This is a genomic window from Pelagerythrobacter aerophilus (assembly GCF_003581645.1).
Classification (GTDB): Bacteria; Pseudomonadota; Alphaproteobacteria; order Sphingomonadales; family Sphingomonadaceae; genus Pelagerythrobacter; species Pelagerythrobacter aerophilus.
In genome coordinates this window covers 282,473-335,695 of sequence record NZ_QXFK01000019.1, presented here as the reverse complement: position 1 = coordinate 335,695, position 53,223 = coordinate 282,473, and the positions used below count along the sequence as shown (strand labels likewise).

The 53,223-nt window shown below is 65.7% G+C and carries 61 protein-coding genes, 3 tRNA genes and 1 pseudogene (2 of these 65 only partly in view); 26 read left to right on the top strand and 39 right to left on the bottom strand.

Annotation, left to right across the window (positions count from 1 at the left end):
* The 3 genes in view from D2V04_RS15410 to D2V04_RS15400 are tightly spaced (at most 54 nt apart) and all read right to left on the bottom strand, a layout consistent with a single transcriptional unit that may run on beyond the window.
* Positions 1–384: the 5' end (the start) of a DUF4350 domain-containing protein gene (locus D2V04_RS15410; RefSeq protein ID WP_119514598.1), read on the bottom strand. It extends 909 nt beyond the left edge of the window; only the first 384 of its 1,293 coding nucleotides appear in the window; its start codon is at positions 382–384; its stop codon lies off the left edge, out of view.
* Positions 381–1,040, bottom strand: a complete 660-nt coding sequence (locus tag D2V04_RS15405; protein ID WP_228766481.1) for a hypothetical protein — start codon at positions 1,038–1,040, stop codon at positions 381–383. The genes D2V04_RS15410 and D2V04_RS15405 overlap by 4 nt, the downstream gene beginning before the upstream one ends.
* Before the next feature lie 54 nt (positions 1,041–1,094).
* Positions 1,095–2,003: a prephenate dehydratase gene (locus D2V04_RS15400; RefSeq protein ID WP_119514597.1), complete on the bottom strand. Its 909-nt coding sequence runs from the start codon at positions 2,001–2,003 to the stop codon at positions 1,095–1,097.
* A 122-nt stretch (positions 2,004–2,125) separates the two neighbouring features.
* On the opposite strand from D2V04_RS15400, the gene D2V04_RS15395 reads away from it, so the two are divergent.
* Entirely contained in the window at positions 2,126–2,761 is a 636-nt protein-coding gene (locus D2V04_RS15395) for a c-type cytochrome (protein WP_119514596.1), read from the top strand.
* Between the two features lie 69 nt (positions 2,762–2,830).
* Here D2V04_RS15395 and D2V04_RS15390 read toward each other — a convergent pair whose 3' ends face one another.
* Positions 2,831–3,496 (bottom strand): RlmE family RNA methyltransferase, encoded by a 666-nt coding sequence (locus tag D2V04_RS15390; RefSeq protein ID WP_119514595.1) that lies wholly within the window; start codon positions 3,494–3,496, stop codon positions 2,831–2,833.
* Complete coding sequence (locus tag D2V04_RS15385) at positions 3,496–4,689, bottom strand: Ppx/GppA phosphatase family protein (RefSeq protein WP_119514594.1); 1,194 nt, start codon at positions 4,687–4,689, stop codon at positions 3,496–3,498. Before D2V04_RS15385 ends, D2V04_RS15390 begins: the two co-directional genes overlap by 1 nt.
* A 158-nt stretch (positions 4,690–4,847) precedes the next feature.
* Between D2V04_RS15385 and D2V04_RS15380 the strand changes: the two genes are divergently transcribed.
* From D2V04_RS15380 to D2V04_RS18470, 6 genes and pseudogenes are all read left to right on the top strand, one after another.
* Positions 4,848–4,921 (top strand) — tRNA-Gln (locus tag D2V04_RS15380).
* Between the two features lie 158 nt (positions 4,922–5,079).
* Entirely contained in the window at positions 5,080–6,243 is a 1,164-nt protein-coding gene (locus tag D2V04_RS15375; protein ID WP_119514593.1) for a tyrosine-type recombinase/integrase, read from the top strand.
* 97 nt (positions 6,244–6,340) lie between these two features.
* Positions 6,341–7,042, top strand: a complete 702-nt coding sequence (locus D2V04_RS15370) for a hypothetical protein (RefSeq protein ID WP_119514592.1) — start codon at positions 6,341–6,343, stop codon at positions 7,040–7,042.
* 152 nt (positions 7,043–7,194) lie between these two features.
* Positions 7,195–7,380: a helix-turn-helix domain-containing protein gene (locus D2V04_RS15365; RefSeq protein ID WP_119514591.1), complete on the top strand. Its 186-nt coding sequence runs from the start codon at positions 7,195–7,197 to the stop codon at positions 7,378–7,380.
* A gap of 3 nt (positions 7,381–7,383) precedes the next feature.
* Positions 7,384–7,731, top strand: a complete 348-nt coding sequence (locus tag D2V04_RS17810; protein WP_147391847.1) for a hypothetical protein — start codon at positions 7,384–7,386, stop codon at positions 7,729–7,731.
* Positions 7,732–8,247: 516 nt separating this feature from the next.
* Positions 8,248–8,739, top strand: a pseudogene (locus D2V04_RS18470) (CHC2 zinc finger domain-containing protein); the annotation flags it as partial.
* 12 nt (positions 8,740–8,751) lie between these two features.
* Here the strand turns inward: D2V04_RS18470 and D2V04_RS18225 are convergent.
* Positions 8,752–9,057: a twin-arginine translocation signal domain-containing protein gene (locus D2V04_RS18225; RefSeq protein ID WP_228766479.1), complete on the bottom strand. Its 306-nt coding sequence runs from the start codon at positions 9,055–9,057 to the stop codon at positions 8,752–8,754.
* 226 nt (positions 9,058–9,283) lie between these two features.
* Here D2V04_RS18225 and D2V04_RS15350 point away from each other — a divergent pair, with 226 nt between their 5' ends.
* From D2V04_RS15350 to D2V04_RS15340, 3 genes are all read left to right on the top strand, one after another.
* Positions 9,284–11,200, top strand: coding sequence for a hypothetical protein (locus tag D2V04_RS15350; RefSeq protein ID WP_119514588.1), 1,917 nt, complete (start codon positions 9,284–9,286; stop codon positions 11,198–11,200).
* 196 nt (positions 11,201–11,396) lie between these two features.
* Positions 11,397–12,107, top strand: a complete 711-nt coding sequence (locus D2V04_RS15345; protein ID WP_119514587.1) for a helix-turn-helix domain-containing protein — start codon at positions 11,397–11,399, stop codon at positions 12,105–12,107.
* 51 nt (positions 12,108–12,158) lie between these two features.
* On the top strand, positions 12,159–12,929 hold the full coding sequence (locus D2V04_RS15340) for a CPBP family intramembrane glutamic endopeptidase (RefSeq protein ID WP_119514586.1): 771 nt from the start codon (positions 12,159–12,161) through the stop codon (positions 12,927–12,929).
* A gap of 16 nt (positions 12,930–12,945) precedes the next feature.
* Here the strand turns inward: D2V04_RS15340 and D2V04_RS15335 are convergent, their stop codons facing one another.
* The 5 genes from D2V04_RS15335 to D2V04_RS15315 all read right to left on the bottom strand — a co-directional run bounded on the left by D2V04_RS15335 (position 12,946) and on the right by D2V04_RS15315 (position 20,396).
* Positions 12,946–14,253: a PepSY-associated TM helix domain-containing protein gene (locus D2V04_RS15335; protein ID WP_119514905.1), complete on the bottom strand. Its 1,308-nt coding sequence runs from the start codon at positions 14,251–14,253 to the stop codon at positions 12,946–12,948.
* Positions 14,253–14,828: a hypothetical protein gene (locus tag D2V04_RS15330; protein WP_119514585.1), complete on the bottom strand. Its 576-nt coding sequence runs from the start codon at positions 14,826–14,828 to the stop codon at positions 14,253–14,255. The genes D2V04_RS15335 and D2V04_RS15330 overlap by 1 nt, the downstream gene beginning before the upstream one ends.
* On the bottom strand, positions 14,828–16,930 hold the full coding sequence (locus D2V04_RS15325) for a TonB-dependent siderophore receptor (RefSeq protein ID WP_119514584.1): 2,103 nt from the start codon (positions 16,928–16,930) through the stop codon (positions 14,828–14,830). The genes D2V04_RS15330 and D2V04_RS15325 overlap by 1 nt, the downstream gene beginning before the upstream one ends.
* A 191-nt stretch (positions 16,931–17,121) precedes the next feature.
* Positions 17,122–18,114, bottom strand: a complete 993-nt coding sequence (locus D2V04_RS15320; RefSeq protein WP_119514583.1) for a DUF6607 family protein — start codon at positions 18,112–18,114, stop codon at positions 17,122–17,124.
* Between the two features lie 14 nt (positions 18,115–18,128).
* Positions 18,129–20,396, bottom strand: coding sequence for a TonB-dependent hemoglobin/transferrin/lactoferrin family receptor (locus tag D2V04_RS15315; RefSeq protein WP_228766478.1), 2,268 nt, complete (start codon positions 20,394–20,396; stop codon positions 18,129–18,131).
* A 292-nt stretch (positions 20,397–20,688) separates the two neighbouring features.
* On the opposite strand from D2V04_RS15315, the gene D2V04_RS15310 reads away from it, so the two are divergent.
* From D2V04_RS15310 to D2V04_RS15300, 3 genes are read left to right on the top strand one after another with little or no spacing between them, the layout of a single operon-like run.
* Complete coding sequence (locus D2V04_RS15310; RefSeq protein WP_147391846.1) at positions 20,689–21,159, top strand: hypothetical protein; 471 nt, start codon at positions 20,689–20,691, stop codon at positions 21,157–21,159.
* Positions 21,149–21,562 (top strand): hypothetical protein, encoded by a 414-nt coding sequence (locus D2V04_RS15305; RefSeq protein ID WP_119514580.1) that lies wholly within the window; start codon positions 21,149–21,151, stop codon positions 21,560–21,562. The genes D2V04_RS15310 and D2V04_RS15305 overlap by 11 nt, the downstream gene beginning before the upstream one ends.
* A 60-nt stretch (positions 21,563–21,622) precedes the next feature.
* A complete protein-coding gene (locus D2V04_RS15300; protein ID WP_119514579.1) occupies positions 21,623–22,543 on the top strand; it encodes an LOG family protein in 921 nt (306 codons plus the stop codon).
* Here the strand turns inward: D2V04_RS15300 and thiD are convergent.
* From thiD to glmM, 3 genes are all read right to left on the bottom strand, one after another.
* Positions 22,540–23,334, bottom strand: coding sequence for a bifunctional hydroxymethylpyrimidine kinase/phosphomethylpyrimidine kinase (gene thiD, locus D2V04_RS15295; RefSeq protein WP_119514578.1), 795 nt, complete (start codon positions 23,332–23,334; stop codon positions 22,540–22,542). The two genes, D2V04_RS15300 and thiD, sit on opposite strands and share 4 nt — an antisense overlap.
* 62 nt (positions 23,335–23,396) lie before the next feature.
* Positions 23,397–23,621, bottom strand: coding sequence for a DUF1272 domain-containing protein (locus tag D2V04_RS15290; protein WP_119514577.1), 225 nt, complete (start codon positions 23,619–23,621; stop codon positions 23,397–23,399).
* The gene (glmM, locus tag D2V04_RS15285; RefSeq protein WP_119514576.1) at positions 23,621–24,958 is read right to left on the bottom strand and encodes a phosphoglucosamine mutase; all 1,338 of its coding nucleotides are present in this window, start codon (positions 24,956–24,958) and stop codon (positions 23,621–23,623) included. Before glmM ends, D2V04_RS15290 begins: the two co-directional genes overlap by 1 nt.
* A gap of 78 nt (positions 24,959–25,036) precedes the next feature.
* On the opposite strand from glmM, the gene D2V04_RS15280 reads away from it, so the two are divergent.
* Positions 25,037–26,296: a dicarboxylate/amino acid:cation symporter gene (locus D2V04_RS15280; RefSeq protein ID WP_119514904.1), complete on the top strand. Its 1,260-nt coding sequence runs from the start codon at positions 25,037–25,039 to the stop codon at positions 26,294–26,296.
* Between the two features lie 80 nt (positions 26,297–26,376).
* Positions 26,377–26,988 carry a superoxide dismutase gene (locus D2V04_RS15275; RefSeq protein ID WP_119514575.1) on the top strand — a complete coding sequence of 204 codons (612 nt, stop codon included), beginning with the start codon at positions 26,377–26,379 and terminating at the stop codon, positions 26,986–26,988.
* 54 nt (positions 26,989–27,042) lie between these two features.
* On the opposite strand, the gene D2V04_RS15270 is transcribed toward D2V04_RS15275, so the two are convergent.
* From D2V04_RS15270 to D2V04_RS18005, 3 genes are all read right to left on the bottom strand, one after another.
* Complete coding sequence (locus D2V04_RS15270; RefSeq protein ID WP_119514574.1) at positions 27,043–28,215, bottom strand: AI-2E family transporter; 1,173 nt, start codon at positions 28,213–28,215, stop codon at positions 27,043–27,045.
* Positions 28,216–28,281: 66 nt separating this feature from the next.
* A complete protein-coding gene (locus D2V04_RS15265) occupies positions 28,282–28,893 on the bottom strand; it encodes a sigma-70 family RNA polymerase sigma factor (RefSeq protein ID WP_119514573.1) in 612 nt (203 codons plus the stop codon).
* The gene (locus tag D2V04_RS18005) at positions 28,893–29,069 is read right to left on the bottom strand and encodes a NepR family anti-sigma factor (protein ID WP_182849781.1); all 177 of its coding nucleotides are present in this window, start codon (positions 29,067–29,069) and stop codon (positions 28,893–28,895) included. Before D2V04_RS18005 ends, D2V04_RS15265 begins: the two co-directional genes overlap by 1 nt.
* Before the next feature lie 180 nt (positions 29,070–29,249).
* On the opposite strand from D2V04_RS18005, the gene D2V04_RS15260 reads away from it, so the two are divergent.
* A complete protein-coding gene (locus D2V04_RS15260; RefSeq protein ID WP_119514572.1) occupies positions 29,250–30,923 on the top strand; it encodes a CHASE domain-containing protein in 1,674 nt (557 codons plus the stop codon).
* A 47-nt stretch (positions 30,924–30,970) separates the two neighbouring features.
* Here the strand turns inward: D2V04_RS15260 and D2V04_RS15255 are convergent, their stop codons facing one another.
* The 3 genes from D2V04_RS15255 to D2V04_RS15245 all read right to left on the bottom strand — a co-directional run bounded on the left by D2V04_RS15255 (position 30,971) and on the right by D2V04_RS15245 (position 33,768).
* Positions 30,971–31,765, bottom strand: coding sequence for a response regulator (locus tag D2V04_RS15255; protein WP_119514571.1), 795 nt, complete (start codon positions 31,763–31,765; stop codon positions 30,971–30,973).
* Between the two features lie 316 nt (positions 31,766–32,081).
* A complete protein-coding gene (locus tag D2V04_RS15250) occupies positions 32,082–32,492 on the bottom strand; it encodes a response regulator (RefSeq protein WP_119514570.1) in 411 nt (136 codons plus the stop codon).
* A 112-nt stretch (positions 32,493–32,604) separates the two neighbouring features.
* The gene (locus D2V04_RS15245) at positions 32,605–33,768 is read right to left on the bottom strand and encodes an N-acetyltransferase (protein ID WP_119514569.1); all 1,164 of its coding nucleotides are present in this window, start codon (positions 33,766–33,768) and stop codon (positions 32,605–32,607) included.
* Positions 33,769–33,911: 143 nt separating this feature from the next.
* Between D2V04_RS15245 and D2V04_RS15240 the strand changes: the two genes are divergently transcribed.
* Complete coding sequence (locus D2V04_RS15240; protein WP_119514903.1) at positions 33,912–35,000, top strand: fatty acid desaturase family protein; 1,089 nt, start codon at positions 33,912–33,914, stop codon at positions 34,998–35,000.
* An 87-nt stretch (positions 35,001–35,087) separates the two neighbouring features.
* Here the strand turns inward: D2V04_RS15240 and D2V04_RS15235 are convergent, their stop codons facing one another.
* From D2V04_RS15235 to D2V04_RS15210, 6 genes are all read right to left on the bottom strand, one after another.
* Complete coding sequence (locus D2V04_RS15235; RefSeq protein ID WP_119514568.1) at positions 35,088–35,369, bottom strand: hypothetical protein; 282 nt, start codon at positions 35,367–35,369, stop codon at positions 35,088–35,090.
* A 66-nt stretch (positions 35,370–35,435) separates the two neighbouring features.
* Positions 35,436–36,533, bottom strand: coding sequence for an LPS export ABC transporter permease LptG (lptG, locus tag D2V04_RS15230; RefSeq protein ID WP_119514567.1), 1,098 nt, complete (start codon positions 36,531–36,533; stop codon positions 35,436–35,438).
* 12 nt (positions 36,534–36,545) lie between these two features.
* A complete protein-coding gene (locus D2V04_RS15225) occupies positions 36,546–37,769 on the bottom strand; it encodes an LptF/LptG family permease (RefSeq protein ID WP_119514566.1) in 1,224 nt (407 codons plus the stop codon).
* 84 nt (positions 37,770–37,853) lie between these two features.
* Positions 37,854–38,234 (bottom strand): ATP-dependent Clp protease adapter ClpS, encoded by a 381-nt coding sequence (gene clpS / locus D2V04_RS15220; protein WP_119514565.1) that lies wholly within the window; start codon positions 38,232–38,234, stop codon positions 37,854–37,856.
* A gap of 177 nt (positions 38,235–38,411) precedes the next feature.
* Positions 38,412–39,104, bottom strand: coding sequence for a phasin family protein (locus D2V04_RS15215; protein ID WP_119514564.1), 693 nt, complete (start codon positions 39,102–39,104; stop codon positions 38,412–38,414).
* A 130-nt stretch (positions 39,105–39,234) separates the two neighbouring features.
* Positions 39,235–41,079: a PHA/PHB synthase family protein gene (locus tag D2V04_RS15210; protein WP_119514563.1), complete on the bottom strand. Its 1,845-nt coding sequence runs from the start codon at positions 41,077–41,079 to the stop codon at positions 39,235–39,237.
* 123 nt (positions 41,080–41,202) lie between these two features.
* Between D2V04_RS15210 and D2V04_RS15205 the strand changes: the two genes are divergently transcribed.
* The 3 genes from D2V04_RS15205 to D2V04_RS15195 all read left to right on the top strand — a co-directional run bounded on the left by D2V04_RS15205 (position 41,203) and on the right by D2V04_RS15195 (position 43,750).
* Positions 41,203–42,408, top strand: a complete 1,206-nt coding sequence (locus D2V04_RS15205) for an LL-diaminopimelate aminotransferase (RefSeq protein ID WP_119514562.1) — start codon at positions 41,203–41,205, stop codon at positions 42,406–42,408.
* A 147-nt stretch (positions 42,409–42,555) separates the two neighbouring features.
* The gene (locus tag D2V04_RS15200; protein WP_182849780.1) at positions 42,556–42,987 is read left to right on the top strand and encodes a winged helix-turn-helix domain-containing protein; all 432 of its coding nucleotides are present in this window, start codon (positions 42,556–42,558) and stop codon (positions 42,985–42,987) included.
* Complete coding sequence (locus D2V04_RS15195; RefSeq protein WP_119514560.1) at positions 42,944–43,750, top strand: crotonase/enoyl-CoA hydratase family protein; 807 nt, start codon at positions 42,944–42,946, stop codon at positions 43,748–43,750. Before D2V04_RS15200 ends, D2V04_RS15195 begins: the two co-directional genes overlap by 44 nt.
* A gap of 6 nt (positions 43,751–43,756) precedes the next feature.
* Here D2V04_RS15195 and D2V04_RS15190 read toward each other — a convergent pair whose 3' ends face one another.
* On the bottom strand, positions 43,757–44,533 hold the full coding sequence (locus D2V04_RS15190) for an acyl-CoA thioesterase (RefSeq protein ID WP_119514559.1): 777 nt from the start codon (positions 44,531–44,533) through the stop codon (positions 43,757–43,759).
* Between the two features lie 136 nt (positions 44,534–44,669).
* Here D2V04_RS15190 and D2V04_RS15185 point away from each other — a divergent pair.
* Both D2V04_RS15185 and D2V04_RS15180 read left to right on the top strand, forming a co-directional pair.
* Positions 44,670–44,743, top strand: a tRNA-Cys gene (locus tag D2V04_RS15185).
* A gap of 60 nt (positions 44,744–44,803) precedes the next feature.
* Positions 44,804–44,879, top strand: a tRNA-Thr gene (locus tag D2V04_RS15180).
* A gap of 251 nt (positions 44,880–45,130) precedes the next feature.
* Here D2V04_RS15180 and D2V04_RS15175 read toward each other — a convergent pair.
* Both D2V04_RS15175 and D2V04_RS15170 read right to left on the bottom strand, forming a co-directional pair.
* Entirely contained in the window at positions 45,131–45,421 is a 291-nt protein-coding gene (locus D2V04_RS15175; RefSeq protein ID WP_119514558.1) for a hypothetical protein, read from the bottom strand.
* Between the two features lie 12 nt (positions 45,422–45,433).
* Positions 45,434–45,805 carry a hypothetical protein gene (locus D2V04_RS15170; RefSeq protein WP_147391845.1) on the bottom strand — a complete coding sequence of 124 codons (372 nt, stop codon included), beginning with the start codon at positions 45,803–45,805 and terminating at the stop codon, positions 45,434–45,436.
* A 137-nt stretch (positions 45,806–45,942) separates the two neighbouring features.
* Between D2V04_RS15170 and D2V04_RS15165 the strand changes: the two genes are divergently transcribed.
* From D2V04_RS15165 to D2V04_RS15155, 3 genes are all read left to right on the top strand, one after another.
* A complete protein-coding gene (locus D2V04_RS15165; protein WP_147391844.1) occupies positions 45,943–46,482 on the top strand; it encodes a hypothetical protein in 540 nt (179 codons plus the stop codon).
* Between the two features lie 107 nt (positions 46,483–46,589).
* Positions 46,590–46,835, top strand: a complete 246-nt coding sequence (locus D2V04_RS15160) for a putative hemolysin (protein ID WP_119514555.1) — start codon at positions 46,590–46,592, stop codon at positions 46,833–46,835.
* Between the two features lie 165 nt (positions 46,836–47,000).
* On the top strand, positions 47,001–48,125 hold the full coding sequence (locus D2V04_RS15155; RefSeq protein ID WP_228766511.1) for a plasmid recombination protein: 1,125 nt from the start codon (positions 47,001–47,003) through the stop codon (positions 48,123–48,125).
* A 68-nt stretch (positions 48,126–48,193) separates the two neighbouring features.
* Here D2V04_RS15155 and D2V04_RS17805 read toward each other — a convergent pair whose 3' ends face one another.
* From D2V04_RS17805 to D2V04_RS18445, 10 genes are all read right to left on the bottom strand, one after another.
* On the bottom strand, positions 48,194–48,397 hold the full coding sequence (locus D2V04_RS17805; RefSeq protein WP_147391843.1) for a hypothetical protein: 204 nt from the start codon (positions 48,395–48,397) through the stop codon (positions 48,194–48,196).
* The gene (locus D2V04_RS15145) at positions 48,390–48,590 is read right to left on the bottom strand and encodes a hypothetical protein (RefSeq protein ID WP_119514552.1); all 201 of its coding nucleotides are present in this window, start codon (positions 48,588–48,590) and stop codon (positions 48,390–48,392) included. The genes D2V04_RS17805 and D2V04_RS15145 overlap by 8 nt, the downstream gene beginning before the upstream one ends.
* Entirely contained in the window at positions 48,583–48,744 is a 162-nt protein-coding gene (locus tag D2V04_RS18000; protein WP_182849778.1) for a hypothetical protein, read from the bottom strand. The genes D2V04_RS15145 and D2V04_RS18000 overlap by 8 nt, the downstream gene beginning before the upstream one ends.
* Entirely contained in the window at positions 48,734–49,171 is a 438-nt protein-coding gene (locus tag D2V04_RS15140; protein WP_228766477.1) for a hypothetical protein, read from the bottom strand. The genes D2V04_RS18000 and D2V04_RS15140 overlap by 11 nt, the downstream gene beginning before the upstream one ends.
* Positions 49,168–49,470 (bottom strand): DUF882 domain-containing protein, encoded by a 303-nt coding sequence (locus D2V04_RS15135; protein ID WP_119514551.1) that lies wholly within the window; start codon positions 49,468–49,470, stop codon positions 49,168–49,170. The genes D2V04_RS15140 and D2V04_RS15135 overlap by 4 nt, the downstream gene beginning before the upstream one ends.
* Before the next feature lie 97 nt (positions 49,471–49,567).
* The gene (locus tag D2V04_RS15130) at positions 49,568–50,122 is read right to left on the bottom strand and encodes a hypothetical protein (RefSeq protein ID WP_119514550.1); all 555 of its coding nucleotides are present in this window, start codon (positions 50,120–50,122) and stop codon (positions 49,568–49,570) included.
* 60 nt (positions 50,123–50,182) lie between these two features.
* Positions 50,183–51,070, bottom strand: coding sequence for a hypothetical protein (locus tag D2V04_RS15125; RefSeq protein ID WP_119514549.1), 888 nt, complete (start codon positions 51,068–51,070; stop codon positions 50,183–50,185).
* Entirely contained in the window at positions 51,061–51,792 is a 732-nt protein-coding gene (locus tag D2V04_RS15120) for a hypothetical protein (RefSeq protein ID WP_119514548.1), read from the bottom strand. The genes D2V04_RS15125 and D2V04_RS15120 overlap by 10 nt, the downstream gene beginning before the upstream one ends.
* A complete protein-coding gene (locus D2V04_RS15115; protein WP_119514547.1) occupies positions 51,789–52,238 on the bottom strand; it encodes a hypothetical protein in 450 nt (149 codons plus the stop codon). The genes D2V04_RS15120 and D2V04_RS15115 overlap by 4 nt, the downstream gene beginning before the upstream one ends.
* Entirely contained in the window at positions 52,235–52,369 is a 135-nt protein-coding gene (locus tag D2V04_RS18445) for a plasmid mobilization protein (protein WP_407672121.1), read from the bottom strand. Before D2V04_RS18445 ends, D2V04_RS15115 begins: the two co-directional genes overlap by 4 nt.
* A 521-nt stretch (positions 52,370–52,890) precedes the next feature.
* Here D2V04_RS18445 and D2V04_RS15105 point away from each other — a divergent pair.
* A protein-coding gene (locus D2V04_RS15105) for a hypothetical protein (RefSeq protein ID WP_147391842.1) crosses the window boundary here: on the top strand, positions 52,891–53,223 show its 5' portion. 42 nt of this gene lie beyond the right edge of the window; only the first 333 of its 375 coding nucleotides appear in the window; the start codon lies at positions 52,891–52,893; the stop codon falls past the right edge of the window.

Here is a 53,223-nt window from a genome sequence, read left to right as displayed (position 1 = left end):
CGGAATCGCATCGGGGATCGTCATCGCATGCCACTTGGGCAGGATTACTAGCGTAGGGCCGGCGTAACGGCGACTGCCGATCAGCTCGACGATCTCCTCTCCGTCGGCGAAGACCGGAGGGGTCAGGATCAGGAGCGCTTCGTCGTCGAACGCCCCGGGGCTGCGCGAGAGCGAAACCTCGTGCCCTTCCGCTTCGAGAATCTCGGCGAGCGCCGCGTACCCGGTCAGGCCCTTCGCAGCGGCGTGGCTGCCGCCGTCGTTGGGCCCGCGCGAGGTCTCTCCCGCACCGATGAAGTAGAGCGTGGCGGCGAACGCGATGGCGCCGAACAGCAGCAGGCCGAGCACGACCCTGGGGTTGAACGCAGGCGCACCCTGGCCGGTCATGCGGCGCGGCCCGGAAGGCGCTGGAGCGCGAATTCGGCGTAGGCCGCGCGCGCGGCCTGCCAGTCTTCGGCCCCGAGGCTGCGCAAAGCGAAGAGGCTCCGTTCGACCCGCTCGGCAATCGCGGCGAAGGCCGTGCGGGCCGCATCGGGCAGGGCTGCCAGCGCGGCGAGTTCGCGCGCCGTGCTCGACGGTTCGACCCAGTCGGGTCGGGCGGCGGCGATCTGGCCGACGCTGCGCTGGAGCAGCAGGTGCGTGGCCTCGTCGTAGCGGCCCTCCGCGGCGAGCCGGTCCGCATCCTCGAGCAGTGCAAGCGCTTCGGCGCGGTCCGGTACCCATTCGGGCTCTTCCGCCTTCACCCGACGGGGCCTGACGAAAACCGGCGCAAGCAGTCGCCAAAGCAGGTAACCGGCCAGCAGCACGCCCACGCCGAGCAACACCCATTTGAACACTGGCCACGACATGCCGAGCGCCCGGCCGATCGGCGCGAAAAAGTCGCCCAGCGCCTCGAAAATCGCCGTCAGCCAGCCAGGGGGCTCCTGCTGCTCGGGCAGATCGATCGGGGTGAACTGGATCGTGTCATCGGCGCGAACGGCGTCCCAGCCGGTCTCTGCCGGCGCCGCTCCGCCCTCTGCGATGTCCCCAGCGCCCCGTGCCACGGGGATGAGTGGTGGCAGGTCGCCGGGCGCGGTGCAAGCGCGATCGGCGCCCGGTCAGGGTCGCGGGCGTGCTTGGCGGTAGCTGCCGAGCAGGCGCAAGTCCTTGCAGTGGAACGCCAGTTCCTCGAACGCGCCGTCGACCCGCGGGTCACCCGGCGCCCCCACGATGTCGGCGTAGAACATCGTCGCGGCGAAGCTCGCGCCCTGCTGATAGCTTTCGAGCTTGGTCATGTTGACGCCGTTGGTCGCGAAGCAGCCGAGCGCCTTGTAGAGCGCGGCGGGCACGTTCTTCACTTCGAAAACGAAAGTCGTCATCGCCGCATCGCCCTCGAGGCTCGCCGGATCGAGCGGTTCGCGCGCGAGGACGACGAAGCGCGTGGTGTTGTCGGCGGCATCCTCGACCCGGTCCTCCACCACCTGCAATCCGTAGAGTTCCGCGGCGAGCTTCGGCGCGATCGCGGCCAGTCGGGGGTCGCCCTTTTCCGCGACGAAGGCGGCCGAGCCGGCGGTGTCGGCATGGCTCAGCGGGACGATCCCCCGCTCGCGCAGGAACATCCGCGACTGGCCGAGCGCTTGCGGGTGGCTATAGGCTGCCTCGAACGGGCCGAAGCTGCCGTCGGCATTGGGAATCGCCATCAGCGCGTGGGTGATCGGCATAAAGTGCTCGCCCACGATCGACAGGCCGCTGTGGGGCAGCAGGAAGTGGATGTCGGCGACGCGGCCGTGCTGGCTGTTTTCGATCGGGATGATGGCGCAGCCGGCGCGCCCGTCCTTCACCGCCTCCAGCGCGTCCTCGAATCCGAAGCACGGCAGCGGCAGATAGTCGGGCGCGGCCTCGCCGGCGGCGCGGTGCGAGTTGGCGCCGGGTGCGCCCTGAAAGGCGATCGCGCGCGTCGGATCCTGCGCGGCCGCGGCGCGCATTCGCTCGACCATGGCGAGCGCGGGGGCGGGGAAGCTTTGCATGGGGACTGGGCCCTAAGCGCGCCCTGCGCGGCGGGCAAGAACTATGGCTTGCGCTTGCGAGGGGTGCCGATTAGAGCGGCGCGCGAAACAGCCACAATCGTATTCCTCGGAACTCTTTGCGCATGAACGACCGTTTCAACACCGCCGCCGGATGGCTTCTTTTCGCGGGTATCGTCGGCCTTGGCTTGTCGAGTGTGAGTTCGCGCTATTTCGCCACGCACGTACCGGAAGAGGGCGGCTATCCGATCGAAGGTGCGATCGAAGAAGGCGGGGGCGAGGAAGCACTCGACATCGGTACGCTGCTCGCGAACGCCGACCCGGCCGTGGGCGAAGCGGCCGCCACGGCGCGTTGCGGCACCTGCCACACCTTCAATCAGGGTGGTGCGAACGGCCAGGGCCCCAATCTTTACGGCGTCATGGGCGAGCCGGTCGGCGAAGGCATTCCGGGCTTCACTTTCAGCGATGCCCTGGCCAGCCACGGTGGCACGTGGACTTACGAAAACATGTTCGCATGGCTGGAAAGCCCGCGCTCCTTCGCGCCTGGCACGAAGATGAGCTTCGCCGGCCTCTCGAGCCCCGAAGACCGCGCGAACATCATCCGCTTCCTGTACGAGAACGGCGGCGGCCCGGCACTTCCCGAGCCCGCTCCGGCGGTGGAGGAAGCCGAAGCGGCGGCCGGCGGCGACACCGAAACGCCCGAGGCCGAAGAAGCCGTTCCCGGCGCGGATCAGATCAACCCGGTCGGCGAAGGCGCCTGAGGCGATTTCCCTATCCCGGCCGAAGCCGGGATCGCTCCCCGCAGTCTCACTTGCCGTTGTGACGGTCGGTTAGCCCCGCCCCTTGAAGCCCTGCGCTACGACGTACCATTCGGACGAACCCTTGCGGCTCGCCGGGGGCTTGGCGTGCTTGACCGTGCGGAAGTGCTTCTTGAGCAGCGCGAGCAGTTCGGCATCGGTGCCGCCGGCCAGCACTTTGGCCAGGAACGTGCCGCCTTCGGCCAGGTTCTCGACCGCGAACCAGGCCGCGGCTTCGACCAGGCCCATGGTGCGCAAGTGGTCGGTCTGTTTGTGGCCCACGGTGTTCGCCGCCATGTCGGACATGACGAGGTCGGGCGGGCCGTCGAGTGCCGCTTCGAGTGCGGCGGGCGCCGCGTCGGCCATGAAATCCATCTGCAGGATCGTGACGCCTTCGATCGGTTCCACTTCGAGCAGGTCGATGCCGACGATTGCCGCCTTGGGGACCTGCTTGCGCACGACCTGGCTCCATCCGCCGGGCGCGATGCCGAGATCGACCACGCGGCGCACGCCCCTGAGCAGGCCGAACTTCTCGTCGAGTTCGATCAGCTTGTAGGCCGCCCGGCTGCGGTAGCCTTCGGCCTTGGCCTGCTGGACGTAGGGGTCGTTGAGCTGTCGCTCGAGCCAGCGGGTGGACGACGCGGTGCGCCCGCGCGCGCTGCGCAGGCGCTTGTCGGGATTGCGGCCGGAACGTGCCATCAGGCGCTCGCCGATGCTTGCGGGGCCTGACGGGACGCAGGGGCGACCCCGGCCGCCATCAGGCTGCGCAGGATGCCTTCGCGAATCCCGCGATCCGCCACCCCGAGCCGCTCGGCCGGCCAGATGTCCAGAATCGCCTCGAGGATCGCGCAGCCGGCCACGACCAGTTCCGCACGGTCGTTGCCGATGCACGGCAGCCGCCCGCGCTCCTCCGCACTCATCCCGGCGAGCCGCGTGCTGATGGCGCGCATGTCGCTTGAGGGGACGATCAGACCGTCCACCGCGCGCCGGTCATATTGCGGCAGTTCGAGATGGACGCTGGCCAACGTCGTCACCGTGCCGCTGGTGCCGAGGAGCCGGATCTCGCGCTCGGTCTGAGCGGCGCCAGCGATCCGCTCGGCGAACGGGGCGAAGCTTTCCGCGACGACGCGCCGCATTTCCGCGTAACGGGCGAGGCGCCCTTCGGCCGTCCTCTCGCCCCTGGCGACCATGTCCGTCAGCGAGACGACGCCCCATGGTACGCTCTGCCAGTCGAGAATGCGCGGCACCGGACCTTCGGGCTCGATCAGGACAAGCTCGGTCGATCCGCCGCCGATGTCGAAGATCACGGCCGGCCCTTCTCCGCGTTCGAGCAGGATATGGCAGCCGAGTACGGCAAGCCGTGCTTCTTCCTGCGCCGAGATCACGTCGAGCACGATGCCGGTTTCCTGCCGGACGCGCTCGATGAATTCGGCGCCGTTGACCGCGCGGCGGCAGGCCTCGGTCGCGACCGAACGGGCGAGATAGACGTGGCGGCGGCGCAGCTTCTCTGCGCAGATCCGCAGCGCGCCGAGCGCACGGTCCATCGCCGCATCGCTGAGCCGTCCCGACATCGCGAGCCCTTCGCCGAGGCGCACGACACGGCTGAAGGCGTCGATCACGGTGAAGTTCTCACCTGCGGGCCGCGCGATCAGCAGACGGCAGTTGTTGGTGCCGAGGTCGAGTGCAGCATAGGCCTGGTTCCGGTGCGGAGCGCTGCGCGGCTCGCCCCTGGCGTCGGAACGTGCGTCCGAGCGGCGGACGGGACGGCTCCCGGGCTTGCTCTTGTCGGTAGGCGCGGGGCGCTTGTAGCGAAAATCGGCTACTTTGCCGGACGTCTTGCCCCGTCGTGCGCCTGGTCTCCTGTCACTGTCCGGCGGAGAAAAATCCGCCATACTTCAATACTTTCAATTCCGCCCGCACGTGCTTGCGCGGGGACCTGGCGGCGATGCTAGCGTGCGGAGCAGGCGGGGGCAAGCGCCCAGACCAAACCGGGCTTGACCTCGGCCCCGCGCAAAACTAGATGCGCCCCCTCGCGACCACGCTCGCGCGTTGCCCCGTCGTCTAATGGTAAGACTACGGACTCTGACTCCGTCAATCGAGGTTCGAATCCTCGCGGGGCATCCAAACCGAAATTCTCCAACATTCGCCAGCCTTCGCAGAACCTTGGGGCTTCCGCCGGGGTTCTCTGCATGTTCTTCGCGCTCCTTCGTTGACATTCGCCTAAAGTCGCCCAATATTGTGGGAGCGATTGAGGGAGCGCTCCCCTGCCCAAACTAACTGCCTTGAAGGTGAAGAATGCAAAGCCCGGCCGCCATGGAGACGGTGAGGGCCTATATCTGCTGGTGTCACCGACCGGGGCGAAGTCGTGGGTTCTGCGTGTCAGCGTGAAAGGCGGCAAACGCCGTGACATAGGGCTTGGCGCCCTGTCCGACCTGTCGCTGGAAGAGGCGAGGGAGAAGTCACGCGGGCTTCGCAAGGTGGCCCGCGCCGGCGGCGATCCTATAGCAGCGCGAGACAAGCGCGAAACCGCACCCCCGTCCTTCAAGGACGCTGCACAGGCAGCTCATGCAGCCTTGGCGCCTGGATGGGGCGACCGCCACGCTGGCGCGTTCCTCTCTACCCTCAAGCTCCACGCATTCCCGAAGATAGGCGGACTGCGGGTAGATTCGATCGACGAAAAGGATCTGCTCACCGTCCTGTCGCCTATGTGGGCACGGACCCCCGCAGCGGCACGCAAGATGCGCCAGCGCCTCGGGGTGGTTCTCGACTATGCCAAAGGGATGGGATGGCGCGCGACTGGTGCGCCTCGTGATGGCCTACGTCCGCTCCTGTCGCGGCAGGCCAAGGCGGGCAACTTCGCGTCGATGCCCTATCAGGAATTGCCGCCGTTCGTCAGTAAACTAGAGGCGGAAACAGAGACGATGGGTCGGCTCGCGCTGCTGCTGACGATCTACACCGCCGCGCGGCAAGGCGAGACACGGCAGACGCTGTGGTCGCACTTCGACCTTGAAGCGGGGGAATGGCACCGCCCTGGGTCGATCATGAAGAATGGCGAGCCACACATGGTTACGCTCTCCCCGCAGGCTCTGGCGATCCTCGCAAGGGCGAAGGCGTTGCGGACCTGTTCGCGGGATTGTCTCGTCTTTCCAGGGAAGGGTGGTGCGCCTCTTTCCGACATGACGCTGTCGAAGATGGTTCGCCCCTTGGGTTTCACGGTTCACGGCTTCCGCTCCACTTTCCGCACTTGGGCTGCCGAGCGTATGCCGAGCGTTCCTGAGGCGGTGGCGGAAGCGGCCTTGTCGCATACCATCCCCGATAAGGTTATCCGTGCCTACAATCGCGCCAAGTTCAACGACATGCGCCGAACGCTGCTCGATGCTTGGGGGCGCTATGCCTCCGGTCAGCCGGGCGATGTGGTCCAGCTCCCGCTTAGGCTGGGAGCATGACGGGTGGGGCGGCTAGGGTAGCTCCCGAAAGGTCGGTTTCCGCCCGACCTGCCGCCCCACTTTGAATGCCAGCGGAAGCCCTACGGAGGGGTTGATAATGGATTTTGATTTGATTGAACGCGAGGCTCGCCTTGATGGTGAGGCTTGGCTTCGGGAGTTCGCGGAGGCGGAAGCGCCGGAAGCGCGGGCGTCCGCTGCGAGGCGCGCCCTGTCGCATTTCATAGAGGCGGCTTGTGCGAAGGTTGGTCCTGACGTCTTGGCTGCGGCTTGGGGCGAAAGTCCTGCCGAGACAGATGCGAAGGCGCGATTGGAGTGCCTAGCGGATCGCGTAGAATTGTTCGCGCCCCCGCCCGCAGCTGTCCCGCAGGATCGGCTTTCCCTCGCCTCGCTGGCGACCGAACTTCGGGCGATAGCCTTGGGCGACAAAGCACAAATAGTTGCGCCCGCCCCCTATCACGGACTTAAGAACAACAACGCGATACGGCTAGCTAGGCATAGGCTTCGGGCGCTTCAGTGGGATGCGTTCCTTGAAGCCAATGGCAACAAGCCTTTTGAGCGTCACAATGCTGTTTCGTCTGCCTACGGGCAGGACTGGACGACGATCAAGGCATGGAAGGCCGCTGTCGCGAACGCTCTTGGTGAGCAAGAACTTCAAGTAGCGTTGGAGGTCGCGTCCTGCCGTGTCAGATATCCCAATCGAGCGTTCCCATACTCGACCGGCGAAGAGGCGCTGGCCGCGCTGGCGCTCGATGGTCAGGATTTCAAGAACGAGATGAAGCGGCAATTTGCGGTGGTTTGAAAAAACCGCCACTTCAGTTTTTGCCAGGACAGTAAGCGCCTAGCTTTTAAAGAATGAACGCCTCTGTTTGATTGGCGAATAGGGCGATCTTTCGCCTACTTACTCCGTCACCCGCTAGCCTTCGCGGCAGCAACGGTGACGGAGAATAAGAAATGGAACCACTGGCTTTAGCCCCCAAGGATGCTTTCGCAGCAATCGGCGTTGGCGTTACCAAGGGATATGAACTCATCAACGCTGGCGAGCTTCAGACGTTCAAGATCGGGCGCGCCACTCGCGTAACCACTGAGAGCGTTCGAGCATATGTCGCCCGCCGGCTTGAACAGCGCGAAGCCGCATGAACGGTGGTCTGCATCAGAGATGGTTATTCGGCCAGCCGTAAAGGCCGAAGCCGCCCGATCCTGACCTTAAAGAGGGGATCGAACGGCTCCGAAAAAAATGCTCTGCTTGGAGGCGGTGAGCAACCTGAATATAGCGGAAACCGCAGCGAATTGCAACGCTTCGAGGATGCGCTGTGGTCGGCGAGGAATCGCTGGGACATAGCCCGCCGCGCCCTTCCTTCCGATGCTGACGGCTGGATCCGTGGGGTCGGTCTGTTCGGGCGAGGGCGCATCAAGCCTGCCGACGCCGACAAGCTGCTGAGGAAGGCATTTGCCGCCCTGGAAGACGCAAGCCCCGGGGGTGCAATATGACCGCGCTCGATACTCGGGAACGTGCCCGGCTCGCTGCCGCGCTCGGGCCGCTGTCGGCTCACATGGTCGGGGCGAAGTGTCGCCCTGCCCCGTTCTGGCAAGAGGGGGAAACAGACCACCAACGCCTTGCCCGCTGTCTGCTTCAAACCAGCTTCAAGTGGGGTCGCTGCGACAACCTGTTCTTGCGGCAGGCGGTGAACGATCCGTCTCCCTCATTGGCAAGTAGGGTGCGGTTAGCGGGCCTTCGGGAATGCTTCTGGAACCGGGGAGCCGTAGCATGATCCTGTCTATTCGAACGCCAGCGGGGCGCTACGTCCTGAGGCACGGCGATTACAGCCTCGCCCCCTACTATCGGCAGGAAGCGAAAACGCTGCTGGCTCTTGCTCCGTTTTGGAGTGAGGCCGAGTGGCAGCTTCTCCAACGCATCGCGGACGGGGGCCAAGTCACCCGGCGGGAGGCAAAGGGGTTCTGGGACTGCAAGGCATACTTCGCGAGCCTGTCGCGGGGAGGTGCGGCATGATCGACCTTGAAGCGATCAAGCAATCTCACGCCCTGCCGGAAGTCGTGGGGGCTGTCGTGAAGCTCCAGCGTGCCGGGCGGGAGTGGAAGGCCTGCTGTCCGCTGCATAACGATCGCTCGCCCTCGTTTACGATCTTCGACGACGGCAAGCGCTTCCAGTGTTTCGGGTGCGGTGCCAGCGGCGACGTTCTCGATTTCATTGGGGCGCTGCATGGTGTCGGGCTGCGCGAGGCTGCTGAGATGCTGACCGGCGAGGAACTCCCCAAGGTCCAAGTCGCCCCCCTCCCTCCTGCGGACGACGCGAGCGATCGGGTGGAGGAAGCCCGCTCGATCTGGCGCGCTGCCGGGCCGGTCGAGGGTACGCCTGCGGAATCCTACCTGCGGTGGCGGGGTATCTCGATCCCTGCGCCCCTGAGCGTCCGCTACAGCGTCCTTCCGTATGGAAAGCGCGGTCGGGCGCTCCCGTGCCTCGTTTGCTGCGTATCATCACCTGAGGGGCCTCTACAGGGCAAGCCAAAGCTGAATTGCCGCGCCGTGGGGCGTCTGTGCGGTCGTGGATTGTATGAAATTCTCGGCCTCGTCCATGATCGCGTATTGGTCGCGCTCGGCCTCGGTGTCGAAGTCCACCCCGATAACATCAAGCGTGTCGGCTGCTGCGACTATGCGCTGCCATGCTGCCTCCAATGCGGCGTCGGGCCTGCTTTGCGCTTGGAGGGCAATCGCACCATGGGGCAAGGGGAGCGCAAGTGCTGCCCCCACTGCTGCGGTTCCGGCGAACAGGTCGCGGCGGTTGATGGGCTTACCCATGCTCATGCCCTCCCTGCTGCGCGGTCTGCTGCAATGGCGCGGCAAACCTTGGGGGAGGGGAAGGCGATCAATTGTGCCGGATCCATCTCGACGAAGCGGGCGGCTTTCATCGCGGCCTCGGCCTCAAAGATGGCGTGGTGTCCACCCGAACGCCTCACTTGTCGGCGAGATCGGCGGTGCTCTCACCTCGGGCTTTCTCATCCCCTACGGACAGGGAGCTCGCACCGTGCCCCAGCTTGCCCGCGTGGGTGCCGTCTATGGCGGGACCGAGGGCTTCATGGGGACTGATGGTACCGTGCCGCAGCGCCTTACTGGAGCGGCCATAGGAGCGCCTGCGGGGGCGATCATCAACGCGGCGGGCGGCAAGGCCCTCGAAGCTGCTGCGCCGCTGCTCGGTCGCGCTGCGGGCGCTGTGCGTGGCCGCCTCGGTCGTGAGGCTTCCCCGACGGCGATTGCTGCGGCTGAGACGGCTGGCGAAGCCGGCATAGACTATGCGGACGACACAGCGCGCGGTGCCGTAGAAGATGCAGCGTTGGGCACTGCCGATGGCTGGCCGGGCCGCGTGGTAGACGAACGCACGATCGCGGTGAACGCCGCCCCCGGACCATCGCTGTCCGCCCCGACGCGCGAGCGCGATTACCTCGATGTCCAGGCGGTGCGTCCCACGCTTCTTTCCGATCCCCTTAGCGATGCCCAGCGCATGGCTGCCGCCGCCAACCTCCAGCCGAGCGATGTGTTGCCCCTGCCTGCGAACACGCTAGGCGGGGTCGAGGAAGCCATTGCCAAGGATGCAGGTCGGTTCGTCGAAGCGAGGGCGCCCAACGAAAGGGTCGAACTCTCCCGCACCACGATCAGGAATTACGTGGGTGCGCCCGTCCCCAAAGTTGGCCCCATGGATATGGTCGGCTGGCTCCGCACGCGGGGTGGCTTAGTCGATCAGGACGGCGAACTTTCTGCGATGGGGATCACGTCGAACGCTGCCCGCAAGGGAATGGATTTCGTTGGGCAAGAGACGCGCTTTGGCCCGATGGTGAACGACAATGGCCTGACGCTGGACGAAGCCGCGTTGCAGGCATGGGAAGCCGGGTTCTTCCCCGAGCGCCTAGAACGCCCCGATGTGAGCGCGTTCCTGGACGCGCTGCGCGAAACCTACGAGGGCACGCGCGGACGCCGGTTCCTGCCAGCCGATCTGCCGGAGCTTGAACGCTACTACAGTATGCAGGGTGATCGCTACGATCTGGAGCAGCGCCAAGAGGAAGTTGGCGGGCCGGTCTATGAAGATGCTGCAACCCCGGCTGGCGAACCTCTGCCGTTCCCGCCGGCTGAAGCATATGACGATTGGGCAGGCGTCGACGCGGTCCAGCAAGTCGGCAATATCGATGTCACCAAACTGGATTCGCCGCAGGATATCAGTCGTGCCTTGAAGGCCACCAGCGACATGATGGGCGGCTTCGACGCTGCCACGCGCGGACGGATCACCCAGGCTGAAACCGGACTGCTCGCGTCTGACCTGAACATGACGCCCGAACAACTGCTGTCGCGCCGCAAGGGGCAGGCGATGAATGCAGAGGAGGCGCTGGCCGCGCGCCGCATCCTCGCGAAGTCGGGTAACGAATTGGTCAACCTCGCCAAGCGTGTGAAGCAAGCAGGCGACTTTCCCGATGGCGAGTTGCTCGCGCAATTTCGGCAAGCGCTGGTGCGGCATTCGGCGATTCAAGAACAGGTCGCTGGCGCAACGGCAGAGGCCGGACGGGCGCTCGGGCAATTCCGCATGGCTGCCGACAGCCGAGAGGTTCGGCGCGATATTCTTGAGGCATTCGTGCGTGGTGGTGGCGGGCAGGATCGGCTTGAGGAAGCGGCCAACGTGTTATTGGATGCGGTCGAGATGGGTCCGGGCAAGTTCAACGCTGTCGCGGAGAAAGTCGCAAAGCCCAAGTGGCGCGACAAGATCGCGGAAATCTACATCAACTTCCTCCTCTCGTGGCCACAAACGCACGCGGTCAACATCACGTCGAACACACTCACGTCATTGGCGCAGATTCCTGAATTTGCGGTGGGCGCCGGGATCGGTGGCCTTCGCCGGGCGGTGGCTCTCGTCAATGCCGCCCGAGCCGGAATGGCTTGTGATGGCGCGCTTGGTTAAGAGCGCTCAACCACGCTAGGGCCTTCGCTCATCGAGGTCGAATGAAGTGACGATTGAGCCGACGGGTCGCGGCGGCTGAAGATCGACAGTCAATGCGGAGCTATGCTGACTGCTGCCAAGCGTCTCGGGTGGACGCGGGCAGCGCTTGCGTCCATGGTGCGGTTTCGTTGCAGCGAGCCTCGGTTTCAGCCCGTCCATGCTTCTTTACCAGCCCAGCCGACTGCAATCCTCCGTTATCGCACGACATCGCCATGCCCGGCCGTATGCGACCGTTGTCCTGTCCGGGCGCTACGAGGAAGCGGGCGACGCCGGGCGGTTCAAGGTCGAGCCCGGCGATGTGCTGCTCCATCGGCCGTTCTCTGCCCACCTCGACCGCATTTCCGGCGAGGTGGCGACCGTCCTGGACTTGCCGCTGCCGCTCTACGCGTCCTTCTGGCCGGCGAAGGGGCGGATTGCCGATCCCGATGAACTGGTCCGCCTTTCGCAGACCGATCGGCGGAGCGCGGTGGAATATACCCTGAAGGAATTCAGGGCGGTTTGCGATGACGGAGAGGATATCCCCGATCTACTGGCCAAGGCGCTGGCGGGCGTCGAGGCGCCAGCGATCGGTGGATGGGCCGAAGCCGCCGGTCGCACGAGAGAGCATGTCTCGCGCGCGTTCAGCGCGGTCTACGGCGTGTCGCCGGCGCGCTACCGCAGCGAAGCTCGTGCGAGGAACGCCTGGCAAATGATCGTCGCGGGCAATGCCAGCCTTGCGGCTGTCGCGGCGGACGCCGGATTTGCGGACCAGGCCCACATGGCGCGGGCGATCCGAAGCTTCACCGGCACCACGCCGACCGCTTGGCGGAAGTGGGCGCAGCGCTCGTCTTCGAGGCAAGAACCGACGGGCGAGATAGCCGTGAGCTAGGGATCACATTCGTTCAAGACAATCGCGGCGGCGGTCGTGAAAGAGGGGCGTATGACCCAGCTCGCAGCTCCACACCGCTTCATCCAGCTCTACGATTTCCGTTTCCGGATCTGGCCCATCGTGCTGGCCGCGCTCCTGATGCATGGCATCCTTACCGGCGGGCGGGAAATCGCCAGATGGTTCTACAAGAGCGGCCCGGCGGCGTGGGAGGGTCACGTTTCCATCTTCCTGCTTCTGGCGATCGCGTTCCAGGCGCTATTCGGCCTGGCCGGCATTGCGGTCGCAAAGCGCCTGGTGCCCGAGATGGATGCGCATCTGCGCTGGCCTCCGGAGCGCACATATGTCGGCCTCGCGCTCGTGACCGGCCTGGCCATGGGCCTGATAATGCTGATTGCCGATTATTGGCCGGCGCTGCTGAGCCAGACGCCGCCCACCATGCAATACTCTACGACACCGCTCGATTCGGCCGGCTTTCTTCTGGGAATGCTGACGACCGGCCTCGCCGAGGAGACCATCTTTCGCGGGCTCCTCGTCGGCCTTCTCGTCGTGCTGGTGCCGGGGCGGCTCCGGATCGGGGCCGTCGACCTCCCGGTGGCCGCGTACATCGTCGCGCTGCTTTTCGCTTTGGCGCATTGGCAATCGTTCGTGGTGGACCCGCTTCACCAGGCGCTGGCCCAGCAGACTTATGCCTTCGTGTGGGGGTTGACCTACGTCTGGCTGATGGAGCGCTCCAGAAGCTTGCTCGTCCCCATCGTGGCGCACGGCATGGGCAACTTCACCGAAGTCGCCATCGTCATCATGCTCGCGGCGGCGTGGGCCTGACCGAGCCTGCCGCGATCTATGCGGGCAAAGGCCGCCCGCGGGCCTGTTTGCGCGATGCGGCCAGGACCGAGGCGGCGATATAGAGCGCGAGGCCGATCCAGAAGATCGCCACGAAGGGCGCTTCGTTGCCGATCGTGAAGCGCGCCACGACCGTTGCGGCCAGCGCGACCGGGTTGCCGACGATCACTCCTGTCCAGGCGGCGCGCAGGCGCGGTTCCTCGATCCCGCGGCGACGGCGCTTGCCGAGCCAGATATAAGTGCCGGTGGCGCAGATCGCGGTCAGCGCCGCGCCGAAGATCACGTAGGCGATCTTGACCCAGAACCCGCCGAAGTTGCCGAAGTGGAGCTTGTAGGTCGATGCCGCGGCCTGCTGGCCCAGCGCGCCGTCGGCGAGCCCGGCGGTGCCTTCGAAGCGGCCTTCGCTGTCGAACGTGTAGTATTCGCCGAAGATCAGCCTCTGTTCGTGCTCGCCGACCATCTGCACGTGCTGCCCGGCCGTGAGGGGATCGTGGAGCACGGCATACGTCAGCCGCACCTCGGGATACTCCGCGGCCATGTGGCGCAGGGCGGCGGCGAGATCGGGCGCCGGGGCCGGGCTGGCGTCGGGCGCGCCTTCTTCGCCGAAGATCGGACCGTAGACCGCTTCGACGTCGCCATCGTAGGCACTTCCGGCGACACCGTAGGCAGTGACGACCGCAAGTCCGATCAGTGCGCCGGTCAGCGCGATCGCGATTGTAAAGGGCAGGGTCCAGACGCTCAGCCGGTTGTGCCAGTCGACCAGGCCCACGCCGCCCTTGTCGCGGGCGCGCAGGCGGAAGGCGTCGCGGAAGATGCGCGGATGCGCGATCACGCCCGAGAGCGCCAGCGCCAGCATCATCACGCCAAGCACGCCAACGATCGTGAGCCCGACGAGGCTCGGCAGATTGAGCGTGTAGTGGAGCTGGACCAGGAAATCGTTCCACGCGATCTCCTCGGGCATGGCGAGATTGCCCTGCGCATCGAGATGGAACGCCTGGTTGTCGGTCGTAACGGTTGCGCGCGGCAGTTCCTCGACCGGGATATGGACGTAGAGGTGGGTGGTCGTCGGCAGCCCGGCGGCGTCCTCGGCTGCGAGCACGCGCTCGACACCGCGTTGGACGGCTTCGGGCGCGATCGAGGTCATCTCCGGCGCGCCGGGTTGCTCGAAGCGCTGAAGCTCGTTGTAGAACACCGCGAGGGTGCCGGTCAGCGAAACGAGGTAGAGCAGAGCCCCGGCGATCAGGCCGATCGCGGCGTGGGCGGACAGCGCACGCTTCACGGTGCCCGGTTCGATGGTTGCGCTCATCATGCGGCTCCCACAAGGATCGCGGGCAGGGCCGCGCTGGCGGTGACGGCGAGATAGACGATCTGTCGCTTCCGGCTCGCGGTCATGAGTAGCATGAAGGCGAGGACGGTCCAGACCACGGGCGTCGCGAAGAGGGCGAGGACGTTCGCATTCGCCTCACCCGCGCCCATCGCGGCAGCGAGCCAGCGAACACCCACGGCGAAGGCGATCGAGCTCAGCAGGGCGACAATGGCGACGAGGGTGAAGGTCGTCAGGCGCGCGCCGATTTGAAGCGGAGCCGGACCTTCGGGCATCATGCCGGCCCGGCGGTTCGACGCCTTGGCGCGGCTCGCCGGTGAGCGGAAACCCTCCCACGCCAGAACCGCGCAGGCCGCGCCCATGGCCCAGAGCGCAACCACGCTGGCACCCCAAGCCCCGGCGGCTGTCCATCCGAGAATGAGAGCGGCGAGCGCAAATCCCCATCCCGCGGCGTTGAGCGCCGCCGAGCGTCCCTTCTGCCCCCACGAGACACGCAGGACCGCGACGGCCACGATCGCGAGTGCCGACCCGGCGATGATGCTCCCCCCGGCGCCCATCAGAAACGATAGCTCACGGTGCCGAACACGTTGCGCTCGCTGCCCATGAAGCAGTCGCCGCGCGCGAGGCAGGCGGAGTAGTAGCGCTTGTCGAACAGGTTCGTCGCGTTGATCGCGAAGCTCCAGCGATTCCAGCTCACTTCGGCGAATGCGTCCGCCAACGTGAAGGCGGGGGTGACGATCCCTTCGGGGAAGGCGGGACCGTAGGACCGGTTCTTGCCCACGTGGCGCACGCCGCCGCCGAGCAGAAGCGCGGCCTCGTCGGACAAGGCGAACCGTTTGGTCGTCCAGAGCGAAGCGTTGAACTTCGGTACGTTGTCGAGCTGCTGGTCCGTGCCGTCGACCTCGGCCTCGTTGTAGCTGAGGTTGGCGATCAGGTTCAGATCGCCGGGTAAAGTGGCGTTGCCTTCGAACTCGACGCCCTTGGAGGTCATCGAACCGATCTGGATCTGGTCGAACGGGTCGGGCGTGCTGTCGTCGGAGACCGGGCGATTGCTTTCCTTGATGTGGTAGCCGGTCACAGTGACGAGGACGGCGTCGGTCGGATGGAACTTGACGCCCGCTTCGTACTGCCGGCCCATCTTCGGCACGAACGGGCTGCCATCGCTCGCCGTGCCGGCAATCGGCTCGAAGCTCTCCGTGTAGCTGAAGAACGGCGACACTCCGTCCAGGACCTCGGCGATCACGCCGGCGCGGAACGTTGTCGCGGCATCTTTCCGCCGGGGATCGCTGAAGCTGCGCGAGCTGGTCCAGTCGCGCCGAGCGCCGAGCACGACCGAGACCCTGTCGAAGAAGCGGATCTGATCTTGCAGATAGAGGCCGACCTGGTCCTGCTTCACGTCGTCCGAAGGGCCTGAGGGCTGCGGCAGCCCGCCATCGAAATCGGACAGCGCGTCGTAATCGATGTCGTAGATATCGATGTACTCGATGCCCATGCCGCTGGTCTTGCGAACCCGGTTGAAGCTGAAGTCGATGCCGGCGAGAATCACATGCTCGACATTCGCGCCGGTGTTGAAGTTGAGCTGGACGTTGTTGTCGGTCGAGAAGATTTCCATCCGCGCGCGGCTGCCGTCGGCGTAGAGGCCGATCGTACGCTGTTCCTCGTCGAGATAGGGATTCGCCGGATTTGCGTAGCTGTTCGGGTAATGCGTCAGATAAGTGAGGTCGCTGTCGATATAGCGCGCCTTGAGATTCAGCGTCGCGCTCTCGCCGAACCGATGCTCGAACAGCGCGGTGCCCTGCAGCAGGCGGCCGTCGTAGCGGTCCCAGCCGGGCTTGCCGATAAACAGGTCGTTCGGAAGCCGTCCGTTGGGATTGGGCAGGATCGTGCCGACCAGCGGGAGGAACTGCGAGGTCGAGCCGCCATCGTCCTCCTGATAGAGACCGATCAGCGTAAAATCGGTGTCGGGCGAGGGCTGGAAGGTCAGTGAGGGCGAGATGAGCACCCGGTCGTCCGGCACGAAGTCGGTCTGGGTGTCCGCATCGCGCACCCGCGCGACGAGGCGGCCGGCGAGGTTGTCGGTCAGTGGCCCGGTCAGGTCGGCAAGCGCTTCCTTGCGATCGTGGGAGCCGTAGCGGATCGAGACCTCGCCGCCGGTCGTGAACTCGGGCCGCTTGGAGACGAGATTCATGATCCCGCCCAGCGCGCCCTGGCCGAACAGGACCGAAGCGGGGCCGCGCACCAGTTCCACCTGGTCGAAGTTGTACGGATCGGCACGGATGGTCGCGTAGTAGCTGAACACGTCGCGCATGCCGTCGCGGAACTGCAGGGCGTTGATTCCGCGCACGAAGGCGCCGTCGACGCGGCTGTCCGGCCCGTAGGGGTTGGCGGTGACGCCGGATACGTAGTTGAGCGTGTCGCTGACCGAGATGGCGCCCTGCGCGAGGTAGAGCTCGTCGTCGATGATCGTGATCGGCTGCGGCGTCTCGATGATCGGGGTGTCGGTCTTGGTCGCAGTGCTGCTTTCCTGGCGCGCGCCGGTGACGATGATCTGGCGCTGCTGGTCCGCGGCGTAAACTGTCTCGGCCGCAGCATCCGCTGCAAGGACAGGCGCTGGAACCAGAGCGGTCGCGCAGAGAATGGAGAGCCGGAAAAGTCGCATGAATACCCCTCGAACCTGAATGTGGGCGCGACGGCTAATGCGAGTCACTCTCACTTGCAAGTGGAGGATATTTATTTTTTGTGAGGATGGGTGGCGAACCCATGCGTCTGCCGCCTGCTGGAACACAAAAAAGGGGCGACGCAGGACGCCGCCCCTTTCAGCGCGCGGTCCCCGCGCGCGTGGCGCTTCGATCAAAGCGTGCCGGTATGCGTTTCGATCAGATTGGTGGCCTCGGTGATTGCATCGCGCGCGGTGATGGTGCCGTCCTGGATCTCGTTCGCGAGTTCGAGCAGGCGGCCGCTGATGACCGTCCCGGTGTTTGCCTCCTCCTCGATGACGATCCCGCCTTTCGCGGCCGCGATGTCGTCCCACTTGGCCCGCACTGCAGCCCAGTAGTCCTTCGTTGCCGCCCAGTACGCGTCGGCCGCCGAGACGTCGTAGCCGCCGAACTTGGTATAGGTGTTGAGCACGTATTCCTGCACCACCGGCTGCAAGCCGTCGGCAGCCCCTTCGGCGGGCATCATCTTGGTGTTGTCCTGCCAGTGGATCCAGCCGGTGGGGGTGAGCTGGTGTCGGTTGATCGCGGCGTAGCGATCGTAGATCGGATCGCGCACCGCGTCGCGCCGGGCGAGCGGACGCCAGCTCCAGTTGGAGCGCCAGCGGCGGATGCCGTGCGTCGTCTCCCATTCGCCCCAACCGGCGTAGCGCGGGCTGTCATCGACCTGATAGACCGTCTGCGACCAGCGGCCGTTGCGCATGCGCTCGGGCACATCGGTCCATTCCCAGCGGCCGGGGCCGGTATAGGCGAGGATCTTCGCGGGTTCGTACTCCCAGTCCTGCCGCCAGTGCTTGATGACGAAAGTCTCGCCCTCATGCTCGGCGACGAGCAGGTGCTGGAGGACGATCTTCGTGCCGGTATCCTCGATCACCCGGACCGATTCATGCCCGCCGGAGATCTTGCGCTCGAGCGGCTGGTAGCTCTCCATCCACGGTGTGGATTCCTGCATGTCGAAGCGCACCTTGTAGTCACCCGCCATGGCGAGGATCGTGGCGCGATCCTGCTCGAACATCGCAGTTTCGACCGCTTCGCCGCGGTCGGCGATCGGCCCATCGGCGAGTGCCGGTGTGGCGGCGAGCGCGATGGCGAGCAGTGCGGAGCCGATGAAAGTCCTGGTCCTGGTCATAGTCGTTTCCCCTCTTAGAATCGGAAGCTGAGCGAGACGCTCGCGTTGCGGCCGGGCCGCGTGTAGGCGTCGATGGCGGGCGCATCGGCGCCCAGCCCGCGCACGTCGGACCAGTAGGCGTAGGTCTCGTCGGTCAGGTTGAAGACGCCCGCGCGCAGCTTGATCGCGTCGGTCAGCGCGACGAAGGCGGTTGCATCGAGAATGGTGAAGGCGCCGGGCCGGTAGCACTCGGTGGAGCAGACGCCTTCCGCGTCATCGAGCGACTTGCGCACATGGTGCGTCGCGATCAGCTCCGCGCCGAAGCGGCCTGCCGGCTCGCGATAGCCGAGCCCGGCGACGAGATTGAGCGGGTCGACTGTATCGAGCGGGCGCCGCGTCTCTCCCGGCGAGAGGATATCGCCGTCGGCATAGGCGATCGCGAACCGTCCGTAGACGCCGCTGTCCATGGTGTAGGTCGCCTTGGCCTCGAGCCCTTCGATCTCCACCCGATCGTAATTGACGAACTGGTAGATCGCGGGATCGGCCGGGGTGAACGATCCGCTCACCACCTGCTGGCTGATGAAGTCGTCGTAATCCGCATGGAAGGCCGCCAGCGAGAGCGAGACCGCTTTGCCGGTGAAGCGGAGGCCGGCTTCCCAGCTTTCGCTGCGCTCCGGGCCGAGATCGGGATTGGGTGCGGAGATGTAGCCGTGGGCGATATTGCCGAAGAAGTTGTTCACCTGGCTGGGCGTCGGGGCGCGGAAACCCTGCGCGTAGTTGCCGAACAGCAGCACGCCCTCCGCCAGCCGCGCGGTCACGCCGAGCTTGGGAGACAGGCGGCTGTCCTTCTGTCCGGCGCCCTGGAAGCTAGGCAGCAGCGGATCGTCGGTCGGGTCGAGCTCGTAGAAATCGAAGCGGAGCGCGGGGAAGATCGTCAGCGCACCGTCGAACAGCCCGATCTCGTCGGCGAGGAACACGCCGCCAAGTGTGAAGTCGGTGACGGGAAAGGCGCGAGTCGGGAACGTCTCGCCCGGCGGCGGCTCAGTGCCGTCGCGCAGACCGTCCTGCCGGGTGAAGCTGACGTCCCCCCCGAAAGCGAGCGTGTGTGCAACCGGCCCGGTCGCGAACGTGCTGCGCGCTTCGGCGGCAGCGCCGTAAACACGGTTCTCGAACGTGTTGAGGCGCTCGCGGTCGGGCACCGGCGTCCGATCCTCGCGCGTGAACTGCACGTCCTTGCCATCCTGATAGTAGACAGCGGCGTGGGCGTAGTCGATCGCGCCTCCGCCTTCGCCCGTGAACGTCCAGTCCAGCGAAACGCGGGTGCGGTCGGTCTTGTCTCGGGCCGTCAAGGCGTCAACGATCCAATCGGGATCCACCCCTGGCCTTTTGCCTCTGAGGTATTGCTCTCCTTGGCCCGAGAGGATGTCGCTGGACAGCTCGCTTTGCAGGTACTCGCCCGTCAGTCGCACCCGGTGCGCCCCGCTTTCCCACACGAGCTTGCCGAGCAGCGCGTTGGAGTGGCCATCCTGCGGGTTGGGAAGGGTCCGTTCCTCGCCGATGCCGCCGATGGTGCCCTTGTTGTCGAGCTCCTCGAAATCGCGGCGAGTGTAGGCGACCAGCGCCGACCACTCGCCGCTGCGGCCTGCCAGCGCGGCGGTTTCGGCGAACTCCTCGTCGGCGCTCGAGTATGAGGCACGCACGAAGCCCCCGATGGACTTGCCGGCGTCGATCAGATCCGCGGGATCGCTGGTGGTGAAGCTGACCGCACCGGCCAGGCCGTCGCTGCCGTAGAGCGCCGAGGCGGGGCCGCGCAGGATCTCGACCGACTTGACTAGCGAGACATCGGTATATCCGCCGCGGCCGGCTTCCTGCGCGCCGAAGGTGAAGCCTTGCGGGCTGCGGATGCCGTCGACCTGGATCAGCACGCGGTTGCCGCCGATTCCCCGGATCACGAAGTCCTCGTTACGCGCGCGGCCGGTGGTGCCGAGCGCGGCACCGAAGCGGGCCGGCGCGCGGCGGACCGAGACACCCGGCTCGTAGCGAACGAGATCCTTGATGTCGGTCGCGATGGTGTCCGCGATCTCCTCGTCGGTGATGACGGTAACGGTCGCTGGCACGTCGTCGATCGACACGGGCGTGCGGGTCGCGGTGACCACGATGTGCGGACCGTGCGCGGCGCCCGCATCGTCCGCCGCACCCTCGGCTGCCTGCGCGGCCCCCGCGCCGAGCATTGCGAGCACAATCCCCGCCGATGTGCACGACCATCTGCCCGACCGCACTGCGATCCGCAGCCTGTCCCTCATTCCGCTACTCATCTGAACCCCCGCTTGATCATTTATTGATAATGATTCGCACTAGAATCAGTGTGAGGGCGCGTCAAGGGTGATCCCAAGAGGCGAGGACGAGGAGCTCAGCGAGACGGGTCGGGACTAGATAAGTGTAAGTTTTTCAGCGGCATGCTTCCGCGAGACCGGCGGTGCGCCTTACTACCCAAAGGGACCGCTTTGCCTGGATTCGCAGGTCTTTTTGTACACAGCCCTTGCCATATCTGCGCTAATGAGAATAATTCGCAATTATGCGATGCAGGAGAGCGATGTGGCGATAGGCAGGAACACGTTCGCGCAGGGAATTGTCATCAGGCTCTTCCGTGCCTGGTCCGCGCAGGTCGAGGCAGACCATGCACCCATGAAACGTCTGCAGGAGATCGTCGCGCCGCTGGGCCTGCCCGACGAAACGGCGATCGCCTGTGCAAGCCTGTTCGAACTGATCGAAGGGCATCTCGGGCGCCGGCTCATCCGAGAATCCTGCTGCAGCCGGCGGTTGTCGCCCGACGAAAGCGCGCTGCTCGGCGTGCTTCGCGTCGCGCCATCGCTCTCCGCGGTCGCCGGCACCCTTGCCGTCCCCCATGGGCTTCCCGGCGCGATCATCTGGGCGGTGATTGCCGTGCGCCAAGCGTTGGGCATGACCGAGCCCGACGATGGTGCGGACGATTCCTCGCCGGGACCGCTTCCCACCTGCCCATTCTCCCCACGTAACCGCCGGATGGAGGCGCTCCATGGCTTTTGATCTCGCCGCGCTGACCAGCACGCCCGACTTGCGCGATGTCTCACCGATCCACGCACGGCTCGTCGGGGCGATGCGCTACACGCATGTCGCGCGCCGGGCGGAAACCTACTCGCACGCGGACCTTGCCCGCTGGCTCGGCACGCCATGTGCGGTCCAGAGCTTTCACGTCTTCCTCGACGAGGCGGGCCGCGCCTGGCCCGATCCGATCGCGCTCAACCCGCCGTGCCAGCCGCTCTTCAGCTACGATGAGATGCTGCTCGTCGACCTTGCCACCGCCGCTGCGCGCAACGATCGCGATGCATTCGACGACTTCGTTCGCGACATGGTCGGCCTGAGCGGCCGCAACGCCGTGTGGCGCGCGGCCCGCCGACTGATGCGCTATCTCACCGCGGTGGTCAGCTGACGGCGCTCGCGCCGCGCATCACGCTTGCCCGGCCGGGGCGGCGCGCCTAGGGCGCTGGCAATGGCAGACGAAGAAACGAAAAAGAGCGAACGCGATCTCGCCGATCGCAAGTTCTACCCCGCCGACCAGGAAGCCGCTTTCTCCGATCGGGCATCCCCCGACACGCCGCAGACGCGCCATCCGGCCTATCGCCTGGCGTTCCGCGACACGGATTTCCTGCTGCGCGACGAGCTCCGGCCGGTGCGCTTCCAGCTCGAGTTGCTGAAGCCCGAGATGCTGCTCGATGAGGCAGGTGTCGGCTCGACTCTGGTCATGTACGGCTCCGCCCGGATCCCGCCGCCCGAGTCGGTGGCCGAGGCGATGGAGGGGGCGGCGAAGCTGCCCGAGGCGGAGCGGCGCGTGGTCGAGAACCTCGCCAAGAAGGCGAAGTATTACGGCGAGGCCTACAAGCTGGCCAAGCTGGCCTCGGAAAAGTCGATCATAGAGGATGGCAAGCGGCAGTTCGTGATCTGCTCGGGCGGGGGGCCGTCGATCATGGAAGCGGCCAACAAGGGTGCGAGCGACGCCGGTGCGGAGTCGATCGGGCTCAACATCGTGCTGCCGCACGAGCAGGCGCCCAATTCCTACGTCACGCCCTATCTCTCGTTCCAGTTCCACTACTTCGCGCTGCGCAAGATGCACTTCCTGCTGCGGGCGAAGGCCGTGGCGGTGTTCCCGGGCGGGTTCGGCACGTTCGACGAGTTCTTCGAGCTGCTCACGCTGATTCAGACGGGCAAGATGAAGCCGATGCCGATCCTGCTGTTCGGCAAGGACTTCTGGAACCGCGTGGTCGATTTCGAGGCGCTGGCGGACGAGGGCACGATCAACCACAAGGATCTCGAGCTGTTCCGCTGGTGCGAGACGGCCGAGGAAGCGTGGGAGAAGATCGCCGGGTTCTACCAGCTCGAAGACTATGCTCCTCCGGGGAGCGAACCGGCCTAACCTCCGCGCACGGCTTGATGGCCGAGCGGGCCACTGCCCGCGCCGAAGCCGGGCGCCTTGTGCAGCGCCTCGATGACGAAACGCCGTGCGAGGCGAATGGCATGGTCGAGCGGTTGCCCGTGGCCGAGCAAGGTCGCGATCGCCGACGCGAGCGTGCAGCCGGTACCGTGCGTGTGGCGGGTGTCTATTCGTGCATCGTCGAACGACGCGAAATCGCCGCTGGCGTAGACGAGGCGGTCGACGACCCGCTCGCCGCTCGCGTGGCCGCCCTTGGCGAGCACTGCGCAGCCGTGTTCCGCGGCGAGGTGGTGCGCTGCGGCTGCGATCTCGTCGGGCGTCTCGCATGGCATGCCGGTGAGCGCGGCGAGCTCGGGCAGGTTGGGGGTCGCCAGCGTCGCGCGTTTCATGAGCTCGGCGAAGGCGGCGATCGTCGCGTCGCTCGCGAGCACTGCGCCGCTGGTCGAGACCATCACCGGATCGAACACGACGTGCCCCTCGAACCCGGCGAGCCGCTTGGCGACGGCATGGGCGATTTCGGGCGAGCCCAGCATGCCGATCTTGATTGCGTCGGCACCGATATCGGACAGGCAGCTTTCGATCTGCTCCTCGACGAATGCGACGGGGAGCAGTTCCACACCCTGCACGCCGGTGGTGTTCTGCGCGGTGATCGCGGTGATCGCGGTCATCGCGTAGCCGCCGAGCATGGTGATCGTCTTGATGTCGGCCTGGATGCCGGCGCCGCCCGAGCTGTCGGACCCGGCGATGGCGAGAATGCGCGGAGGTGTGGTCATGCGCCACGCCTAGCCCCCGGTGCGGGGCGAAGTCGAGATGCGAACGGGCCTACGGTAGCCGGCTATCCCTTGAATTTGCGCTCGGCGCTCGGCGGGTACTTCGCGTGGAGCGCTTTCGCGCGCGTGGGGCGGTCCATCAGTTCGCCGCCGCAATTCGGGCACACATCGTCGAGCGCCTCGGCGCAAGGGGCGCAGAAGGTGCACTCGAAGCTGCAGATGAACGCCCCCGGCGCTTCGGCCGGCAGGTCCGCGCCGCAGCGCTCGCAATCGGGGCGCATTTCGAGCATCAGGCCGCTTCCTGCACCGCGGCGCAGATGCGGTCGACCACGCGTTCGACCTGCTGCCCGTCGTCGCCTTCGGCCATGACGCGGATCAGCGGCTCGGTGCCAGAGGCGCGGATCACAAGGCGCCCCTTGCCGGAAAGCTCCGCCTCCGCCGCGGCGATGCAGGCCTTCACCCGCTCCGCCTCCAGCGGGGCGCCGCCGTTGTAGCGCACGTTCTTGAGGAGCTGCGGCACCGGATCGAACACGTGCAGCAACTCGCTCGCGCGCTGGCCCGACCGGACGAGCCCGGCGAGCACCCGCAGCGCCGCCAGGGTGCCGTCGCCGGTGGTCGCATGGTCGAGCAGGATCATGTGTCCGGATTGCTCGCCGCCGACGTTGAAGCCGCCCGACTGCATCCGCGCGAGCACGTGGCGATCGCCGACCTTGGTCCGCTCGAGCGAGAGGCCCTTGCCCGCAAGATAGCGCTCGAGTCCGAGATTGGACATGACCGTCGCCACGACCCCGCCGCCGCGCAGCGCGCCTTTCTCGGCCATGCGGGTGGCGATCAGCGCCATGATCTGATCGCCGTCGACCGTGCGGCCTTTCTCGTCGACGACGATCAGGCGGTCGGCGTCGCCGTCCAGCGCAATGCCGATGTCCGCGCCTTCGCGCACGACCGCTTCGCAGATCGCCTCGAGCGAGGTCGAGCCGACCCCGTCGTTGATGTTGGTGCCATTGGGCGCATCGCCGAGCGTGATCACCTCGGCGCCCAGTTCCCAGATCGCAGAGGGCGCGACCTGGTAGGCGGCACCGTTTGCGCAGTCGACCACGACCTTGAGCCCGTCGAAGCGCGTTTCGCTCGACACCGATTGCTTGACCGCGTGGATATAGCGCCCGCGGGCATCCTCGATCCGCCGGGCGCGGCCGATCATCGCCGGTTGCGCCAGCGGCGGCTCGCACTCGAGCAAGGCCTCGATCGCCAGCTCGTCCTCGTCGGAAAGCTTGAAGCCGTCGGGGCCGAACAGCTTGATCCCGTTGTCCTCGAACTTGTTGTGGCTGGCCGAGATCATCACGCCGAGATCCGCGCGCATCTCGCGCGTGAGCAGCGCGATTGCCGGCGTGGGCAAGGGACCGGTCGTGACCACGTCCATGCCGACACTGGTGAACCCTGCGACCAGCGCGCTTTCCATCATGTAGCCGGAGAGGCGCGTGTCCTTGCCGATCACAACGCGGTGGCGATGGTCGCCGCGCAAGAAGTGACGGCCGGCCGCCTGGCCCACGCGCATGGCGGTGGCGGCCGTCATGACGCCCTCGTTGGTGCGGCCGCGGATGCCGTCGGTGCCGAAAAACTTGCGTGTCATGTTCGAAATCTATCCCGATGCGATTTGCCACGCAGTTCTGGCGCGGTTAGGCGACGAATGGAAGGGACCCGCAATCGGATGGCCGTCGAAAAGGCAGAATCGAACGAACTCCTGGCGATCCGCCTGCCGGTCTGGTGGACCTTCGGCGGGCTTGTCGCAGGTCTGCTGGCGGGACTCGTCCTCGCCGGCACCGATGCGCTAGCGCCGGTGCTCGCGGTAACGGAGCCGGCCGGCACCCTGTGGCTGCGTGCATTGCAGATGACGATCATTCCGCTCGTCGCCGCGCTGCTGGTGATCGGGATCGCGCAGATGGTCCGCGCGGCGCGCGCCGGCGCTGCGGCGCGGCGGATGCTTGGCTGGGTCTTCGCGGTGCTGGTCTTCTCGGGTCTGGTCGCGGCCGTATTCATGCCGCTGCTGCTCGATATCTTTCCGATCCCCGCAGCCGCCGACACGCTGCTGGAGACGGCCGGCATCGCGCCGCAGGAAGTGCCCGGCGTCAGCGAGTTCGTCACCTCGCTGATCGCGCCCAACGTGATCGCCGCGGCGGCGGAAACGACGATGCTGCCGCTGACGATCTTCTTCGCGTTGTTCGCCGTCGCGGTGGCGCGCCTGCCGGAGACGCAGCGCGCCACGCTGCTCGGTGTGTTCCAGGCGCTCGCCAACGCGATGCTGACGATCATCGGCTGGGTGCTGTGGATCGCCCCGGCCGGCGTCTTCGCGCTCGCGCTGGGCGTGGCGGCACGGGCGGGCGGCGGCGCCTTCACCACGCTGGTGCACTATATCCTCGTCGTTTCCGCAATGGGCGGCGTGGTCCTCGTCGCCGGCTACCTGCTCGCGTGGTTCGCAGGAGGGATCAGTCCGCTGCGTTTCGCCAAGGCGATGATCCCCGCGCAAGCGGTTGCCGTCTCGACCCAGAGCTCGCTCGCGAGTCTGCCCGCCATGCTTGCGAGCGCGCGGCGCCTGTCGCTGCGCGAGAGCACTGCCGACTTCGTACTGCCGCTGGCGGTGGCGATCTTTCGCGCCACCAGCCCGGCGATGAACATGGGCGTCGCGATCTACGTCGCCACCCTGGCCGGCGTCGAGCTGACGCCCGCGGTCCTCGCCGCCGGCATCGCCGTGGCGCTGGTGATCAGCGTCGGATCGGTGAGCCTGCCCGGATCGATCAGCTTCGTCGTCTCGATCGGCCCGATCGCGCTGGCGATGGGCGTTCCGGTCGAGCCGCTCGCGCTGCTGGTGGCGGTGGAGATGCTCCCCGATCTCATGCGCACCCTCGCCAATGTCACGATGGATGTGGCAGTGACCGCCTCAACCGATCACACGGACGAGGAGCCGGACTGAAACATGCAACGCATCCGCCGCCCGTGCGTTGGTCGGGCGAGCCGGGAACCCTTCACCACTGAACCTAGAGGAGCCAACCCATGGCATTCAAACTGATCGACCTGCCTTATCCCAGCGACGGCCTCGCGCCCGCGGTTTCCGCGGAGACCCTGTCGTATCACCACGGCAAGCATCACCAGGCCTATATCGACAAGACCAACGCGGCAGTCGCGGGCACCGACCTGGAAGGGCAGCCGCTCGAAGCGGTCGTCGCCTCGGCGCGCGGCAGCAACCAGGGGCTGTTCAACAACGCTGCGCAGAGCTGGAACCACGGGTTCTACTGGCACTCGATGGCGCCAGATGGCGGCGAGCCTTCCGCCGAGCTGGCGCAGCTCATCGACGCGGCCTTCGGTTCGCTCGACGATCTCAAGACCAAGCTGGCTGAGCGCGGCGCGGGCCACTTCGCGAGTGGCTGGGTCTGGCTGGCGGAAAAGGGCGGCAAGCTCTCGATCGAGGAAACCCACGACGGCGACACGCTGGCCGACCTCGATTTCAACCCGCTGCTGACGGTCGACGTGTGGGAGCACGCCTACTACCTCGACCACCAGAACCGGCGCCCCGACTACCTCGACAAGGTGATCAACGAGAAGCTGAACTGGAAGTTCGCTTCGGAGAACCTGGCGCGCGGCGAGACCTGGAAGTATCCCGCCTGATCCACGGCAAGGATTGAAAGAGGCCCGTCCCGCGTCGTGCAGGGCGGGCCTTTTCTATACCGGCTCTTCTTCCTGCCCCATCTCCATGAGATTGGCTGCGAAGAGCGGCTCGCCGAAGATGAAACCGACGAGATTGGGCCGTCCGACATGGTCGAAGAAGGCGGTCAGCATCAGCAGGATCGGTACGGATAGCAGCGCGCCGAACACGCCCCAGACCCACGAGAAATAGCTGAGCGCGATCAGGATCAGCACCGGGTTCATGGTGAACCGCGCGCCGAGGATCGAAGGGGTGACGATGTTCGATTCGATCGTGTGCAGGCCGAGATAGGCCGCGGCAGGAACGATCCCGAGCAGCACCGTCTCCGCCGTGCCGATACCGAACAGCGCGAGTAGCGCGGTCATCGCCAGCGGCCCGATATAGGGCAGGAAGTTGAGGATCGCGGCCAGGCCGCCCCACATGACCGGCGCCTCCACGTCCAGCGCCCAGGCGCCGAGCGCGACGATCACCCCGACGCCGGCGTTGATCCAGGCGACGGTGAGAATGTAGGCGGCGACCCGGTCCTGCACCTCGCGCATCACGCGCGCGGCCTTGATGCTGGTGCCGAAGCTGGCCCGGTCGAACAGCAAGTGACGGCGCAGCCGGACCCGCGCCTCGATCATGAAGAAGGTCATCAGGAAGGTCAGCAGGACTTCCAGCACGACGCTGGGCGTGGCGAAGGCAAGCTGTTCGATGACCGAAGGGCTGGCGAGCACGACTTCGCGGCCCGAGCGGCCCATGAGTCCGGCCAGCCGCTCGTTCGCCAGCGCGATCCAGGCGAACTGGTCGCGCAGCTCGGAAAAGCGAGCGCCTACCTGGTCGGCCATGCGCGGCAGCGAATCGAACAGGGCAATGGCGGGTTGCAGGATCAGCGCGAGCGCGAGCAGCAGAACGCCGAAGAACGCCGCCAGGGCGATTAGCGATGCGAGCACGTTGGGCAGACCCCAGGCGGCGAGCTTGTCGGCCAGCGGGGCGAGGATGATCGTCAGCACCAGCGCCGTCACCAGCGGCAGGAACACGACCGATCCGATCGAGAGGACGAACGGCAGGGCGAGGAACAATCCCAGGCCGATCAGCAGCACCAGCGCGGAGATCAGCCGCAATTCCTGCTCGGCGAAAGCTGTGCGCCGCAGCCGCCGTATCGGCTGCAGGTCGCTCCCGGCGCGAGTGTCAGGTGGCACCTCGGTCATGCGGTGGTCGGATCCCGTCTGTGGCTACGGTGGAGCTTGCCGCCGCGGGGCTGCGCAATCAAGCGCTCACCGCGTCGGCGAAGTCTCGCCGCGGCCGGCCGCGACGTCGTCGAGCTCTTCGAGGATGGCGCGGTGGGCAACCTCGTCCTCGACCGAACGCTGCGGGATCGAGCCGTCCTCGAGCATGGCGTTGAGCGCCGCACGCGCACGGCCCACACGGCTCTTGATCGTGCCGACCGCGCAGCCGCAGATCGTCGCCGCCTCTTCGTAGGAGAACCCGCCCGCGCCGACGAGCAGCAGTGCCTCCCGCCGTTCGGGCGGCAGGGTCAGCAGCGCGCGGTGCATGTCGGACAGATGGATCGGCTCCTCCTGCCCGGCCGGCTGGGTCAGCAGCCGCTCCGCGACGTTTTCGTCGTACTCGCCGCGGAAGCGGTTGCGCCGCATGTCGGTGAGATAGGCGTTGCGCAGAATGACGAATGTCCAGGCGCGCATGCTGGTGCCGGGTTCGAACCGTTCCTGCGCGGCCCAGGCCTTCAGCAGCGTTTCCTGCACAAGGTCGTCGGCCATGTCGGGACGACCGCACAAGCCGCGGGCAAACGCCCGCAGATGCGGTACGACCTCGGTCAGTTCACGTTTGAAATCGGCCTTTTGCGAGGCCGTCCGCTCGTGTCGCGCCATCAGGATTTGTCGTCCAGCTTGGCCAGAAGATCCTTGAAATTATCCGGAAGGGGCTCGTCGACCACTGAATCGTAGAGCTGGCGTAGCCCCTGGGCCCACCCTGGATTCTCGCCGCTCTTCGATTTCCCGTCGCCCCCCCGGGCTGCCCCCGTGCCTCGATCCCTGTCAGTGTGCATGCAGGTTCACAAATCCTTTAATGAAAGTCATACAACGCACTTAACCGTAGTCGGCGCTGCCGGAATTTTCCAGTTTCGATGTCTGGGGAACGAAGGCAGCTTTCCTTGGTTCCCGCAAGGCAATGGGGGTCCAGGCACCATGATACAAAGACATCGGATCGGGGGTCACGGCGCGGGTTGATGCGAATACAAGGGCCTCGAAGAACCAGAAGGCGCCGATGGCTGGTTGAATATCCTCGCGCAGCTCCGGTCGGAATATTTCTCCTCATCGCGGCGATCACCGCGCTCAGCGTCTTTGCGATCGAGCGCGGGGAAGCCGAGCGCGAGGCTGCGACCCTCAACGAGCGCGCGCGGGCGGTCGCTTCCGCGCTCGAGCGGCGGGGCAACGCGAGCGCCGCCTATTTGCGCGCGGGATCGGCGATGTTCGCAGCGGTCGACCGGGTGGACGAGAATCTGTTCGACCGGTTCGTCTCCGAACTGCAGCTCGATTTCGATTATCGCGGCGCGGAAGGAATCGGCTGGGCGCAAAGCCTCCGCCCCTTCGAACTCGACCAGTTCCGGCTCGGCGCCAACGAGGGCGTCTCGGAGTCGATCAGGATCAAGCCCGCGCCGACGAGCGTGACGGGGCGGATCGTGCCGGTCACCTTCCTGCGCCCGCTCACCGAGCGCAACCACCGGATGCTCGGCTACGACATGTATTCGGAGCCGGTGCGCAGGGCTGCGATGGACGAAGCGGAAGCATTGGCCCGGCCCGTCGCCAGCGGCAAGGTCGTCCTGCCCCGCGGAGGCGCGGACAGGCCCGGTTTCGTCATCTATATGCCAGTCTTCCGCGACAGTGGTGTAGGGCGGCGCTTGCGCGGCTTCGTTTTCAGCCCCTTCGATGCCGAGGATTATCTTACCTCGGCGCTCGAACTGGCCGACGCGGGGGACCGCGGCGTGCGCCTCTATGACGGCGAAGCGACGCCCGACCGGCTGCTCGCGCAGATCGAACCGGCGGCCGGATCCGGAATCCTCGCGCAGAAGCAGGTCATCATCGCCGACCGGCCGATGGTGGTCGAAGTGGAATCCGCCAGCTCCTATTCGCTTTCCACCCTGTCGATGCTGACCCTGCTGTTCGGGCTGCTGGTGGCGAGCCTGCTGCTTGTCGTCGCGCGGCTGGTGACCCAGCAGGCGCGGGAGGATCAGCTCAAGCTCGAATGGCTCGAGGAGCAGGATTCGATCCGCAATTCGCTGACCCGCGAGCTCAATCACCGGGTCAAGAACACGCTCGCCAACGTATTGTCGATCGTTGCGCTCACTCGCCGGCGCTCGGAAACGCTGGACGAGTTTGCCGACGGGCTGGACGGGCGCATCCGCGCGATCTCGGCGACCCACGACCTGCTTACGCAGTCCGAATGGGGCACCACCCCGGTGCGCGCGGTCGTCGCGGCCGAGCTCGCGCCGCACGTCAACGATAGCGGCCAGGATTTCGTCATCGCCGGGCCCGAGGTCGAACTCGCGCCGAACGACGCGCTGACACTCGGACTGGCGATCCACGAACTCGCGACAAACGCCTCGAAGTTCGGCGCGCTGAGCGAACCGCAAGGGTGCGTTTCGGTCACCTGGGAGCTCGAGGGCAAGGATATCGTGCGGATGGACTGGGTCGAAACCGGCGGTCCCCGGCTGGCGGGCCGCCCCGAGGGGCGCGGCTTCGGTCTGGATCTGATCGAGAAGATCGTCGCCCATGAGCTGAACGAGAAGGTCGAACTCGATTTCCCGCCCGAAGGGGTACGCTGCACCCTGCGCATTCCCGTGCGCCGGCCGAGCGAATTCGCGATCCGCGCAGCGCGGCGGCGGAGCGTGATGGAAGGTTGAACGGGCAGCGGGCGGCCGGCTTGCCGACCGCCCGCAACCGGAGCCGATCAGGCGATCGGGCGGCTCGAGTTGAAGAACAGCGCCTGGCTGATGGCCGTGCGGACGGTGGCTTCCTTGAACGGCTTGGTGACCAGATAGGTCGGCTCCGGGCGATCGCCCGTCAGCAGCCGTTCGGGGTAGGCGGTGATGAAGATCACCGGCACGCTGTCGATCGCGAGAATGTCGTCGACAGCGTCGAGCCCCGATGAACCGTCGGCGAGCTGGATATCCGCGAGCACGAGCCCGGGGGTACGCTGAGCGACGACTTCCTGCGCCTGCGTGCGCGTCGCCGCGGTCCCGCAGATCTCGTGACCGAGCGAGGTGACGAGATCTTCGAGTTGCATCGAGATGAGCGGCTCGTCCTCGATGATCAGCACGCTGGTGGCCGATTCACGGTCGATCTCCTCGACCGCTTCCTGCACCAGCTTCTGTACGGAGTCGCTGTCGAGATCCATAATCTCGGCGGCCTGGTCGATGCTGAAATCCTCCAGCGTCGTCAGCAGCAGCGCCTGCCGGTTGAGCGGCGTGATCGTGCTCAGGCGGTCGTGCGCGGCAGCCTCGTGACCGTCGACACCGTTTCCTGCACCCGCGACCTCCATGTGGGCGCTGGCCCAGATCTTGTTGAACGCCCGGTACAGCGGCACCCGGCCATCGGCCAGCGACGCCTTGAGATCCTCGTCGGCAAGCGCGGCTTCGAGCGTCTGGCGCACGAAGGCGTCTCCCGTCGACTGCGACCCCGTCAGCGCACGAGCGTAACGGCGCAGGTAAGGCAGATTGTTGGCAACTTGCTCTCCAAGCGGCATGAATTCCCTTCCCTAGATAGGCGTCGCTAGAACGCGCGCCGGCAGGCATGGTTCCAATGAGCCCGTCTGGTGGACGATAAGCACTTGTTGCGCAACAGCTTAAGGGGGTTCCGGCGGCCGTGCGAAAATTTTTTGAGAGCGCGGGGAACCGGATTTCAGGCCGAACATTATCCCAGTGTCACCGCCGAGACCCCCCTCCCGTCCAAGCGGCTGGTGATACGATCCCGAAGGGCCTCCGTTCGAATTTCGAGCGGAGGCCTTTTTTCTTGCCCTCCGCGCGTGCCGGCTGATCGGATCGGCGCAGTCTCGCGCGGAGTCAGCGGGCGATAAGCCGGAAGCGGGAGAGGAGGCCGCGCGGGTGCTGCTCGCGGACGGCACGGACGAGTGCGGCGGGTTCGTACGGCTTCACCAGGATCGGGCCGAGCGCGGCGATCTCCGGCGGAATCCGTTCGGGCGCGCCGGTGGAAAAGATGATTCCCGGCGGCTTGGGGCCGATGCCGCCGACCAGTTCGGCGACCGCCCAGCCATCGTCCCGGTCGGCCAGATGAACGTCGAGCACGATCACGTCGGGCGGGGCGCGGCGCAGCGCCGCAAGCGCGGCATCGGTCGTATGGCAGATTTCGACCTGCGCGGCGCCGGCATCGATCAGCGCACCTTCCATGCTCAGCGCCAGCATCGCATCGTCCTCGACGATCAGAATGTGCCCGAGCTTGTCCGTCGACTCCATGATGCTCGCAATCCGTTGGGCCCGGCCCGTTGCCGTGCGCTGGCTGTTCAACGGCAGGCGAGACGGCGGGGTTCCCGCAACGACCCACTTGCCCGCGTGATTCAGCTGCCGTTTACAGTGTCTTGCGGTAGATCGCGTATTCGCGGTTGATCCGGCTCTCGATAGTGTCCGCGATCGCGATCATTCCCTGATTGTCGTCGAGGATCCAGCCGATCTCGCCGCGGGTGGTCCCGTTGACGCGCGTCGTGTCCTCGCGGATCTCGCTGATCATCATGAAGGCGAGCTGGCTGGCGAGCCGCGAATTGTGGAACTCCTTGAGAACGCCCATCAGCGGCACGCGCGCGGTCCGCGCGCGCGGCTTGCGCAGCCAGCGCAGCATGGTGATCCAGCCGAAGGGAAACAGCTTGCCGCCGATCCGCGCCAGCGGTTCGTTGATGTCGGGCAGGGCGAGCATGAAGGCGACCGGCTTGCCGTCGAGCTCGGCGATGCGGGTCAGCTCCTCGCGCACCAGCGGCTTCAGCTTCTTGGCGCCGTATTCGATCTCGCGCTCGGTGAAGGGCACGAAGCCCCAATTGTTCGACCAGGCATCGTTGAGAATATGCAGCACGGTGCGCACGTCCTGCGTGTAGTTGGCATGGTCGACCGGACGAATGCAGATGCGCGGGTTGCGCCGGCCCGACTGGACGATGCGCCGCACCAGCGGCGGGAAATCCTCGCTCACGTCGAGCTCATAGGTGAACAGCCGCTTGGCGACTTCGTAGCCGGCGCTCTCGATATAGCTCTGGTAGCGCGCCGGGTGGTGGCCCATCAGCACTGTCGGGGAATGGTCGTGCCCGGCGACGAGCAGGCCCGGTTCCTCCCACATCGACAGCGAGATGGGCCCGAGCACGCGGGTCATGCCGCGCGCGCGCAGCCAGTCCTCCGCTGCCGCCAGCAGCGCCTCCGCGGCCGGCTGATCCTCCGCATCGAAATAGCCGAAGATGCCGGTGCCGGGGCCGAACCCCTGCTCCGGCCGCATCTCCAGCATCAGGCGGTCGACGCAGGCCGCGATCCGGCCGACGGGCTTGCCGCCGCGCCGGGCGATGAAGAGCTGGACGTCGGCATGCTCGAACAGCGGATTGCGCTCGGGATCGAGCAGTTCGAGCTGTTCGGAGCGCAGTTGCGGCACCGAATGTGGCGTCTCGTCTGCGAACCGCCGGCCGACGTCGACGAAGGCCGCGCGCCCCGCCTTGGTCTTGCCGTCCAGGGGTTCGATTACTACTTGGGCGTCGATCACGGGGCATCCTGTTCAGCTTGGGTTAGCCCTGTGTTTGCTTGTTGCAGATTGTCAAGCGACAGCGCCAAATGGCCGCCACCGGGACGGGATTGTTCCGCAAGGCGGTTTTTTGCTGTAGGGCGCGGTTTCCGGGAAACATGGCCATGAACATGCATCAGAGCATAGATTCCGCTGCCCTCGCACGTGCGGCAGCGACAGTGCCGCCGAAGCAGGCGATCGCGGACGACAAGGACATGCTGCGCGCCGCCCGCGATCTGACCAAGGATCTGATCGCCGCGAAACCGGCGATCTACTGGACCGACATGCTGCTTTCGGCGGGGCTCGGGTACGCCGCGCTGGCCGGAACGATCCTGATCGGCAGCGTGCCGCTGGCCATCGTGCTGGGGACCATCGCCGCGCTCTCGCTCTACCGCGCGCTGCTGTTCATCCACGAACTCTCGCATATCCATCGCGACGCGCTGCCGGGTTTCCGGCTGGCCTGGAACCTGCTCGTCGGCATTCCGATGCTCACCCCCTCGTTCATGTACGAAGGCGTGCATACGCTGCACCACGCGCGCACCCGCTACGGCACCGTGGAGGACCCCGAGTATCTGCCGCTGGCGCTGATGAAGCCTTGGTCGCTGCCGCTGTTCGTGCTCATCGCGCTGCTGCTGCCTTTCGCGCTCCTGTTCCGTTTCGCGGTGCTGGTGCCGCTGGGTGCGGTGATCCCGCCCATCCGCACGATCGTGTGGCAGCGGTTCTCCTCGCTCTCGATCAATCCGCAGTTCCGCCGCCGCCCGCCCGAAGGCGAGCTTCGGCCCAGAGTGTTCTGGCAGGAACTGGGGGGGAGTGTGTGGGCTCTCGCCCTGCTCGCCAGCACTTTCGCGGTCGGCTGGCAGCCGCTGCTGATCGCGCTTGCCGTGTTCTCGGCCGCCGCGGTGCTCAACCAGTTGCGCACGCTGGTGGCGCACCTGTGGGAGAACGACGGCGAACCTATGACGGTGACCGCGCAGTTCCTCGATTCGGTGAACGTGCCGCCGCCGGGGCGGATTGCCGAGATCTGGGCCCCGGTGGGGCTGCGCTATCACGCGCTGCACCACTTGTTGCCGAGCATGCCCTACCACTCGCTGGGCGAGGCGCACCGGCGGCTCGCGGCGCATCTCGGCACGGGTTCGACTTACGACGGGGCCAATCACCCGGGCATGGTCCCGCTGGTCCTACGTATAGCCCGCAGCACGATGCGCCCGCGCTAGGTCCTGAGCCCAGGTTCCGTTATCGGCAAAGAAAAAGGGCCGCTTCCGGTGAGGAAGCGGCCCTTATCTTGTGGTTCGGGTGCGGGCTTATTCGCCCTCGACCGTCAGCGAAGGATCGCGATCGACATCGGCGCGTACGCGCGTGTCGGCATCGCCCACATCGGCCTCGATACCGTCTTCGCTGACCGTGACGCGGTCGCCGTCGTCGGCAGTGGCATCGTCCTCGGTCACGACAGTGGTGGTCTCCGGAACCGGCACCACGGTTTCCTCGACCACGGTCTCGGTCTCCGTCGGCTCGGGAGCATTCGCTTCGCTGCAGGCGCCGAGCGCAAGTGCGGCAGCGAGCGCGGGAATGGCGAGGATCTTCATGCCAGGTCTCCTTTGTGACGACATTGTGGCATAGACTCGCAGCTCGGCGGGAGGTTCCCCGGGGTGCTATTCCTCGGTACGGACCAGCACCGTTTCGCCGATCAGCAGGAACAGGAAGAACGGCGCCCAGGCCGCCAGGAACGGCGGATAGCCGCCGAAGCTGCCCATCGCGAGCGCGGCGTTGTCGATCACGAAGTAGGCGAAGCCGAGCGCCATCGCGATGATCGCGCGCAGGAAGAGCTGCCCCGAGCGGGCGAGCCCGAAGGCGGCGATCGCGCCGAGCAGCGGCATGAGGAAGGTCGATAGGGGGCCGGACAGCTTGTGCCACCAGGTGGCGCGCAGCTCCGCGGTTCGCCGGCCGGCATCCTCGTAGGCGCCGATCGACTGGAACAGCTCGACGAAATTCTGCGTGTCCGGATCGACGCTCTCGAGCGCGATCTGTGCCGGGGTCAGCCCCTCTGCCACCACCAGCTCGGGCAGGCGGGTGGTGTCGGCGCTCGCAACGTCGAAACGCGCCGCGTTCTCGAGCCGCCAGCCGGGGGCGGCATAGGAAGCAGACTCAGCGCGGACCTGCTCCACCAGCATTCCGCCGTCACCCCGGCGGTACCAAGTGACGCCGCGCATGGTCATGTCACCGCCCTGGCCGGCGAGCGAGCTCGCGGTGAGGATGTCGTTGCCGTCGGTAAGATAGACATTGGAGCGGACGCCCGATTCCTGCGGTATGGGGCCGAAATCGTTGGCTTCCCACGCCTTGAGCGTTTCGGTCGTGCGGGTGACGACCACTTCGTTGAACGTGAAGCTGATCGCCGAGACCACGGCGGCGGTGAGCAGCAGCGGCGCGAGCACCTGATGCGCGGAGAGGCCGGCGGCCTTCATCGCGATCACTTCGCTGTTCTGGTTGAGAGTCACGAGCGCGATGATCGTCGCCAGCAGCACCGAATAGGGCAGGAACCGCGCCACGAGCTGCGGCACGCGGAGCGTGACATACGTCCACAGCTCTCCCTGCCCGTTGCCCGGCGCGGCCAGGATGTCGCCGCTGGTGCTGAGAAGGTCGAGCATCATCAGCACGAGCACGAGGACTGCGAGCATCGCCACGATCCGCACCGCGAACAGCTTGGCGAGGTAGAGCGTGAGCGTGCGCGAGGGGAAGAAGTCGAACTGCATCGGTCGGGCGCGCTACTCGGCAGGAGCCAGTTCGGGAACCCGCTGCCGCCGCCAGCCGAACAGCTTGCGAATGCGCTTGGCCAGCTTGTCGAACGCCGTTTCGAGCGCACCGATCGGCTGCCCGCCGGGCACGACCGCGACCTTGTGGTACATCCACAGGATCAGCGCGGCGAACAGCAGGAAGGGGACCCACAGCGCGAGCACCGGTTCGAAGCGCCCGAGCGCGGCGAAGTCCTCCCCGTACTGATTCACCTTGTGATAGGCGACGACCATCACGACCGAGAGGAACACCCCGAGCGCGCTGGTGGATCGCTTGGGCGGGATCGCGAGGGCGACCGCCAGCAGCGGCATCAGCGCCATCATCACCACCTCGACCATACGGAAGTTGAAGCTCGCCTGGCTCGCGTCGCGCTTGGCCTGCGTCGTCGTGTCGCTCCAGCCGATCTTGAGGAGCTCGGGCAGGATGTACTCGCGCTCGGCATCGCCGCGGTCGCGGAACGATTCGATCTGCGGCAGATCGATCGGCAGGTCGTGGCGGGTGAAGCTGAGCACGCGCGGAGTGTTGCTGCCGGTGTCCTGCACGATCGTGCCGTCGGTCAGCCGCAGGATGATCGTGTCGGGGCTGTCGGTGGTGGCGAGGAAGGCGCCCTCGCGCGCGGAAATGGAGAGCACCTGTCCCTTGTCGTTGGCGACACGCGCGAAGATGCCCTGCAGCCGCCGGCCCTGGTCCTCGCTCTCCTCGATCCTGAGTGCCATGCGATCGGCGAGCGTGGTGAACTCGCCGACCTTGATCGAAGCGCCGAGAGCGCCCGATCGCAGCTCGTAATCAAGCTGTTCGTAGTAATAGCGGCTGACCGGCTGGACGTAGAACACCAGCGCCAGGTTGACCGCCATCAGCACCCCGGTAATGATGTAGGGGACGCGCAGCAGCCGGCCGTAGCTGAGGCCGACCGCACGCATGACGTCGAGCTCGCTCGAGATCGCGAGCTTGCGGAAGGCGAGCAGGATCCCGAGCAGCAGGCCGAGCGGAATGGCGAGGCTGGCGTATTCGGGCATCAGCGCGCCGAGCATCTTGAACACGACGCCGATCGGACCGCCTTCCACGGCGACGAAATCGAACAGCCGCAGCATCTTGTCGAGCAGCAGCAGCGAAGCCGCGATCGCGAACACCCCCAGCATCGGCAGGGTCACCAGCCGGAAGATATAGCGATCGAGAGAGGGGATGAAGTTGAACACGGGTCCCGAACGGCAGCTAGGTTTCAAGCGCCTCTAGCGCGATTTTGCCGCCCGGTCATGCCTCCGATGCGCCGAACGCGACGGTCAGGCCTTCTCCAGCGTGCATTGCAGCGGATGCTGGTTCTGGCGGGCGAAGTCCATCACCTGGTTCACTTTGGTCTCGGCGACCTCGTAGGGGAAGATGCCGCACACGCCGACGCCGCGCTGGTGGACGTGCAGCATCACCCGCGTCGCCTGCTCCAGATCCATGCGAAAGAAGCGCTTGAGCACCATGACGACGAACTCCATCGGCGTGTAGTCGTCGTTCAGCAACAGAACCTTGTACTGGCTCGGCTTCTTGGGCTTGGCCTTGGTCTTGGTGGCGATGCCGAGCTGACCATCGCCCGTGCGGTCCGAATCATCATCGTCGCCCGCGCCGCGGGGGCACAGGTCGGGAATGGGGGCGATGGAGCGGGGGATCGTCATGCGTCGGCAATATCGTATGGCAGGGCGGCATTCGCAAGATGGCGCGCGGCGATTGCACACGGGTTGACGGTGCGGCGAAACGAAAAAGGAGCCGGCCAGCGCATGGCTGACCGGCTCCCATATCAAGGCCCCGGCTGTTAGGGAGAGGAGGTGCCGGGCCTCGTGAAACGTGCCGGATCAGGCGGCCTTGCGGACCTTGTCCATCGCCAGGCTCACGCGGCTCGAAAGCGGCGCGGCGACGTCGTTGGCGAGCTTGACCCAGGTTTCGGTCGCCTTCGAGAACTGCGCGATGGCGGCATCGAAGTTGCGGCTGGCGATCTTGCCCTGGAGCTGGACGAGTTCGGTCGGCGACTTGACCGCGGCGATCTCGCGAGCGTCGGCGGTCAGGGTCTCGACTGCGGCCTTGCTCTCTTCGGTGGCGGTCTTCGTCAGGTCCTGCAGGGCGGCGGAGAAGATCCGGCCGGATTCGACGAACGCGTCGAAGTTGCCCTTGCTCAGCTCGCGCATCTCGGCGGCATATTCGGCGCCCTGCTCGTAGGCGCTCTTGGCACGGGCCTGAAGCTCGGCAAGGCCTTCGGTCATCTGCGCGGTGTAGTCGGTGGTCTTGGTCATGGCGGGTTCCTTGGAAATAGGTTTGCTGGCGGTTTTCGCCGCGGGCTTGCGGGCGGGCGCAGCCTTCTTTTTTGCGGCGGCTTTGGTCACGGTCTTCCTGGGGGTCACGGTCTTCTTCGATTTCGGCGCCGCCTTGGCTGCCGGAGCAGCCGCGGCGGGAGCCGTGTCATCGGTCTTCACCTCGGCCTTCGCGGCGGAGGCTTCGGCATAGGCCTTCTCGGCCACTGCATCGGTCTTCGCTTGGGGCTGGGTAGCCATTGCGGTCGTCCTGTGCCTGCGGGCGCAATGCCCTTCATGTTGCAGTGCACAAAATAGTTACCGCAAGCGCGAAGTCAAGACAATTTTGTGCAGCGCACAATCGGCCTGGCCTCGCCTCCGCGGACAGCCCTCACCGCGTCTTGACGTAACGCCCCGGCGCATCCTCGATCACCCGGTCGCCTTTGCCGCCCGGCTTGCGCTTGCCTTTCGCCGGCACGCGTGCCGGATCGTGCGCCTCGAGCCAGGCCAGCCAGTGGGGCCACCAGCTTCCCGCATGCTCGCTCGCGCCTTCGATGAATTCCTCCAGCGAGCCGGCCGCGCTGTCGCCGGTCCAGTGCTGGTACTTGTTTGCAGCGGGCGGGTTGACCACGCCTGCGATATGGCCCGACCCCGCGAGGACGAACGTGGTGTCGCCGCGGAAGTGACGGGTCGCGCGCCAGACGCTTTCGGCGGGGGCGATGTGATCTTCTCGCCCGGCCTGGATATAGGCCGGAGTCTCGATCCGGGTGAGATCGATCGGCGTGCCGTCGGCGGAGAGGGCGTCGGGCACGACCAGCTTGTTGTCGCGGTAGAGGTCGCGCAAGTAGGCGCCGTGCCAGGCGGCGGGCAGGTTGGTGACGTCGCCGTTCCAGTGGAGCAGGTCGAATGCCGGGTAGTCCTCCCCCAGCAGGTAGTTGCTGACGACGTAGTTCCAGATCAGGTCGCGGCTGCGCAGCGCATTGAAAGTCGCGGCGAGATAGCGCCCGTCGAGATAGCCCTCCGGCGCGAGCTTGCCGATCATCTCGATCTGCTGGTCACCCACGAAATTGAGCAGCTCGCCTGCGTTCTCGAAGTCGACCTGCGCGGTGAAGAAGGTCGCGCTCTTGACTTTCTTCGCCTCTCCGCGCCGGGCGAGCACTGCCAGCGTCGCGGCAAGCGTGGTGCCGGCGACGCAGTAGCCGATCGTGTGCACCGCCGGTACGTCGAGCCGGCTGCGCACCTGATCGATCGCGTCGATCTGCGCGCGGATATAATCGTCCCACACGACGTCCTTCATGCTCGCGTCGGCCGATTTCCAGCTCACCACGAACACGCTGAGGCCCTGGTCGACCGCCCACTTGATGAAGCTCTTCTTCGACGTGAGATCGAGGATGTAGAAGCGGTTGATCCACGGCGGGAAGATCACCAGCGGCACGGCGAGGACCTGGTCGGTCGCCGGGCTGTACTGGATGAGCTGGTAGAGCGGCGTCTCGTACACGACCTTGCCCGGCGTGGTGGCGATGTTCTCCCCCAGCGCAAAGGCGCTGGAATCGGTATGGGTGAGCTGCCCGCGCCTGAGGTCGTCGATCAGGTGGCGCATGCCCTTGACGAGGTTCTGCCCGCCGGTCTCGATCGTGCGCCGGAGGACCACGGGGTTGGTCGCCAGGAAGTTGTCGGGGCTCATCGCCTCGAGCAGCGTACGGGTCGCGAATTCGAGCTGCGCGCGTTGCTCGTCGGGCACGCCCTGCACGCTCCTCGCCGCGTGGACGACGTAATCGGCGAGCATGAGGTAGGTCTGGTGGAGCAGCAGATAGGCCGGGTGTTCGCGCCATGCCGGATCGGTGAAGCGCCGGTCCTGCCGCGGCAGTTCGGGCGCCTCGCCTTCGCCGTCCGGCCCGGGCCCGAGCATCGCACGGGTCATGCCCTGCCAGAGCTGAAACCCCTCGCTCATGAACCGCTGCGCGGCCGCTGGATCGGGCGACGGCGCGGCATTCGTCCAGCTCTGTGCCAGCAGTGCCCACTGGGCGGGGTCGAACGGGTTGGCCGGGTCCGGCCCCTTCGCGAGCCGCTCCTCGGTAAAATCGAGCCACATCGCGCGCAACTGCTCGGCCGCCCCCGACCATTGCCCGGTCGGGCTCTCCGGCGGAGCGTCCGGCGCGAACCGGCCCAACATCTCGCGCATCAGCTCGCCCTGCATGTCGAAGAAGGCGGCGAAAGGGTCCTGCCGATCGGCCATCGATACGCTCCTGAAGGTCGGCCTCGGGCGGTGATAGCGAAAAGCGCTTTCCACTGCGACCGCTATTCCGTTAGGTTTGCGCTGCGCGAGGGGTCTCGCGTTCCGCCAACAGAGACGAGGTCGATGCACACCGATTTCTACCGCATGAAGCGCCTGCCGCCCTATGTGATCGCCGAAGTGAACGCGATGCGGCACGAGGCGCGACGAGCGGGACGCGACATCATCGATCTCGGCATGGGCAATCCCGACCAGCCGCCGCCACAGCATGTGATCGACAAGCTGTGCGAAGTCGCGGCCAAGCCCGATGCGCACGGCTATTCGCAGTCGAAGGGCATCCCCGGGTTGCGCCGCGCGCAGGCGAATTACTACGGACGCCGGTTCGGGGTCGATCTCGATCCCGAAACCGAAGTCGTGGTGACGATGGGATCGAAGGAGGGGTTGGCCAGCCTCGCCACCGCGATCACCGCGCCGGGCGACGTGGTGCTCGCGCCCAACCCGAGCTATCCGATCCATACCTTCGGCTTCATCATCGCCGGCGCGACGATCCGCAGCGTGCCGACCACGCCGGACGAAAACTATTTCCGCAGCCTCGAGAAAGCGATGCACTTCACCGTGCCGCGCCCGAGCGTGCTGGTGGTCAACTATCCCTCCAACCCGACCGCCGAAGTGGTCGACCACGCGTTCTACGAGCGGCTGGTCGCCTGGGCGAAGGAGAACAAGGTCTGGATCCTGTCGGACCTCGCCTATTCGGAGCTCTACTTCGATGGCAACCCGACGCCCTCGATCATGCAGGTCAAGGGCGCGAAGGACGTCGCGGTCGAGTTCACCTCGATGTCGAAGACTTATTCGATGGCCGGTTGGCGGATGGGTTTCGCGGTCGGCAACCGGCATCTCATCGCGGCGATGTCGCGGGTGAAATCGTACCTCGACTACGGCGCATTCACGCCGATCCAGGCGGCCGCCTGCGCGGCGCTCAATGGTCCGCAGGACATCGTCGAGACCAACCGGCAGCTCTACCACAAGCGGCGTGACGTGATGGTCGAGGCGTTCGGCCGCGCGGGCTGGGACATTCCGCCGCCGCCCGCCTCGATGTTCGCCTGGGCGCCGCTGCCGTCGGCGCTCAAGGAGATGGGCAGCCTCGAATTCTCCAAGCAATTGCTGATCCACGCCGACGTCGCGGTCGCGCCGGGTGTCGGCTACGGCGAGGAGGGCGAAGGCTACGTCCGTATCGCGATGGTCGAGAACGAGCAGCGCCTGCGCCAGGCCGCGCGCAACGTGAAGCGCTACTTCGCCTCGCTCGGCCTCAACACGGTCGCTCGCACCGGCTGACGTTCGCTCGGCAATGCCGCCGGATCGGATCGACTGTGCATTGACGGTTCGATCCGCCCGTTCCTAGCATCCCCCGGAAAAACAACGGGTCGGGGGACGCATGGATAATTTTGGGGCGGCGGGTTCGTGATGTGGTGCGCGCAGGATATGGAGCGGCCGGTTCTGCCGCGCCGCTTTTCCGCCGGACCGGTCATGCTCGACCTGTTTCACCGTGACGGGCTCGTGCGCGATCGCTGGCTGCAGCTTCATCCGCGCGAGTTCGAGGTGCTCTGGCATCTGGCGGAATGCGCGCCCGAACCAGTGTCGCAGGACCGCCTGCTGCGCGACGTCTGGCGGCTGGACTTCGACCCGGAAACGAATCGCGTCGCGGTGGCGATCTGCCGGATACGCGCCAAGATGCGCGCCGTGGGCCTTCGCGGGCTGATCGCGACGATCCCCGAGCGTGGCTATCTCCTGCGCGCGGGCGCGGAAGCGCTGGACAGCCTCTCGCGCTTGGGCGACGATGGTGCGTTCCAATCGGCGGCAGGTGAGATCAATGGGGTTTCGGGAAAACGATCGGATTTCGATCGATCTGGGTAGCGACGGCGTGGCGCAAGTGCGCCTGACGCGGCCCGACAAGATGAACGCGCTCGATCCGGAGATGTTCGCCCGTCTGATCGAAGCGGGCCGCGCACTGCACGAGATGAAAGGGCTGCGGGTGGTCGTTCTTTCGGGTGAGGGGCGAGCGTTCTGCGCCGGGCTCGACCTGTCGAACTTCGCGAAGGCGCCCGATCCGGACGGACCGCGAATCACCGACCGCACGCACGGCAACGCCAACATGTTCCAGCAGGTCGCCATGCAGTGGCGCAAGCTGCCGGTGCCGGTGATCGCGGCGGTTCACGGCGTCTGCTTCGGCGGCGGCCTGCAGATCGCCAGCGGCGCCGACATCCGCGTTGCCGCGCCCGATACCCGCATGGCGGTGATGGAGATGAAGTGGGGCCTCGTCCCCGACATGGGCGGTTACGCGCTCTGGCGCGGCCTGGTGCGCGACGACGTGCTGCGCGAACTCATCTACACCAATCGCGAGTTCACCGGGGAGGACGCACTGACTCTCGGCTTCGCCACCCATGTCGATTCCGACCCGCTCGCCCGCGCCACTGCGATCGCCGCGGAAATCGCCGGCCGCAATCCGCACGCGATCCGCGCCGCCAAGCGGCTCGCCGCTGCGATGGTCGAACGCACGACCGACGAGATCCTGCTCGAGGAAAGCATGGAGCAGCACAAGATCATGCGCACGCCCAACCAGGTCGAGGCTGTGATGGCGGGGATGGAAAGACGCCTGCCGAAATTCACCGACGTCTGAGATCGATCAGCCAAAAATCGCCGCTGCCTGCATCCCTTCGAGCATCTGCTGCCCGCCGGCATTCCAGAGCCGCAGTCGCTCCGACGAATAGCCGTGGTCCGCATGCTGGCTGGCGTTCTCCGACAGCCACCAGCCGTCGCGGGTCGCGGGCGCGGCATCCAGCACGTTGAATGACCAGTTGATCGAGCTGACCGGCCCCTGCCGCTGCATCGCGCGCATGGCGCCGGGCGGCAGCACGTCGCCCATCAGGATCAGCTCAGATACGGGATCGAGCACTCCCTGCCCGGTCAGCCGCGCCCAGCGCCGTACGACCGGCGCGCCGGGGCCGCGCTCGTCCTGCGCGCGGCGGAGATCGAAGTTGCGGATGAAGGCCGGGCCCTTGTCGGTCATCACCGGCTCAGAGTCCTCGGGTGCGCCGGGCCAGTCGCTGGGCTCGGCCGCGGGGTGAACGGCGTTGGGCTCGCGCGCGGTGCCGAACAGCCAGAACGCCGTGAGTGCGCAGGCCCCCTCGCACCAGATCTCGCTGCGCACTTGCGCGACGTTGCGCCCCTGGCGCACGATCTCGCGCCGCAGCTCGATCTCTCCCCCGACCGGGGCGACGAAAGCGATCTGCCCGGCGCGCAGCGGCGGCAGGTCGGGAAAGGCGCGGACGGCGGCGGTATAGGCGACCAGCGCCGAGGCCCCGCCGTAGAGCGTACGCCCCTGCATCCAGGCGTCCGCCTGCGAGAGGTTGGCGGGGCCGCCGGCGGCGGTGACGGGATCGATCAGGCTGGCAATGCTCATGCCGGCAAGCATTTACGGCTTCGCCGGGCGGGGTCCAGACTGACGTTACGGAAGGCGAGTCACCTAACCGATTGCCTTGGCGCGGCCGACTCGCTAGGGGGCCGCTTCCGTCCGCATCGGCGATGCGGAAGGGCGAGGCCCGATGGCGGAGTGGTTACGCAGAGGACTGCAAATCCTTGCACGCCGGTTCGATTCCGGCTCGGGCCTCCACTCTTCGCGAAGCAAGGCATTGCGGCCCGCCCGCCGTGCCGATAAAGGCCCGCGATCAGTGCCGCTTTAGCTCAGTTGGTAGAGCACATCATTCGTAATGATGGGGTCACGTGTTCGAGTCACGTAAGCGGCACCATTTTGTTTCAGATACTTACGACAGGTTCGATATGCCTGCAGGCGATCTCAGATCCCTCCACGTAATCGCCACGTAAGCATGCCACACAAATAGCCCGATGGTCAGCGTCCGGGTTTAGTGGGTCGCGCCGGAGCTTACGCTAGGCGCCGACCCGACTCGGCGTCATGGGGCTGCCTTATCTTAGCCACGCACCACTTGATCTCGATGACGGCAGCGAAGAGGAAGTAGTGCCGGGCTTCCCCGGCCGCTCTCTATTGCGCCTGAAATCCTCGTACTACCCACCAGATTATGGCAAGCCCCAGCGCTAAGGGTAGGGCCAGCAGGCCCCACAGAAGAGCCATCTCGACGATCGCCGCATTTTCGCTCGCCCTCTGGTTGGCTAAAACCATCTCTCGCATGTTTTCGTCTGCGGATGCCTCAAGGAAGATGTCTGACCATGTCCTCTGCCGCCACGCCGCGAAGCCACCGATGGCTGTCCAAACTGCTATCCACGATCCGACAATAGCGATCGAGAGGCGGCGATACCCGCGAGCAAAGGTCATTCCCCCGTCTCCTTAGCCAGGTTGGTAGGCTTGGGTGTTCTGGCAGGACGCCGAGGTCGGACCATCCGTGAAGGTATTGGCGGTAGCGTCATAGCTGAACATTATCGGAGTACCGCGCGTTTCGCCTGTTGTGCTGGACTCAAAATCAGCCTTGCCGCTGACCTCCCTCCCTTCAACCCGCATAGCCGTGACGACGTACCGTATGTCCTGCCCCAGGTATTGATACCTGATATCTCCCTCACGCTCAGCGGTGTTCAGTGCGAGCCAATATTTTGACAGGCCGCTGTCGCTCACACAGTATTTCTCAAGCTGGGTCGGGATCGGCTTCTCGGTGCAGGCCGACGTGAGCAGGATGGCGACGGCCAGGAAGAACACCCATTTCATAAGAACCCCCTGTTGATTCTCCCGCAGGAGAGAGGGGTATTGCCCCCCCAGTAGTCTGGTCAACCACCCCTTTCCCCGGGCAAAGCTCTTGCCCTGTAGTCAGCTTCGGGCATACTTAGATGCCGAGGGGGGATATTATGTCGATTGAAAAGCTGAAAAGTGCCGGCGGCATGGCGGCAGGCTTGCTATTGATGCTTGTCTTGCTCGCCCTTCCGTTGATGCTTCTGTTGGGTGCCGCTGAGATCAGTGTTTGGGCGCTCGATTGGATTCCTCAAGCGATTGGCATTGCCACGCTCGGATGCATGCTCCTGATACCCTTGGCGATCATTCCGGCGACCAGAGGGCTCGCGGCAAGTTTATTTGGTCTCGCTTCTCTCGTGTTCGGTGCTTGCCTATGGCTGTACGCGTTAGCTTTCACCTACCTCGAATGGGGCATGCTTGGCGTCGTCATCGGCGTTTTGATTTTTGGTGTCGGCGTAGTGGTCACTGGCACATTGGCCGCGATTTTCTCGGGGATGTGGGTGGTTCTGGGCAATGTAGCCTTCCTACTCGCGTTGTTCGTGGGCACTCGCCTCCTGAGTGTATGGTTGGCGCGTCTCGCTGACGAGCGCCACATGAGGAAGGCAGCGCGTGAGACGCCGTCGGAGGTTGTCATCGCGCACAAAATCGAGGGCTGATTACCGCGCTCGATGCGTTGGTCTAGTGTGTGTGAGACCGATGAGAATTTGACGCGGCCAGCGGCCAGTGCCACCCCGATCACGTCTTAGCGACGGGAGGCTCGCAAATGCGGATGATGCTAGCGCTCGGATCGATCCTGTTGTGCGGATGCGCAGCGCAACCCATCGACGAGGAACCCGCGCAGAAGGTTGGCATCGCAAATCCAGCGTCGGAGTATTGCGTCGCCCAAGGCGGCGAGGTCGAGATACGCGATGGCGCCGATGGCCAGGTAGGATATTGCCACCTGCCGGATGGTACGGTTGTGGAGGAATGGGAGTTCTTTCGGGCCAGCCAATCCGATCAGCCGCAATGAGCCTGGTACATCGGTCTAGTATGTGAGACCGATATCCAAGCCGCTGAAATATTTCCTTTCGCCCTCTTGCGTCCCTGAGTCCCGCTCCGTCACACTATTGCCCGCAGCAGGGAGTTAGTCATGTCGGCAGCGACGGGGTCGAGCGGAGAGCGGCGGTTCGTGACGATGCGGTTCAAGCGCATCAAGACGTGGGGCCATGTCTACCATGTCCGCCGCCACAACACTCGCGAGATGGAATGCCGGCATCTGGAGAAGGATGCGCCACCGCCTACATTGATGGTTGGCACGGCAGATGTGAGCGGAGAGATCCGGAAGTTGCTCGATCGGTACGGCGTGAAGCACCGGCCCGGCGGAGTCCTCGCGCTGGAGTTCGTCGTCTCGACCTCTCGCGAGGTGTTCGAGGGACTCGACCAGCCGGCGTACGAGCGCAGGCTCCAGAAGTTCATTGTGCAGACGCTCCGTGCGTTCAGCGATCGCTTCAAGATTCCGGGCCAGGTGGTCTCGATGGCGCTGCACGAAGATGAGCGCACTCCGCATCTGCACCTAGTTGTCGTTCCGCTGATTCATGAGCCCGATAACCGCAGGAAGGACAAGGCGCCCGTCTACCGCCTTTCCGCCAAGCGCGTTGTGGGCGGACGGGGCGATATGAGCCGGGAGCAAACACGGTTCGCATCGTTCTTCGAGGAGATGGGACTTGAGCGAGGGAGGGAGCGCTCGGGTGCCCGCAACATTAGCAATCGTGAGCATGAGGTTCGGCTGGAAGAAGCCAGGCAGGCTGCGCTGGCGGAAGGGACCGCGTTGTCGAAGGACCGGCAGCGGGTTTCTGAGCTCGCCATCCAACTGGACAGTGAGCGCGGCGCGCTTGCGGCTGAGCGTCAGCGGTTCGCCTACGGCTTGGAGCGAATCAAGTCAGACCGGGAGAGGCTGGACGCCGAGCGGGCTGCTGTCGAGCGCGAGCGGGCTGCGCTTCGGGCGGAGCAGGGCAAGCTGCGCGAACAACTAGATCGGCTCGCAACGGAGCGTGCAGCGGTCATCGCGAAAGCAAAAGAAGCCGAGGCGCTGAAGAGGCGCGCCGTCAAGCGGGCGCTGGCTCTACGCGGCATCCTCGAAGAAGGAGAGAGATTCCGCGCAAAGGTGAAGGCGCTGCCTGCTGAACGACGGTCGCTCGCCATGGAAGAGACGCACGTAGTATCGGAGCGGGTTGCGGCGGCTTCCCGCATCGCATCGCAAGACGACGCCTGGCTTGCGGCCATGCTTGCGCATCGTGACGGGCAGGGAGCATCGCGGTAGGATGGCGTTCGAAGCGCCCATGTTGGCAAACACGCCCCGCACAGGCACTGACAAAACCGACAGAACAGTCAGCGCGCTCCTTCATGCGGCTTAATGCCGACAAGGAAGATCCGAAGATCGTCCGGACCCACCGGCCCGCTCTCGGCTTCGTAGTCAGCGATTGCGTCGGCTTCCGATGTGCCATCCTGCATGCCGATCAGGTGACAACGCACGGGAACGAAGGGCTTTGCTTTCACTTCGAGCGCATCGAGGCGCTTGTGTAGATTACGCATGTCGGGGCTCCGGTGAGATGAATCGAATGAAGAAGCAGCTATCTTCGCCAAGCGGCCCGTGCTCAGCCTCGTAGGCGGCAATACCGTCCTCTTCGCTCTGACCCTCGTCGAGGATTATCCGGTGCCACGGTTTGAAAGCTGGCGGGTTGGCGGCGCGGTCCAGCGCGTCCAGGCGGCGCTTCAGACTACGCACAAGGCATCTCCTTGAAAGCCTTGCGCAGGGCCGGGTGCACCGAGCGGCCGGAAGGCAGAGACACACCGTCGAGAGCGTCGAGCAGTTCTCCGATCGTATAGTAGGCCCGGTCGCCTTCGAGAGCTTCCAGTCGGCGGGACAGCCTATTTGCCATTTGCTTTCTCCAATGCGGTGAGACGGGCCTCCAACTCGCCGGACTCGACGAGTGTCTTATGCGAGGACAGCAGCGCCATGACTCGTCCAGCCTCGTGGGGTGTCACCTCGCCTGCTGCGACGGCGGCAAGCAACGCGGACGATGCCTCCACGGCGTCCTCGATGGAGCGAATTGGCGGCAGTTCGAATGATACGGGCGAGTCCTTGCGGGGAGGTGCCAGACGATCCAGGCACAGCCGTAGCGCTGTGGTATCGCCGTCGAGTGCCTTGGAAATAGCCGCACGGGTCAACGCCTCGTGTTCGCCATCAAGCAGCGCCTCGATCGCGAGTGTGGTCTTGTTTCGCGAACCCGGCGTGCGACCGCCCATCTTGTTGCCGGGGGCGAACGTCCCATCCGATTTCCGGCCGCTATCTTTCGGCTTGCTCATCGACCAGCCTCCGCCATGCCACCCAGAGCCGGGGCGCCATAGTAGTCATCGAAGCCGGCGTGCAGGTGACCATCGTGGATGAGTGTCCGCGCCTTCGGATCGTATCTTTTCACCTGTGCCCGCAACCAACCCAGTGACTTCCCCGGCGGCGGCAACATATCGAGCGCTGCCCCGTCCAGGTGCTCGCTGTTCTTCGCGGGATTGTAGCCGCGCGCCCGCAGGCTCTCGTTGTACTCAGGCGTGCGAAAGCCCGAGGTGAAGCGAATGCCGGGGATCGCGCGCTCAAGATCCGCCTTCACATCCCGCCCGGCAACAGGCTTACCCGGCCATTGCTCCCCATCGCCGGATTGTACAGGCGCACCCGGCCAAGCGTCGGCCTCATCGTCGGTCTCGCTGCTATCCCCAGCCGTCCATTTGCAGCTTCAGTTTGTCCGCCGCGCGATCGCGCATTTCGCTGTCGATCTCGAACGCCCGCTTCGCGTCGAGCCGCAGCATATCAAGGAAGGCCGCATCCCGCTCGTCGCGCGGCTCGCCCAGCGCCGAAAAGTCGGATTCAGCAGTCTGTGCTTCTCGCGGCTGGACAGGCTGAACCTCTTGGCCGTTCGGATTCGCCACCGGGGCGAAAGCCTGCTCGAAGGCGCTCGGCGTCGCCTTCGCAGGCTCAGTCCCTGCTACACCTAGGAGTGCGTTCATCGGTGCACCCCCCGAACGCGCGGGAGGCGTGCTGCCAGCAATGTTCGCAAGAGCATTGCCGCCGCCATAATAGCGTGCCGCCGCGTCGTTGAACTGCTGCGCTAGCCGTTCCTCGTGAAGCTGTGCCGCCAGCCGAGGCTCGAGCTCGGCTATCGTGCTCATCGCCTCGGGATCATCGGGGTTTGTCGAGTATGTCGCCAGCGCCTTCTTGAGCCGCTGACGTTCCCCCATCGCCTGCCCGCCGGCAAACGACTCCATGACCCCAGCTCCAATGTTGGGACTTTGCAGTCCTGCTAGTGCGTTCATCGTTCAGTCCCCTCAGAGCTTGCCCATGCCGGCCAGAATCCCCACGCCGCTGCCGACGCTGTTGGCAATGTTGCCCCACATGGCGTTCGAGTTGTTCGCCTGCGCCACAGCCGCGTTCGCAAGCGCGTTGCCCTGAGACATCGCCAGGTTGCCTGCGTTGTTCGCGTAGTTGGTGTTGACCCCCGACATCGCGTTGGCAGCGCCCGCCGTGAGGTTCTGTTGCTCACCGAGCATGTTCCAGTAATTGCCGAACTCGGCGGTCGCCATGCCCTGGCGGTAGTCGTCAAGCGCCTTCAATGCCGCCCCTGAACGCAAGAGACCCGAGCCCGCGAAGCCGCTGTTGAGCGCATCCTGTCCTTGGTCGATGCGGAACTGATACCCGGTCGAGTTGCGGAACACGTCAAACGCGTCCTCTGCCGCCTCCTGCGGGGTCTGCCCGGCGGGCGTGGCCTGTGTGCCATCGGCGTTCCATGTGCCGCCGCCATAGCCGCTTATCGGCCCCGGGGTTTGCGGGCGAAAGTAGCCCTGTCGCTCAAGCGCGTTGTCGAGCGCGTTCCAACCCGTAGGCCCGCGCATCGTTCGTGTGCCCGACGTGTCGGGATTGGCCCCCTGATACTGCGCAAGCGCGTTCGTGGTGTTCGTGTTTGCGGCCTGCGGGGCAGTCCCACCAAGCCCCAGAAGCGCATTCCGTGCGCCCATCGCAGGCAAGCCGGCATCGTAGATGGGCCGCTGGAGCGCCAAATTCTCAGAGCGCGCCTTCTCCTGAGCAGCAATTGCCTTGTCGTTGGCCGCTGTCTGGGCGTCGGTCGCCTTGTTGATCGCCTTGCTGTTCTTGTTCGCGCCAATGACGCTGGCGCCGGCGCCGATGACGCCCGCGCCGACAACTGCTCCTAGCGGCATAGTAACACCTCCACTCCCGCGACCCCCAGGCCGACAATCGCATCTCCCGCATCCACGACGACCGGGGACATGCTCAAAAGGCTCAGGGGGGAGTATCCGCCCACTCCAGCCCACGTGTTGTAGAAAGCCGCGCCCTTCTGCGGCTGGCCGTGTTCAAACATCAGCAGCGCGGCACCTACGGCCCGCTCGTGCGCCGGGTCGTGCGCGTGCGTCGGCAGGCTCGATCCCGCCTTGCGCTTTGCCTTCTCCAGTAGCGCGTGGAAGCGCTCGCCGTGCTTCTCCAGACTTTCAGACTGCATCGCCCAGCGCATGATCGGCAGTTCGACCATCTCAGTGGGGCCGAAGCCCAACAAATCGCCCTCGAACATCGGGCGCAGCCCACCCGCCAAAGCGAGTCCCTTCGCGGCCCGGTTCGACTTGGGAACCTTCGACCAGATCGACACGCAGTCCGTCCGCGTGAACACCCATTCCTGAGCAGCTCGCATCGCGCGAACGGGCGCTGTCCCCTGTCCAGGCTTGAACAGCGAGTGCACTTCGTATGCGCCCGACGATAATGGGGTGAGAACAAACCCGCCGCTTGAGCATACCAGCGCAAGGTTGGCTGGGTCCGCGACGGCCTCAGAGAGATCTAGCTCGCCTTCGCCGCCAAGCGCGGGACGCACAGCAGGGTCATTGGCAACCTCGTTGAGAAAGGTCGCGTCGAGGGTGCGGCGGACGATCATACGATAGCCTCGCGCAGTTTTTTGGCGGTCTTGTGGGCGCCGGGGGACACGGCAGCGGCCGAGGCCACAACCATGGAGGCCATGTCCTCGTCGCCCTCTTCGGCCATGATCTCGGCCAGCAGATAGCCTTGCCCTTCGTAGGTGTCGGCAGCAGCGGCATCCCCGAGGGCGCGGCATTCTCCCGCAAGCTGACCGTACAGATACACGATCGCGCGCAAGTCGTCGGGAGTGCCATCTACCGCCGCAAGCCGGGCGAAGCTCAAGGCCTGCCCCAGCTCCGCGATCCGGCCCAGGCCAGTTAAATCGAGGCCGGAATTGTGATGCTCGCTAGCAAGTGAACGCAGAGAATCGCTGTCTCCCCGACCAGCGTCATGGATCGGAGAGCGCGAGGAGCGCGATTTGAGAGCTTCCCCAAGAATGTCGCCAAGGCTTCGCTCGCCGCTCACTGGAGCCCGACCTTCTCGCGGACCACGGAGCGGAGATATTCCGAAACAGAGCAGCCCGCCCTCTCGGCGCGCCGGGCCAACTCCGCCACTACAGCGGAGTTGGCCCGAAAACTTACATGAACGTCCTGCATCGCTTTACACCTCTGTCATCCCGACGATGTGTGGTGCGTCCGTAGCACATCCCCTCTCAAAAGTCAATGTATGTTCGCGGATATCACCCGGTTTAGGCGCTTTTTGTTCTCTTGGCCCACGCGGGATATGGACGCGGGTGCGGCCCTGGGACATACTGCTGCCATGCAAACCTCAGGACGGATCGGCAGCCAGAAGATGGTCAATCGCCCCTTCGAGCAGTGGAAGCGCGGTGCGGCGGTCGCTGCGTTGGTTGCAATCGGGTTGCTGCCTGGCGCGGTCGCGGGAGCAGTGGCGATGCTACTTGGTGAGATCTTGCTGAGTGAAACGGCAGGAGTGTTCGCTGGAGTTCTTGCGTTTGCTACTGTGGGACCTTGGGGGCTGGGTCAGCCCGTGATTGGGCGACAGATAGGCGGCTTGCTCCGTACGAGCAGGTAGCCGCTCCGGAGAAGGAGCGACCTCGATATCCCTCAGAGATGGCCGCGCGTTACCAACTTGAGGAAGAGGATTCGGGAGCGGGACTGTGAACATCGTCGATCGACAGACATTTCTCTTGCTGCCTGCCGGCACGGTCTACGCGAAAGTCACGGACGCACATGCTGGAGAGTTCGGCGCAGTCTGCATCAAGGGCGAGACCGTTGGTGCAGACTGGTATGAGCAACGATTGATCGGCGAGTTTACCGAGTTGGACAGCGAAGAGGGTCGCGTCGAGGCCCTGGGTGCCATGCGACGCGGAGAGAGCAGGACGCCTGATTTTGAGACCCCGCGTCGGGACAGCCTGTTCAAAGCCGATCAACTGTTCGCGGTGTTCGAGCAGGCGGATGTTGTCGCGCTTACGTTTCGGCTGACGCGGGCT

What these genes read in the sequence shown, in the direction of transcription:
- D2V04_RS15305 (WP_119514580.1), top strand. Translation starts at nt 21,149, where the DNA reads ATGGCTTTTGATCTCGCCGCGCTGACCAGCACGCCCGACTTGCGCGAT.
- D2V04_RS15190 (WP_119514559.1), bottom strand. Translation starts at nt 44,533, where the DNA reads ATGAGCATTGCCAGCCTGATCGATCCCGTCACCGCCGCCGGCGGCCCC.
- D2V04_RS15175 (WP_119514558.1), bottom strand. Translation starts at nt 45,421, where the DNA reads ATGACCTTTGCTCGCGGGTATCGCCGCCTCTCGATCGCTATTGTCGGA.
- D2V04_RS15160 (WP_119514555.1), top strand. Translation starts at nt 46,590, where the DNA reads ATGCGGATGATGCTAGCGCTCGGATCGATCCTGTTGTGCGGATGCGCA.
- clpS (WP_119514565.1), bottom strand. Translation starts at nt 38,234, where the DNA reads ATGACGATCCCCCGCTCCATCGCCCCCATTCCCGACCTGTGCCCCCGC.
- D2V04_RS15280 (WP_119514904.1), top strand. Translation starts at nt 25,037, where the DNA reads ATGGCCGTCGAAAAGGCAGAATCGAACGAACTCCTGGCGATCCGCCTG.
- D2V04_RS18005 (WP_182849781.1), bottom strand. Translation starts at nt 29,069, where the DNA reads ATGCACACTGACAGGGATCGAGGCACGGGGGCAGCCCGGGGGGGCGAC.
- D2V04_RS15300 (WP_119514579.1), top strand. Translation starts at nt 21,623, where the DNA reads ATGGCAGACGAAGAAACGAAAAAGAGCGAACGCGATCTCGCCGATCGC.
- D2V04_RS15320 (WP_119514583.1), bottom strand. Translation starts at nt 18,114, where the DNA reads ATGACCAGGACCAGGACTTTCATCGGCTCCGCACTGCTCGCCATCGCG.
- D2V04_RS15275 (WP_119514575.1), top strand. Translation starts at nt 26,377, where the DNA reads ATGGCATTCAAACTGATCGACCTGCCTTATCCCAGCGACGGCCTCGCG.
- D2V04_RS15130 (WP_119514550.1), bottom strand. Translation starts at nt 50,122, where the DNA reads ATGGAGTCGTTTGCCGGCGGGCAGGCGATGGGGGAACGTCAGCGGCTC.
- D2V04_RS15250 (WP_119514570.1), bottom strand. Translation starts at nt 32,492, where the DNA reads ATGGAGTCGACGGACAAGCTCGGGCACATTCTGATCGTCGAGGACGAT.
- D2V04_RS15215 (WP_119514564.1), bottom strand. Translation starts at nt 39,104, where the DNA reads ATGGCTACCCAGCCCCAAGCGAAGACCGATGCAGTGGCCGAGAAGGCC.
- D2V04_RS18225 (WP_228766479.1), bottom strand. Translation starts at nt 9,057, where the DNA reads ATGGGTAAGCCCATCAACCGCCGCGACCTGTTCGCCGGAACCGCAGCA.
- D2V04_RS15315 (WP_228766478.1), bottom strand. Translation starts at nt 20,396, where the DNA reads ATGAGGGACAGGCTGCGGATCGCAGTGCGGTCGGGCAGATGGTCGTGC.
- glmM (WP_119514576.1), bottom strand. Translation starts at nt 24,958, where the DNA reads ATGACACGCAAGTTTTTCGGCACCGACGGCATCCGCGGCCGCACCAAC.
- D2V04_RS15235 (WP_119514568.1), bottom strand. Translation starts at nt 35,369, where the DNA reads ATGAAGATCCTCGCCATTCCCGCGCTCGCTGCCGCACTTGCGCTCGGC.
- D2V04_RS15325 (WP_119514584.1), bottom strand. Translation starts at nt 16,930, where the DNA reads ATGCGACTTTTCCGGCTCTCCATTCTCTGCGCGACCGCTCTGGTTCCA.
- thiD (WP_119514578.1), bottom strand. Translation starts at nt 23,334, where the DNA reads ATGACCACACCTCCGCGCATTCTCGCCATCGCCGGGTCCGACAGCTCG.
- D2V04_RS15140 (WP_228766477.1), bottom strand. Translation starts at nt 49,171, where the DNA reads ATGAGCAAGCCGAAAGATAGCGGCCGGAAATCGGATGGGACGTTCGCC.
- D2V04_RS17805 (WP_147391843.1), bottom strand. Translation starts at nt 48,397, where the DNA reads ATGCGTAATCTACACAAGCGCCTCGATGCGCTCGAAGTGAAAGCAAAG.
- D2V04_RS15255 (WP_119514571.1), bottom strand. Translation starts at nt 31,765, where the DNA reads ATGCCGCTTGGAGAGCAAGTTGCCAACAATCTGCCTTACCTGCGCCGT.
- D2V04_RS15195 (WP_119514560.1), top strand. Translation starts at nt 42,944, where the DNA reads ATGGGGTTTCGGGAAAACGATCGGATTTCGATCGATCTGGGTAGCGAC.
- D2V04_RS15120 (WP_119514548.1), bottom strand. Translation starts at nt 51,792, where the DNA reads ATGATCGTCCGCCGCACCCTCGACGCGACCTTTCTCAACGAGGTTGCC.
- D2V04_RS15125 (WP_119514549.1), bottom strand. Translation starts at nt 51,070, where the DNA reads ATGCCGCTAGGAGCAGTTGTCGGCGCGGGCGTCATCGGCGCCGGCGCC.
- D2V04_RS15365 (WP_119514591.1), top strand. Translation starts at nt 7,195, where the DNA reads ATGGAACCACTGGCTTTAGCCCCCAAGGATGCTTTCGCAGCAATCGGC.
- D2V04_RS15270 (WP_119514574.1), bottom strand. Translation starts at nt 28,215, where the DNA reads ATGACCGAGGTGCCACCTGACACTCGCGCCGGGAGCGACCTGCAGCCG.
- D2V04_RS15265 (WP_119514573.1), bottom strand. Translation starts at nt 28,893, where the DNA reads ATGGCGCGACACGAGCGGACGGCCTCGCAAAAGGCCGATTTCAAACGT.
- D2V04_RS15165 (WP_147391844.1), top strand. Translation starts at nt 45,943, where the DNA reads ATGTCGATTGAAAAGCTGAAAAGTGCCGGCGGCATGGCGGCAGGCTTG.
- D2V04_RS15240 (WP_119514903.1), top strand. Translation starts at nt 33,912, where the DNA reads ATGAACATGCATCAGAGCATAGATTCCGCTGCCCTCGCACGTGCGGCA.
- D2V04_RS15390 (WP_119514595.1), bottom strand. Translation starts at nt 3,496, where the DNA reads ATGGCACGTTCCGGCCGCAATCCCGACAAGCGCCTGCGCAGCGCGCGC.
- D2V04_RS18000 (WP_182849778.1), bottom strand. Translation starts at nt 48,744, where the DNA reads ATGGCAAATAGGCTGTCCCGCCGACTGGAAGCTCTCGAAGGCGACCGG.
- D2V04_RS15385 (WP_119514594.1), bottom strand. Translation starts at nt 4,689, where the DNA reads ATGGCGGATTTTTCTCCGCCGGACAGTGACAGGAGACCAGGCGCACGA.
- D2V04_RS15400 (WP_119514597.1), bottom strand. Translation starts at nt 2,003, where the DNA reads ATGCAAAGCTTCCCCGCCCCCGCGCTCGCCATGGTCGAGCGAATGCGC.
- D2V04_RS15345 (WP_119514587.1), top strand. Translation starts at nt 11,397, where the DNA reads ATGCTTCTTTACCAGCCCAGCCGACTGCAATCCTCCGTTATCGCACGA.
- D2V04_RS15290 (WP_119514577.1), bottom strand. Translation starts at nt 23,621, where the DNA reads ATGCTCGAAATGCGCCCCGATTGCGAGCGCTGCGGCGCGGACCTGCCG.
- D2V04_RS18445 (WP_407672121.1), bottom strand. Translation starts at nt 52,369, where the DNA reads ATGCAGGACGTTCATGTAAGTTTTCGGGCCAACTCCGCTGTAGTGGCG.
- D2V04_RS15370 (WP_119514592.1), top strand. Translation starts at nt 6,341, where the DNA reads ATGGATTTTGATTTGATTGAACGCGAGGCTCGCCTTGATGGTGAGGCT.
- D2V04_RS15330 (WP_119514585.1), bottom strand. Translation starts at nt 14,828, where the DNA reads ATGGGCGCCGGGGGGAGCATCATCGCCGGGTCGGCACTCGCGATCGTG.
- D2V04_RS15210 (WP_119514563.1), bottom strand. Translation starts at nt 41,079, where the DNA reads ATGGCCGATCGGCAGGACCCTTTCGCCGCCTTCTTCGACATGCAGGGC.
- D2V04_RS15200 (WP_182849780.1), top strand. Translation starts at nt 42,556, where the DNA reads ATGGAGCGGCCGGTTCTGCCGCGCCGCTTTTCCGCCGGACCGGTCATG.
- D2V04_RS15340 (WP_119514586.1), top strand. Translation starts at nt 12,159, where the DNA reads ATGACCCAGCTCGCAGCTCCACACCGCTTCATCCAGCTCTACGATTTC.
- D2V04_RS15155 (WP_228766511.1), top strand. Translation starts at nt 47,001, where the DNA reads ATGCGGTTCAAGCGCATCAAGACGTGGGGCCATGTCTACCATGTCCGC.
- D2V04_RS15205 (WP_119514562.1), top strand. Translation starts at nt 41,203, where the DNA reads ATGCACACCGATTTCTACCGCATGAAGCGCCTGCCGCCCTATGTGATC.
- D2V04_RS15335 (WP_119514905.1), bottom strand. Translation starts at nt 14,253, where the DNA reads ATGAGCGCAACCATCGAACCGGGCACCGTGAAGCGTGCGCTGTCCGCC.
- D2V04_RS15170 (WP_147391845.1), bottom strand. Translation starts at nt 45,805, where the DNA reads ATGAAATGGGTGTTCTTCCTGGCCGTCGCCATCCTGCTCACGTCGGCC.
- D2V04_RS15395 (WP_119514596.1), top strand. Translation starts at nt 2,126, where the DNA reads ATGAACGACCGTTTCAACACCGCCGCCGGATGGCTTCTTTTCGCGGGT.
- D2V04_RS15260 (WP_119514572.1), top strand. Translation starts at nt 29,250, where the DNA reads ATGCGAATACAAGGGCCTCGAAGAACCAGAAGGCGCCGATGGCTGGTT.
- lptG (WP_119514567.1), bottom strand. Translation starts at nt 36,533, where the DNA reads ATGCAGTTCGACTTCTTCCCCTCGCGCACGCTCACGCTCTACCTCGCC.